The sequence below is a fragment of the Pseudomonas sp. HMWF032 genome (assembly GCF_003060885.1).
Lineage (GTDB): Bacteria > Pseudomonadota > Gammaproteobacteria > Pseudomonadales > Pseudomonadaceae > Aquipseudomonas.
Map to the genome: position 1 here is coordinate 227,178 of NZ_QAIG01000006.1, position 46,371 is coordinate 273,548.

Consider the following 46,371-nt stretch of genomic DNA (forward strand, 5'->3'; position numbering starts at 1 on the left):
TCAGCCCCGAATCCTCGACCATGTAGCTGAGGCGCTCACGCGGATAGTCAGGGTCCAGCGGCACAAAAGCGCCGCCGGCCTTCAGCACCGCCAGCATCGCCACGATCATCGCATTACCGCGCTCCAGCGAGACGCCGACACGGGACTCCGGCTGTACGCCGTGGGAAACCAGCAGATTGGCCAGTTGGTTGGAGCGCGCCTCCAGCTCGGCAAAGGCAATCCGCTCGCCGCCATGCACCAGGGCGATGGCTTCGGGGCGCAGACGCGCCTGCTCGGCGATCAATTCAGGCAACAGACGCGAAGCATCGAAGCTCTGCCGCGACATGTTCCACTCGGCCAGCAAGCGGCGCTCACCCCTGCTGACCAGCTCAAGCTCGCCCAGCGCCGCCTGCGGCGCACTGGCGAAACCATCGAGCACTTCGAGGAAGCCGGCGATTAGGCGTTCGATGCTGCTTTCGGCGAACAGGTCGGCGGCGTAGGCGAAGTTGATCGACAGCTGGTCGCCCTTGTCGCGCACCGCGTCCAGGGCCAGGTCGAAAGGAATCTGGCTGGACGGCACCTCGTCCAGCGCGGTCTCGATGCCCGGCAGCCAGTTGGCTGCCAGCGGGTGCTGGCGCCGGTAGTTGAACGCCACCTGGAACAGCGGCTGCTGGCCCAGACTACGGCTCGGCGCCAGTTCTTCCACCAGGCGCTCGAAAGGCATTTCCTGGTTGGCCTGAGCTTGCTTCAAGCCGACGCGGACCTGACTCAGCCAGTCCGTTACCGACTGCTCAGGACGTGGTTCGGCCTTGAGCACCAAGGTGTTGACGAAGAAACCAAGCAGGCGCTCGAAACCCTTGGCACGGCCGGCCACTGGCACGCCGATGCGCACTTCACGCTGGCCGGACAGGCGCGCCAACTGCAGCTGCAGGGCCGCCAGCAGCACAGTGAACAGAGTCGCGCCATTGGCCTTGGCCAGGTCGCTGAGACGCTCCACCAGAGCTGGCTCCACCTGCAGCGTGCGGTAGGCGGCACGACGCGCGGCCTGGGCGCTATGCGGGAAGTCCGGAGTCAAGCTCAGCGGCGGCTGCTCGCTGCCCAGGCGCTCGCGCCAGAAGGCCATCTGCCGGGTGCCCGCCTCGCTATCGAGCCAGTCGCGCTGGCCCACGACATACTCGCTGTATTGCACGGGTTGCGGCGTCATGACCGGCTGGCGATTCTGCAGGCGGGCACGATAGAACTCGGCCATTTCCTCGACCATCACCCGCACCGACCAGGCGTCGGAGATGATGTGGTGCATGCCCACCGCCAAGGCGTGGCTGCTCTTGCCGAGGCAATACAGGGTGCAGCGCACCAGCGGCCCCCGGGTCAGATCGTACTCGGCCTCGATGAAAGCACGCGCCAAAGCCTCAAGGTGATCGTCGCCGCCTTCCAGTTCGATGATCTCCAGCGGCATCGAGCCGGGAGGCAGCACGGCTTGCTGGGCCAGGCCATCCTGCTCGCGGAACACGATGCGCAGTGCCGCATGGCGAGCGTAGACCTGATCCAGTCCATGACACAGGCTATCCAGATCCAGGGTCCCCTCGAAGCGCAGCAGGCCGCCAATGTTGTAGGCGGTGCTGCCGCTTTCCAGGCGGCTGAAGAACCACAGCCGCTGCTGGGCGAAGGACAGCGGAGCCCATTGCAGGGCAGCAACGGGCTGGCACTCGGTTTGCGCGTTCATCAACACTACCTCGCAGGCATTGGCCTAGGCGCTCAGGGGCGCACCGGCCGCCTCGCGCTGCAACAGGCGCAAGGCATGGAATTCGATCAGGGATAGCCACTCGTCTTCCTGAAGCCGTAGGTAGGCGTGATCGCCTTCCAGCCACTCCAGAGTGAAAGCACGGCGACTTTCACGCCTCCAGGCGCACAGGACTTTCGTTCAGGCTGAAGTCCGGCGCGCCCACTACACGCAAACGCTCGACAGCCTCTCTCGACACGGATGGCACTGAGCCACGGGCAAGTCGAAGTCGTGGCGTAACACGCCGCGAAAACGCCAAGCTTCAGTGAGGCGCTCCACCGATTTGTAAGTGGACCCTGGCACTACTTGAACTTGGCAGAGCAGCAGCATTAAACATCCATCGCCTCACGTAGGCTGCGCGGGCGCATGTCAGTCCAAACGCTGGCGATATGCGCTAAACAGGTAGGCTTGTCGCCGCGCACACCCGCATCCTGCCAGCCAGCGGGGACTGCTTTGTAGGCTGGCCAAATGGCGTATTGCTGTTGGTCATTGATAACCACCAGGAAGGTAGTTTGCGGATTATCCAGGCTCATTCTCAGTACCTCGCATATGCCAATCGAATTGGCTCGCCTTAAAGACGAATAAGGTTGCTAATAGTTTTTATTTAACTGCAAATTACGGACGAGCGAAGCTCTCGCCCGAAGGCGCTTTAAACTTCAACTCATAGGGGGGCGCCGACTACTTCGGCATTTGCGCGATCAGCTATCTCCATGACCGCATCGCGCGTGGCACGTTCGCGGGCCTGGCCGCTGAGCTCGTACAAGCGGCCGCCATCCATTTTGAGGAGTCGGTCGGCCTGGTCGAAGTAATGGTCGTCATGGGTGATGGCAATGATTGTCTTACCGGCCGCTTTAAGTTGCGGCAGTAACTCGCGGTAAAACAGGCGACGGAACAACGGATCCTGGTCAGCCGCCCATTCGTCGAGGATCAGAATATCTCGATCCTCCAGCATTGCCAGAAGAAGGGCCAGGCGCTTGCGTTGGCCTTGGGAGAAACGCGTACCGGCTAACCGGCCGGCAGAGAAGCGTATCTTGCGGCGCAGTCGTAATTGATCCAGCCAGCGCCCCACCAGAGACTCATCCACCTCCTGACCGAGCGGCCCAAGCAGGCGTGAGAACAGATGAAAATCAGTGAACACGCTAGCGAACAACTGGCGATAGGCCTGCCACTGTTCAGCCTGCACTGGCTGACCGTCGAGACGAATCTCCCCGGCACTCGGCCGGTGCAGCCCCGTCAACAGGCGAGCCAACGTCGATTTTCCGCTGCCATTGCCGCCGACCAAGAACACCAACTCGCCGCGATACAACTGCAGATCAATGGGACCCACATCGAAGCCTGCTTCACCACCATCACCCGGATAGCGATACTCAACACCCGCCAACTGGAGGCATTGCCAGTGGGCCGGACTCGGTAGCCTGGCTATCTCCGAAGTTTCGGCAGCCAATTCCAGAGACTCGAGCTTACCAAGTGAGATGCGCGCGGCCAGCAGGCTGGGCAGCGCCGCCACGGCCGCGACCATGGGAGCGCGCAGAAACAGCACAGTCAGGGCAAAGGTGGCCGCGACGCTGGCTTCGGCCCAGCCCAGACCGCTGGCACAGAAGAACACCAGTCCAATGCTGCCAAGCACCATGCAATTGGCCCAGTTACCCGCAAGGCCGTTGAAGATATCCGCACGGGTGACATTGTCGCGATAGACCTGGGCGTCGCGATCAAACTCCTCGTCGAACAGTAGGCGCGCGCGATCTCGGTTCAAGGCCAACTCTTTGCGACCATCAATAATCGCCTGGTAATCCTGGTACAGATGATCTTCGGCCTCGCGTAATAGCCGTATGTGCTTATTGACCTTGCCGACGAAGAACCAGCCCACCAGAAGGGTTAAACCCAGCCAGACGGCGGTGATACCGAACAGCGCAGGCGACAGCCAGGCCAAGTAGCCGAATGCAGCGATGCTAAGGATCAGGCCATAGACCAGCTCCGGCATATGCACAAAGGCGATGGTGATGTTACGGATATCGCTCGATAGGCTAGCGAGAATCCGTGCACCACCGATTTGCTCCAGTCGCTCGATATCAGTATCCAGAACTCGACGCACCAGGTTGCGACGCAGGCGATACACGAAATGATGCCCGAGCCTGTGCAAGGCCACCTGCCCTCCACCCGCGCAAGCCAGCAGCAGTGTCAGTAATCCAATAAAACTTATAAGTGTCAGTCCCAAGTCATCTTTGACCCCGATAAGGCGCAAGTTGATAAAAGCAATTACGCCAACACTAAGAACGGCGCTGCACAGACTGAGCAACATGATGCCAACTAATGGCAGGCGATTATCACGGAACAGTAGTTGGAGCAGTTTCATAGGGTCAGGTCCGGAGTGAAAAATAAACACGCGTCATGTCGCGGAGGGCTCAAGGCGACTGCGGCAATGATCAAGGGCGTCACGCAGGAGAAAATGCACCAGGGTCGGCGAGGCGCTTAAGAAAGTAGCTACTTCGCGCTGACTGTAGCCCTCCAATTGGCTCATTGTGAACACAGCTCGGGTGCGCTCCGGAAGTTCGTCCAGCACCCGTTGCAAGCGCTGCCACTGCAATTGACCGATGGCTTGCTGCTCTGTACCGGATTGCGGTACCAGCAGTGCATCCAAAGAGTCCTCGTCATTGCTGTAGCGCCCCTCCAGAGCCAAGCGGCGCAAACGATCAATAGACAAATTTCGCACCATACGGAAAAGGTAGCGCAGCGGCTCCTCAATGGTATTGCGCTCAGCACTTTCCAAGAGTTTAAGAAAGGCATCCTGCACTACATCCTCGGCACGAGCTCTGCAACCGAGCACGCCACGGGCAGCATCAATGAGGATATGTCGATGCTCACAGTAGATAAGCTCCAACTCCTTTGTACGAATGTTGGCGTCCATCCATGTCATAGATGCCGCCTGCTTTCCCAAGCTGTAGAACGTCCCCACCGATCTATCCTCGGCTACTATGTGACTCGCATGTTAATGATAATAATTATCAATACAAGCCCTGTATTCGAGAAATTTGCACCACCTCTGAGAGAACAGTGAATCGCCCCGGGTTTCGTGGAGGCCTCAACTCTTGAGAAGATGAGGCTATAAAAAAGACCACGACCTACTCCCCTGAAGTCCGTGAACGTGCCGTGCGCATGGTTCTGGAGCATCTGAACGATTACCCCTCTGAGTGGGCGGCCATCGAGGCCATAGCGCCGAAAATCGGCTGTGCCGCGCAAACCCTGCATGGCTGGATTCGCCGTCACCAGACCAATACCGGTCAGCGTCCCGGACCGACCACCGAGGAGCGCGAGCGCCTCAAGGCTCTGGAGCGTGAGAACCGCGAGTTGCGCAAAGCCAACGAGATTTTGCGCCTGGCCAGTGCGTATTTTGCCCAGGCGAAGCTCGACCGCCGCACCAAGTCCTAAGGGCATTTGTCGACCAGTATCGTAACCGCCTCGGGGTCGAGTCGATCTGCCGTGTCTTGCAGGTCGCCCCGTCCGGTTACCGCAGACACGCGGCGCAGCAGCGCAACCCGGCACTGCGCTGTTGCCGTGCTCGACGCGATGACACGCTGATCAAGGAAATCCAGCGCGTATGGGACGCGAATATGCAGTGCTATGGCGCAGTGAAGGTCTGGAAGCAGCTCCAGCGAGAAGGCATCGAGGCAGCCAGATGCACGATGGAGCGACTGATGCGTCGAGCCGGATTGCAGGGTATCAGGCGCGGTCAGGTCGTGCGGACAACGGTGGCCGGGGACAAGGTACTGTGCCCGCTGGATCGTGTGCAACGCCAGTTCCATGCCGACCGCCCCAACCAGCGGTGGGTGTCGGACTTCACGTATGTGTCGACCTGGCAGGGCTGGCTGTACGTGGCGTTTGTGATTGACGTGTTTGCGCGGCGGATCGTCGGCTGGCGAGTCAGTACCCGCATGAGGACGGACTTCGTACTGGATGCTCTGGAGCAAGCCCTGTATGCCCGTCAGCCGCATCGCACGGGTGGCCTGATTCATCACAGTGCGTGGCAGCCAGCCCAACACAAACGGTCACCAGAAACGGCCTTTTTGGGCCACGCCCAAAATCATCGCCCATAAAAAAATCCAGTCACCGTTAAGTGACTGGATTTTGTAGGGTTTTTGGTCGGGACGGAGTGATTCGAACACTCGACCCCTTGCACCCCATGCAAGTGCGCTACCGGGCTGCGCTACGCCCCGACTGTGCTTCCGTGTTACTGGAAGCGGTGAGGACTCTACAATAAGCTGCTGAATTGTGGAAGTTTTTTTTACTTCCGTAGCATTATTTGCGAAGCACTAGCAGTACATCCTCAAGCTCGGCAATCATCTGCTTGATGAGCTGTTTGTATTGCGTGTTGTCATCTTTTGCCTCATCACCCGAGAGACGCTGACGCGCTCCGCCAATGGTGAAGCCCTGATCATACAACAGCGCGCGGATCTGACGAATCATCAGCACATCCTGACGCTGGTAGTAACGCCTATTACCACGCCGCTTAACTGGATTGAGCTGTGGGAACTCCTGCTCCCAGTAACGCAAGACATGTGGTTTGACAGCACACAATTCACTCACCTCACCAATGGTGAAGTAGCGCTTGCCGGGTATCGCGGGCAGTTCGTCGTTATGACTTGGTTCCAGCATACGCCTCGACCCTGGCTTTAAGTTTCTGGCCTGGACGGAAAGTCACGACACGGCGAGCCGTGATCGGGATTTCCTCTCCTGTTTTTGGATTGCGACCGGGGCGCTGACGCTTATCGCGCAGATCAAAATTACCGAACCCCGAGAGCTTGACCTGTTCGTTGAGCTCCAGCGCTTGGCGGATTTCTTCAAAGAACAGTTCCACCAACTCCTTGGCTTCCCGTTTATTCAGGCCCAGCTCTTCATACAGACGTTCCGCCATCTCAGCTTTCGTCAGAGCCCCCATACGCTACTTCCTTAACGTGGCGTTGAACCTTTGTCCCAGGGAGGTGAGAATATTTTGCGTTGTGGTACTCACCTCGTCGTCATTAAGAGTGCGCGATGGATGTTGCCAGGTCAAGCCAACAGCCAGGCTTTTTCTATGAGGATCAATGCCTTTACCGTGATACACGTCAAATAGCTTGAGGTCAGTTAACCACTCGCCAGCTGCGTCACGAATAGCGCTGAGCAGATCCTGCGCGGGGACGTCACGATCAACCAGTAATGCAAGGTCGCGCCGCACTTCAGGGAACTTGGACAGCTCCTGGAATTTCGGCATCACACCTTGAGTGATCTCACTTAATACCAGTTCGAACATGAACACGGACTGATCCAACCCCAGCACCTTGGCAAGCTCAGGATGGATAGCGCCGAAGAAGCCAACAACGCGACCTTCCCGCTCAATTCGAGCCGTCTGCCCTGGATGCAATGCAGCATGTTCGCCTGGCACGAATGCAAAACTGCCACCCGCACCCGCACTGGCCAGCAACGCTTCGACGTCCGCCTTAACATCATAGAAATCTACGCCATCACGCGCATGCGCCCAGCCTTCCGGCAAACGCGTGCCGCACACAATCCCTGCCAGCATGGGCTCTTGCTTCAACCCTTCAAGCTGGCCAACAAACCGCAGGCCACTCTCAAAAAGACGGACACGCGCCTGCTGACGATTGAGGTTGTGCTGCAGCGCTTTGACTAACCCGGGCCATAGCGAGGAACGCATGGCCGCCATGTCGGCGGAAATCGGGTTGGCCAGCAACAACGGCTGAATGCCGGGGCTGAACAACTCAAACAACTTGGGATCAATAAAGCTGTAAGTGATGGCCTCCTGATAACCGCGTGCGACCAACAGACGACGCAAGGCGGGCAACTCGACGGAGGCTTCGGCTTTGGCTTGCGGAGCCAGACGCGCTTGCGGATAGCGAACCGGTAAGCGGTTATAGCCATACAGACGCCCCAGCTCTTCGATCAGATCGACCTCCAGACTGATGTCAAAACGATGGCTCGGCACACTGACCTGCCACTGACCTGCACCTTGAGCGGTTACGCCCAGCCCCAACGCGGCAAGAAGACGCTCGACCTCGGCGCCATCCATTTCCATGCCCAACATCTGACTGATACGCTCGGCACGTAAAGTGATCGGCGCGACGTTCGGCAGATCTTCGGCGCTGGTCACCTCAATGATCGGGCCGGCTTCACCGCCGACGATATCCAACAGCAGCGCAGTAGCACGCTCCATTGCATTACGCGCCAGCTGCGAGTCCACACCCCGCTCGAAACGATGCGAAGAGTCGGTATGCAAGCCATAGGAGCGCGCCTTACCAGCCACAGCGATGGTGTCGAAGAATGCGCTTTCCAGGAACAGGTCAGCGGTTTTACCGCTCACACCGCTATGTTCGCCCCCCATCACGCCGGCGATGGCCAGAGCGCGCTCGTGATCAGCTATCACCAGGGTGTCGGCACGCAGGCTGACTTCCTGGCCATCCAGCAGAACCAGTTTTTCACCCTCTTCCGCCATGCGCACGCGGATACCGCCATTGATCTCAGCGAGGTCGAAGGCATGCATCGGCTGACCGAGTTCCAGCATCACGTAATTGGTGATGTCAACGGCAGCATCGATGCTACGAACATCGGAACGCCGCAGGCGCTCGACCATCCACAACGGGGTAGGTTTGGACAGATCGACGTGGCGAACAACGCGACCCAAGTAGCGCGAGCAAGCTTTGGAGGCAAGCACTTCGACCGGACGCACTTCATCATGAGCTGCGGCAACCGGAGCAACCGAGACGGGTGCTACCGATGCACCGTAGATGGCACCCACTTCGCGAGCCAGACCAGCCAACGACAGGCAGTCTCCCCGGTTGGGGGTAAGACCGATTTCGACACTGGCATCGTCCAAGCCCAGATACACACGAATATCCTGACCAATCGGAGCATCAGCCGCCAACTCCATGAGGCCGCTGTTGTCTTCACTGATTTGCAGCTCGGAAGCCGAGCAGAGCATCCCCTGGGACTCCACGCCACGCAGTTTGGCCTGCTTGATTTTGAAGTCACCCGGCAACTCAGCGCCAATCATGGCGAAGGGAATCTTGATACCGGCGCGGGCATTGGGCGCACCGCAGACCACCTGGAAGCTGGCGCTGCCATTGCTGACCTGGCACACGCGCAGTTTATCGGCGTCGGGGTGCTGCTCGGCGCTGAGAATTTCACCCACGACAACACCGCTGAACAGACCAGCAACCGGAGTCACTGCGTCCACTTCAAGACCAACCATGGACAGGCGGGCCACTAGCTCATCACGCGAAACAGTGGGGTTCACCCAGCTGCGCAGCCATTGTTCACTGAATTTCATACTGTCTGTTCTCCTGAACCCATTTGATTACGGAATGCGAGGGCACTAGCGAAATTGCGCCAGGAACCGCAGGTCGTTATCGAAGAACAGCCGTAAATCGTTGACGCCATAACGCAGCATGGCCAGGCGCTCAACACCCATACCGAAGGCGAAGCCGGAATATTTTTCCGGATCGATACCCGACATGCGCAGTACGTTCGGATGGACCATGCCGCAGCCCATGACTTCAAGCCAGCCAGTCTGCTTGCACACGCGACAGCCTTTCCCGCTGCACATCACGCACTGCATATCGACTTCAGCTGATGGCTCGGTAAAAGGGAAGAATGACGGACGAAAACGCACGCCCAGCGGCTTTTCAAAGAACACCCGGAGAAACTCCTCGATGGTGCCCTTGAGGTCAGCAAAACTCACGCCCTCATCGACTAGCAAGCCTTCAACCTGGTGGAACATCGGCGAGTGAGTGATATCGGAATCGCAGCGATAAACGCGGCCGGGGCAAACGATGCGGATCGGCGGCTGCTGCGATTCCATGGTACGCACCTGAACCGGAGAGGTATGGGTGCGCAGCAACATATTGGCGTTGAAATAGAAAGTGTCGTGCATCGCTCGTGCCGGGTGGTGGCCCGGAATATTGAGCGCTTCGAAGTTGTGATAGTCGTTTTCGACCTCAGGTCCCTCGGCGATACCATAACCAATGCGCGTGAAGAACTGCTCCACGCGCTCCAGCGTGCGCGTGACAGGGTGCAGGCCGCCAGAGGCCTGACCGCGCCCCGGCAACGTGACGTCGATTTTTTCGGCAGCGAGCCTGGCGCTCAGCGCAGCCTGGTCCAGCATGTCTTTTTTGCTGTTCAGAGCATCCTGAACTCTATCTTTGGCTGCGTTGATCAACGCACCGGCTTGCGGGCGTTCTTCAGCCGAGAGATTGCCCAGGGTCTTCATCACCTGAGTCAACTCGCCCTTCTTGCCCAGATAGTGAACGCGCAGTTGCTCAAGGGCATTCACATCGTCGGTGTGGCTAACGGCCTCAAGCGCTTGCGAGACCAGCACATCCAGATTTTCCATTTACAGACTCCAGATACGAAATAGGGGAAGAGCTTGAAGGCTCTTCCCCTATTGGTGACGTTTAGCACCGGGCGAACCCGGTGATTGTCGGGGACTTAAGCCAGTACGGCTTTCGCTTTCTCGACAATCGCAGCAAACGCCGCTTTTTCGTTCACTGCCAGATCAGCCAGAACCTTACGGTCGATCTCAATGGACGCTTTTTTCAGGCCAGCAATGAAACGGCTGTAAGACAGACCGTTAACACGTGCACCGGCGTTGATACGAGCGATCCACAGAGCGCGGAACTGACGTTTTTTCTGACGGCGGTCGCGGTAGGCGTACTGGCCTGCCTTGATCACAGCCTGCTTGGCAACGCGGAATACGCGCGAACGCGCACCGTAGTAGCCTTTAGCGAGTTTCAGAATTTTTTTGTGACGCTTACGAGCGATAACGCCGCGCTTAACACGAGCCATGAGTAATTTCCTCTATCTTGACCGATTAACGAACGCGCAGCATGCGCGCCACTTTTGCTACGTCAGACGGGTGCACCATGGTGCTACCACGAAGTTGACGCTTACGCTTGGTGGACATCTTGGTCAGGATGTGGCTCTTGAAAGCGTGCTTGTGCTTGAAGCCATTAGCGGTTTTGAGAAAACGCTTGGCTGCACCACTCTTAGTTTTCATCTTTGGCATGTTCGGATACTCCGCATTCAGTTGATAAACATAACCGCAAGGCCTGCCGTGCCCTGGTGGTTACTTCTTCTTTTTGGGGGCGATGACCATAATCAGCTGGCGTCCTTCCATCTTTGGATGCTGCTCAACGGTGCCATATTCAGCAAGGTCACCTTCAACCCGCTTCAACAACTCCATGCCCAGCTCCTGATGCGCCATCTCACGACCGCGGAATCGAAGCGATACCTTGGCCCTGTCCCCATCACTAAGGAAACGTACCAGGTTGCGTAGTTTTACCTGGTAATCCCCTTCCTCCGTCCCTGGACGAAACTTAATTTCTTTAACCTGGACCTGCTTCTGATTTTTCTTCGCTGCCGCAATCTGCTTCTTCTTTTCGAAGATCGATTTGCCGTAATCCATAACCCGGCAAACCGGCGGTACTGCATCAGCTGAAATTTCTACCAAGTCCAGCTTGGATTCTTCAGCAACCCTAAGCGCTTCATCAATCGAGACGATGCCAATTTGCTCGCCGTCAGCGCCAATTAACCGAACCTCGCGTGCCGAGATATTCTCGTTGATCGGGGCCTTCGGTGCAGCTCGTTTATCTTGTCTCATATCACGCTTAATAATGATTACTCCAAATCTTGGCGACCACGCCGGGAAACCGCCTGCGCGAGGAATTCAGCGAATTGAGTGACGGGCATAGAGCCCAGATCAGCACCTTCACGGGTACGCACGGCGACAGTTTGCGTCTCAACTTCCCGATCTCCGATAACCAAGAGATAAGGAACCTTGAGCAAAGTATGCTCGCGGATTTTAAAGCCTATCTTCTCGTTCCTCAAGTCGGACTTGGCACGAAAACCGCTTTGATTGAGAGTTTTTTCCACTTCAAGGGCAAAATCAGCTTGCTTGTCGGTGATATTCATCACCACAGCCTGCGTCGGCGCAAGCCAAGCCGGGAATGCGCCCTCATAGTGCTCGATCAAAATACCGATAAAGCGCTCGAACGACCCCAAAATGGCACGATGCAACATCACGGGCACTTTGCGGCTGTTGTCTTCAGAGACATAGCTCGCCTCTAGGCGCTGCGGCGTGTTTGGATCGTACTGCAGCGTCCCGCACTGCCAGGCACGACCCAAGCAATCAAGCAGGGTGAATTCGATTTTCGGACCATAAAAAGCACCCTCACCTGGCAAGTACTCCCAAGGCAGGCCCGCATCATTCAAGGCATCCGCTAGAGCGGTTTCCGCACGATCCCAGAACGCATCATCACCCACGCGCCTGGCCGGGCGGGTCGACAGCTTCATCTTGATGTCGCGGAAACCAAAATCGGAATAAACCTGAAGGGTCAGCTTGATGAAATCAGCCGCCTCTTTCTTGACTTGCTCTTCAGTGCAGAAGATATGCGCATCATCTTGGGTAAAGCCGCGCACACGCATAATGCCGTGTAGCGCACCGGACGCCTCATTGCGGTGGCAAGAGCCGAATTCAGCCAAACGCAGCGGCAGCTCACGGTAGCTTTTCAACCCCTGATTGAAAATCTGCACGTGACATGGACAGTTCATCGGCTTGATCGCGTAATCGCGACTTTCCGACTCAGTAGTGAACATGTTGTCGGCGTAGTTACCCCAGTGCCCGGATTTCTCCCACAAAACCCGATCGACCACCTGCGGCGTACGGACCTCCTGGTAGCCGTTCTCGCGCTGCACGCCGCGCATGTACTGCTCAAGCACCTGATAGATGGTCCAGCCATTGGGATGCCAAAACACCATGCCCGGAGCTTCCTCCTGGGTATGGAACAGATCGAGGCGCTTGCCAATCTTGCGGTGATCGCGCTTCTCGGCCTCTTCAATGCGCTGGATATAGGCCGCCAACTGCTTCTTGTCAGCCCAGGCCGTGCCGTAAACACGCTGCAGCTGCTCGTTCTTGGCATCGCCGCGCCAGTAAGCACCGGACAGCTTGGTCAGCTTGAACGCCTTAAGGAAACGCGTATTCGGCACATGCGGACCACGGCACATGTCGACGTATTCTTCATGGTAGTAAAGCCCCATGGCCTGCTCGTCCGGCATGTCATCCACCAGACGCAGCTTGTAATCCTCACCACGCGCGGCGAACACATCAATAACTTCCGCGCGCGGGGTTACCTTCTTGATGACGTCGTAGTCCTTCTCGATCAGCTGCTGCATACGCTGCTCGATTGCCGCCACATCATCTAGAGTAAAGGGACGCTCGGAGGCGATGTCGTAGTAGAAACCTTCATCAATGACCGGGCCGATCACCATTTTGGCTGTCGGGAACAGCTGCTTGACAGCATGCCCGATCAAATGCGCACAGGAATGGCGAATAATTTCGAGCCCCTCCTGGTCTTTCGGTGTAATGATCTGCAAGGTGGCGTCGCTTTCAATCAGGTCACAAGCATCCACCAGCTTGCCGTTTACCTTGCCGGCCAATGTGGCTTTCGCCAGACCAGCACCAATGGATTGCGCCACCTCGAGTACGGATACCGGGTGATCGAACGAACGCTGACTGCCGTCGGGAAGAGTAATGATGGGCATGGCGCCTCCTCTCCTAGTGGTGACCTCTACCAAAGGCCACATGGGTTGGGATGAGCCAGTAAGCGATTCGGCGGTATACCTGCCATACAGTGGCAGGAGCTTTTCAGCCAACCAAAACCAAACCGGAGTCACTGGAGGTTTGAAACAACGATTAACCGCGCGGATGCTTGCAGAAAGCCAGGCTCACTGGCAAGAACCCAATAAAAAAGGGCCGCCTAAGCGACCCTTTTTCTACCAAATCTGGTAGGCACGATTGGACTCGAACCAACGACCCCCACCATGTCAAGGTGGTGCTCTAACCAACTGAGCTACGTGCCTACGATGGGTGCGCATTCTACGGCCGCGAACAAAAGTGTCAACCTATTTTTTCGCTAACTGCCTGAATAACTGAATTTTTTACTGTTCTATACGGCGTTTTATATTTCGCACAGGCCACTAGCCGAGCATTTTCAACTCAGGTAGCATCCGCCCATTCGTAAAAAATAAAGAACAGAGGTTGCAAAATGGCGCACACAGCTTATCCACAATCCTATTACGCGGCCTCCGCCAATCCGGTTCCGCCGCGCCCAGAATTGAATGGTGAAGTCGAGACTGACGTGTGCATCGTCGGTGCTGGCTACACCGGCCTATCAACAGCCATCGCCCTGCTGGAAAGTGGCTTTAAAGTGAGCATTGTAGAAGCGGCAAAAGTTGGCTTTGGCGCCTCCGGCCGCAACGGCGGCCAGATCGTCAACAGTTACAGCCGCGACATTGATGTGATCGAACGCAGCGTCGGCCCCAAACAGGCCAAACTGCTGGGCGACATGGCCTTTGAAGGCGGCCGCATCATTCGTGAGCGCATTGCTAAATACAACATCCAGTGCGACTTGAAGGACGGCGGCGTTTTCGCGGCCAACACCCCCAAGCACATGAAACACCTGGAATCGCAGAAAAAGCTCTGGGAACGCTACGGCCATACTCAGTTGGAACTGATGGACGCCAAGCGCATCCGTGAAGTGGTGGACAGCGACGTTTACGTGGGCGGCATGCTGGACATGAGCGGCGGCCACATACACCCACTCAATCTGGCCCTGGGTGAAGCGGCGGCTGTTGAGTCGCTGGGCGGCGTGATCTATGAACAATCCCCGGCAATCCGCATTGATCGCGGCGCCAACCCTGTCGTGCACACACCCAACGGCCGAATCAAAGCCAAGTTCGTGGTCGTCGCCGGCAACGCCTACCTGGGCAACTTGATCCCCGAACTGTCGGCCAAGTCGATGCCATGTGGCACCCAGGTGATCACCACCGAGCCGCTGTCCGCTGAACTGGCGAAAAGCCTGCTGCCGCAGGACTACTGTGTGGAAGACTGCAATTACCTGCTCGACTACTACCGCCTGACCAGCGATAAGCGCCTGATTTTCGGCGGCGGCGTGGTCTACGGCGCCCGCGACCCGGCGAACATTGAGGCCATCATCCGGCCGAAGATGCTCAAAGCTTTCCCACAGTTGAAAGATGTGAAGATCGACTACGCCTGGACCGGCAACTTCCTGCTGACCCTGTCGCGCCTACCGCAGGTTGGCCGCCTGGGCGATAACATCTATTACTCGCAAGGTTGTAGCGGCCACGGTGTGACTTACACCCACTTGGCTGGCCGTGTACTGGCTGAGGCCCTACGCGGACAGGCCGAACGTTTCGACGCATTCGCCGATCTGCCACACTACCCCTTCCCTGGCGGCCGCCTGTTCCAGGTGCCATTCAGCGCCCTGGGTGCTTGGTACTACACCCTGCGCGACAAGCTAGGCATCTAACCCACCTACAACAACCCAAACGGCACCCTCAGGTGCCGTTTTGCGTGTTACCTCCTACCATCAGCGCTACAGCGCCGCATCCGGCCAAACCTGACGCGCCGCACGCAGTGCCCGCTGCGCAGCCTCGTTACGACCTTGCTGCTGCAGCTGGCGCGCCGCCTGCAGCCAGACCTGCTCGACAGGCTGCGCTGGCAATTGGCTGGCCGGCTGAACCAACACGGCCCAACGTCCCGCCTCGCCCCAGGCATCATCAAAACGGGCGAAGCTGGTGTACCAGCGCCGATTATTACCAGAGCGCAATACCAGCGTCCGCTCACGCTGGTCATACCCCACCAACACCGCGAACTGCGAACCGGGGCCAGCAAACATGCGGTCCTGCATCAACAGCACCGGATGCCCGGCAGACACTTGCTGCAACAGGGCGTCCAGATTACCTGGCAAGGGGTAAACCAGCAGGTCGTATGAGCGCGCTACTTTCTCCAGCCCAGCTTGCGGACTCTGCCCCTTGGCCAGCTGCGCAATGCGCTCATCCACCAACCCCGGGCTGCTGATCACACCATAGTGGTTCAGCAAAGCTGCCAATGCCGACGGCCCGCCTTGCGCATCACTGAGCTGGAAGAATGGGACATCGGCCAACTCCACACGCTCAGGTAAGCGCTTGGTCTCAGGCGACAACGCAGGACCGCCAACACATGCGCAAAGCAGTAAACACAACGTAAAGGGCAACAGCTTAAAGACGCTTACAGATGAAAACATCACTCACCTACTGACTTGATCAAGACACAGAGGATAACGGTCCTGCCCAAGCGACCCAATAGGTAAAGAGTAAGCCTGTCCACAGACAATCGATTGCCCACACATGCAGAGCCTAATACCAAGCGCGTTAATAAATCTCGATGCGCACTGCAACATTAGCGCAACTCCTCTTTGCGGCTTCAAGCCCTCCTGCCATTTCGAGCTTCATGGCCACAACAAAAAGAGCAGGCAAAAAAAACGGGAGCCCAAACGGGCTCCCGCACTCAATTTCAGAGAAATGCCGGCACAAGCCTCACGCATGCACTGGCTACAACCTCACCTGCGTCTCCAAAGAAACGCATGTCCCAGTGTGACAAAAAAACCTCAACCGCTTCGTTTAGCTTTGTTGTCGCATTGCAAAGAATTGTAAACAACACCGCCTGCTGGCCGATGCAGCGCGTACACGGCAGAATGCGCCATGACTACAGACTTTCTACCCGCCTGCTGCACCTCGCTCAGCGCCCACTGGCCACTGCCTCACACATTACCGTCACTGCAGCTGTACAGCACCCGCTTTGACCCCGCCCAACTGCGCAACGAGGACTTCCGGCGCTGCGCCATTACGCCGGTATCAGGCATTGCCAAGCGTCAGACCGAATATCTCGCCGGCCGCTTGTGCGCCCGCGCAGCACTTAACCAGCTCACCGGGTTACCGGCAGTTCCAGGCAGCGGCGAAGACCGTGCGCCGCAATGGCCGACAGGTACTCTTGGCTCAATCACTCACGGCAGTGGCTGGGCCGGCGCAGTGGTGGGCAACAGCGCGGATTGGCGCGGCCTCGGCCTGGATATCGAGCTGATCATGCCTGCAAGCCGCGCTGAACGGTTGGCAGGGGAAATCCTCACCCCGAACGAACTGGCCAGTCTGAACAGCCTGCCCACAGAACAACGCGCCCAGCGCATTAGCCTGACCTTCTCGCTCAAGGAGAGCCTATTCAAGGCGCTCTATCCCCAGGTGCTGCGTCATTTCTACTTTCAGGACGCCGAACTACTCAGCGTCGACGCCGAGAATAGAGTGCGCATGCGCCTGTTGATCGACCTGCATACCGACTGGCCGGCCGGCAGTGAGCTTGAAGGCCAGTTTACTGAGTTCGACGGCTACCTGCTCAGCCTGGTCAGCATTCCACGCTGATCAGTCGAGCGCCGCCACCCAAAGCCTGAGGCAAATCCGCTAAACTCGGCCGATTGCCGCCCGGAGTGCCCTATGCGCGAAGATTTGAACCAAGGCCTGATCGAATTTCTCAAGGCCTCGCCTACCCCGTTCCATGCCACGGCCAGCTTGGCTCTGCGCCTCGAAGCAGGCGGTTTTCAGCGTCTGGATGAGCGTGCCAGCTGGCACACCGAGGCTGGTGGTCGCTATTACGTAACGCGCAACGACTCCTCGATCATCGCCTTCAAGCTTGGCAAACGCGCGCCACTGGAAGGCGGTATTCGCCTGGTCGGCGCGCACACCGACAGCCCGTGCCTGCGCGTCAAACCGCAACCGGAGCTGCAGCGCCAGGGCTTTTTCCAACTCGGCGTCGAGGTCTATGGGGGCGCATTGCTGGCGCCCTGGTTCGACCGCGACCTGTCGCTGGCCGGCCGGGTGACCTACCGCCGCGACGGCAAGGTAGAAAGCCAACTGATCGATTTCCAGAACCCAATTGCGGTGATCCCCAACCTGGCCATCCACCTCAACCGTGAAGCAAACCAGGGCTGGGCCATCAACGCACAAAACGAACTGCCGCCAATTCTCGCCCAGGTCGCAGGCAGTGAAACAGCGGATTTCCGCGCGCTGATCACCGACCAGCTAGCCCGTGAACACGATTTCAGTGCCGATGCGGTACTCGATTACGAGCTGAGTTTCTACGACACCCAGAGCGCTGCAGTGATTGGCCTGAATGGCGACTTTATCGCCGGCGCGCGGCTGGACAACCTGTTGTCCTGTTACGCCGGGCTGCAGGCACTGCTGGCTGCGCCGGATGATGAAAGCTGCGTGCTGGTGTGCACCGACCATGAAGAAGTCGGCTCCTGCTCGGCCTGCGGTGCCGACGGCCCGATGCTCGAACAGGTATTGCACCGCGTGTTGCCAGATGGCGATGCCTTCGTCCGAACCATCCAGCGCTCGCTGTTGGTATCGGCCGATAACGCCCACGGCGTGCACCCCAACTACGCCGACAAGCATGACCAGAACCATGGCCCCAAGCTCAACGCCGGGCCGGTGATCAAGATCAACAGCAACCAGCGCTATGCCACCAACAGCGAAACCGCTGGATTCTTCCGCCACCTGTGCCTGGAAAACGAAGTGCCGGTACAGAGTTTCGTCACCCGCAGCGATATGGGTTGCGGCTCGACCATCGGCCCGATCACCGCCAGCCAACTGGGCGTACGCACCGTGGACATTGGCCTGCCGACCTTCGCCATGCACTCGATCCGCGAACTGGCCGGCAGCCATGATTTGGCGCATCTGGTGAAAGTGTTGACGGCGTTTTACGCCAGTGCTGAGCTGCCCTGACAGCCGCCCCGTAGAGCGGACATGCCAGAGGTTTATCCGCCGCGGTGGACAACGCTTCGCATGTCCACCCTACCAAAGCGCGATGCGTAGCCCTGCTACTCCGGCACCTCGACGCTCACATGCAGAGCGTCATGGCGCCAGAACTCCAGATCACAATCGATCAACCGGCCATGCTGATCGCGATTGATCCGCACAATCCGCAGCGCCGGGCTGCCCACCGCCACCTTCAACGCCGACGCGGCTTCACTGTGCAACGCCGTGGGCACCATATCGAAACGCACCCGGCCGTAATGGATATCGTATTCGCTGGCGTACAACTCGGTCAGCGAGCGGGTCAGGTCGAAATCCAGAATGCCAGCGAAATAATTGGGATTGAGGTAGTGCTCGACATACAGCACCAACCGCCCATCAATGCGCCGTGCACGACGGATCTGGTAGACGCTGGACAACGCCGGCAGAGCCAACAGTTGGCAGATTTCCGCACTGGCGGGAATCAGTTTGGCACTCAACACTTCGGTGGCCGGCACCCGGCCCTGCTCGCCGACCATGGCATGGAAGTGGCTGCGTACTAATGGGTTGTAAGCCACGCGCGGAGGCGAAACAAACCAGCCGCGACGCTCCTCACGGTAGATCAGTCCCTGAGCTTCGAGTTGTCCTAGCGCCTCACGCAGGGTAATCCGCGTGGTATCGAACACCTCGCTGAGCTTGCGCTCGGCCGGCAACTGACTTCCCGACGGCAACAGACCGTGCTCGATCTGTTCTTCCAATGCCCGACATATAGCAGTGACTGCCCGCGGCGCTTCATCGCGCATCAAGACCTCCGAAAATTGGACTAGTCCAGCCCCATTTGAGGGCATAAACCTGTTTGTGCCGCACTAAAAATCATGTTTCAAGTTTAAGCAGTCTTGATGACCATGCCATGACAACTTTCTTCCGGCGTCACCATAGTCCGGTAAAACTTGCTTTGCAGGCAGCCGGTAAGCAGATTTATTCATGGTCTACGCTTGTGGTGCTCTCACTCAGACGCAGTGGATCGCAGCGTTTAATGAGCAGCGTACATAAAACTGTCATTTAACAAGCCTAAATTGGCCTGGGTCTTGCTGATCTAGACCAGATCCTCACCGCACGCACTTCACTCGCAAAGGAGTTTCCAATGAAACAACTGCTGCTGGCTTCACTGATGGGCTCAGCCATCGCCCTGGCGACTTCCGCTATGGCGGCCGGGACGGACTTGAAAGCACTGGAACAGGCCGCGCGCGCTGAAGGCGCGGTAAACAGTGTGGGCATGCCTGACAGCTGGGCCAACTGGAAAGACACCTGGGCCGATTTGAACAAGCTCTATGGCCTCAAGCACATGGACACCGACATGAGCTCGGCCCAGGAAATCGCCAAGTTCGCCGCTGAAAAAGACAATGCCACGGCCGACATCGGTGACGTGGGCGCTGCTTTTGGTCCCATCGCCGTACAGCAAGGTGTTACTCAAGCCTACAAACCGAGCACCTGGGAACAGATTCCGAACTGGGCCAAGGATGCCGATGGCCACTGGATGCTGGCCTACACCGGCTCCATCGCCTTTATCGTCAACAAACAACTGGTCAAGGACGTGCCTCGCTCGTGGGCTGATCTGAAACAGGGCACCTACAAGGTTGCCATTGGTGACGTAAGCGCTGCGGCTCAAGCCGTTAATGGTGTCCTGGCGGCTTCGATTGCCAACGGCGGCAATGAAAAGAATATTCAACCGGGCCTGGATTTCTTCGCCGCAATCGCCAAACAGGGCCGCCTGGGCTTGTCCAACCCGACCATCCAGACCCTGGAAAAAGGTGAAGTGGAAGTCGGCATTGTCTGGGACTTCAATGGCCTGTCCTACCGTGACCAGATTGATCCAAGCCGTTTCGAAGTGCTGATCCCGTCCGACGGCTCGGTGATCTCCGGCTACAGCACCATCATCAACAAGTACGCCAAGAACCCTAACGCCGCCAAACTGGCGCGTGAGTACATCCTCAGCGATGCCGGACAAATCAACCTGGCCAAGGGTAACGCGCGCCCGATTCGTGCCGAGCACCTGACTCTGCCAGCCGAGGTACAGGCCAAACTGCTGCCTAACGAGCAGTACGCCAAGGTCCAGCCCATCAAGGATCCGGCTGCCTGGGAAGCAACCTCCAAAGCACTGCCACAACTGTGGCAGGAAAATGTGATCATCGAAATGCAGTAAATGCGGGTCCGCAGCCCGACACTCGCCGGGCTGCGTTTTTGTTCAAGGAAATCGTTCGATGAAACACAATGTCATCCTGGTGGTTCTGGATGGCCTGAATTTCGAGGTGGCCCGCCATGCACTGGGCCATCTGCAGGCCTACTGCGGTGCCGGCCGTGCCGCGCTGTACAAGCTCGAATGCGAGCTGCCCTCACTGTCACGCCCCCTTTACGAATGCATCATGACGGGCATCGCGCCAATCGACAGCGGCATCGTGCACAACGATGTGGTGCGTTTGTCCAACCAGCGCAGCATCTTCCACTATGCCCGTGCTGCGGGTCTTTCCACCGCGGCAGCGGCCTATCACTGGATCAGTGAACTGTATAACCGAGCGCCCTTCGATGCCGCCCGCGACCGCCACACCTGTGATACTGACCTGCCCATTCAGCAGGGCCATTTCTACTACGCCGACCACTATCCGGACTCGCACCTGTTTGCCGACGCCGAGCACCTGCGGATGCAGCACCGGCCGAATTTTCTTCTGGTGCACCCGATGAATATTGACGACGCCGGCCACAAACATGGCCTGGATTCGCCACAGTACCGCAACAGCGCGCGGGTCGCCGACCTGTTGCTGGCCGAGTACCTGCAACGCTGGCTGGATGCCGGTTATCAGGTGCTGGTAACGGCTGACCACGGCATGAACAACGACCGTTCGCACAACGGCCTACTGCCGGAAGAGCGTGAAGTGCCGCTGTTCGTTGCGGGCAGCGCGTTCAGCCTGGATGGCCATGCACAGCCACTGCAGACAGAGCTGTGCGGCACCATCTGCACACTGCTCGGCGCCGCCCATGACAAACCCTGGTGCAAGGAGCTGCTCAAGTGACAGCGGACAAACCCCGTGGTAATCGCGGCAGGTGGCTGGCCCTGCTGTGCCTGCTACCTTTTGCAGTGTTTTTTATCGCCTTCCAGATCGCCCCGCTGGTGTGGGTGGCGGTGCACAGCCTGAGCGTCGGTGACAGCTGGGGGCTGGGTAACTACGAGAAGATCTTCAGCTCCAAGTTCTACTTGCAGGCGATCAAGCACAGCCTGCAGATCGCCTTCTGGTCAAGTCTGATCGGCATCGTGATTGCCGTGCTCGGCAGCTACTCGCTGCGCCAGGTTGACTCGAAGCTGCGTGACTTCGTCATGGCCTTCTCCAACATGACCAGCAACTTTGCCGGGGTACCGCTGGCCTTCGCCTTCATCATCATCCTGGGTTTCAACGGGGCGCTGACCCTGCTGTTGAAACAGGCCGGGGTCATCGAAGACTTCAACCTGTACTCCAAGACCGGCTTGATCGTGCTCTACACCTACTTCCAGATCCCCCTGGGCGTGCTGCTGCTGTATCCGGCCTTCGACGCCCTGCGGGAGGACTGGCGCGAGTCCGCCGCCCTGCTCGGCGCCGGCACCTGGGACTTCTGGCGATATATCGGCCTGCCAGTGCTGACGCCGGCATTGCTCGGGACCTTCGTCATCCTGCTGGCCAACGCTTTGGGCGCCTACGCCACGGTGTATGCCTTGACCACCGGCAATTTCAACGTACTGCCGATTCGCATTGCCGCGATGGTGGCCGGTGATATCAGCCTCAACCCGGACATGGCCAGCGCCCTGGCGATGGTCCTGGTAGGCCTGATGGTAGTGATCACTGCCGCGCACCAATGGCTGCTGAAGAGGAGCTACCATGTCACTCGCTGATCACAAACCGGCTGCGTTGTATCACCGTACAGTGGTCTGGCTGCTGTTCCTGATCCTGCTGCTGCCGCTGGCCGGCACCCTGCTCTATTCGCTGTCCACCAGTTGGTCAGCAACCATCCTGCCATCCGGGCTGACCTTTAAATGGTATGTGGCGCTGTGGAGTGACCCACGCTTTCTCGCCGCCTTCGGTCAATCACTGCTGGTCTGTGTTGGCTCATTGCTACTGGCTACCCTGCTGATTCTGCCGCTGCTGTTTGTGGTGCATTACCACTTTCCGAAACTCGACGGTCTGATGAACATCCTCATCCTGCTGCCATTCGCCGTGCCGCCCGTGGTGTCGTCGGTGGGTTTGCTGCAGGTCTATGGCTCAGGGCCGCTGGCAATGGTCGGCACACCGTGGATTCTGATCGGTTGCTACTTCACTGTGGCCTTGCCGTTCATGTACCGCGCGATCACCAACAACCTGCAGGCCATCAACCTGCGCGACCTGATGGATGCCGCGCAGCTGCTCGGCGCCAGTACCTGGCAGGCAGCCTTTCTGGTGGTGTTGCCCAACCTGCGCAAGGGCCTGATGGTTTCGCTGTTTCTCTCGTTCAGCTTCCTGTTTGGCGAGTTCGTGTTTGCCAACCTGCTGGTCGGCACCCGCTATGAAACCCTGCAGGTGTACCTGAACAACATGAAAAACAGCAGCGGCCACTTCAACAGCGCCCTGGTGATTTCCTATTTCTTCTTCGTGCTGATCTTCACCTGGGCAGCCAATCGCCTGAACAAGGACAGACCATGAGTTACCTGAGCATCCGCGGCCTGCATAAAAGCTACGGCAGCACCCCTATCTTCAGCGACATCGATTGTGAAATCGGCAAGGGCGAGTTCATCACCCTGCTCGGCCCCTCCGGCTGCGGCAAATCCACTCTGCTGCGCTGCATCGCCGGTCTAACCGGAGTGAATGGCGGACAAATCATCCTCGATGGCCAGGATCTGGTACCGCTGACACCGCAAAAACGCAGCATCGGCATGGTGTTCCAAAGCTACGCACTGTTTCCCAACATGAACGTGGCGCAGAACGTAGCCTTCGGTCTGCGCATGCAGAAGATCAAGGGCAGCGAAGCCGAACAGCGGGTCAAGCAGGTGTTGGAACTGGTCGAGCTCAACGACTTCGCCGAGCGCTACCCGCACCAACTCTCCGGTGGCCAGTGTCAGCGCGTGGCCCTGGCCCGCTCGCTGGTCACCCGCCCACGCCTGCTGCTGCTTGATGAGCCGCTGTCCGCGCTGGATGCGCGGATTCGCAAGCACTTGCGCGAACAGATCCGCAGCATCCAGCAAGAGCTGGGCCTGACCACCATTTTCGTGACCCACGACCAGGAAGAAGCCTTGGTCATGAGTGACCGCATCGTGCTGATGAATGCCGGCAAGATTGTCCAGAGCGGCAATGCCGAAAGCCTCTACAGCGCGCCAGTGGACGCCTTCGCGGCCGGGTTTATCGGCAACTACAACCTGCTGGATGCTGACGCTGCCAGCCGCCTGTTGCTGCGCCCGATCACCAGCCGTGTAGCGATCCGCCCGGAAGCCATCCAGCTCGGAGCACAGGGCGCGATCGAAGGACAGATTCACAGCCATCGCCTGCTCGGCAACGTGATCCGTTACCGCATCGAGGCCCGTGGCGTCGAACTGCTGGTGGACGTGCTCAACCGCTCCCCCGCTGACCTACTGGCCAGCGGACAACTTATCAACCTGAACATTGAAGACAACGCAATCTGTGAGGTGGCCTGATGGCCCTGGCAATTTTCGACCTGGATGAAACCCTGATCGGCGGCGACTGTGCCAGCCTGTGGACCCAGGAAATGGTCAAGCTCGGCTGGGCCGACGCGGACAGCTTTATCGCCCATGAACAGGAGCTGATGCGTCAGTACGCCGCCGGCAGCCTGGCCATGGAAGACTACATGGCCTTCACCCTGTCGCCGCTGGTCGGGCGCACGGCCGAGGAAGTTGCCCATGTGGTCGAGCCCTTTGTCGAAGACGTGATCGAGCCGATCTTCTACAGCGACGCGACCCGCTGCCTGGCCCAGCACCGCGCCGCCGGCGACCGTATCCTGGTTATTTCTGCCTCGGCGCATTTTCTGGTCAGCGCGGTTGCCGCGCGTCTGAATATCGAGGAAGTGCTGGCCATCGACCTGGAACAGCAGCACGGCCATTACAGCGGTCGCACCCAGGGCGTGATGACCTACCGCGAAGGCAAGGTTATTCGCCTGCAGGCATGGTTGCAGGAACAAGGCGAAAGCCTGGATGGTGCCTACTTCTACTCCGATTCACGCAACGACCTGCCGCTGCTCAAGGTGGTCGACAAGCCGCACGTGGTCAACCCTGACCGCACCTTGTTGCAACACGCGCAAGAGGCCGGCTGGCCAATCCTCAGCTGGCGCTGATTGAAGTTGGATGTGGCGCGGAGGTCTGCCAACAGGCTATAACGCGCCATCTCACTGCCACGCGCCTGTTTTCATGCCCAGTAACTCCCCACTTACCGCCTATCAGCAGGCCATCGACTGCAACGGTTTCAAATCCGACCCGGCACAGTGGCAGGCCGCCCAAGCCTTGCACGATTGCTATCAGGCGTTGCACCAAGACGAACCCTTGGACTTAATCAACGGGGTGTATCTGTGGGGGCCGGTTGGCCGCGGCAAAACCTGGCTGATGGACAGCTTCTACAGGGGGCTGAAAGTCCCGGCGCGGCGCCAACACTTTCACCACTTTATGCGCTGGGTGCATAGGCGCCTGTTTCAGCTCACCGGCACGCCGGACCCACTGTATGCCTTGGCAGTGGAACTGGCACGTGAGGTGCGCGTGCTGTGCTTCGATGAGCTATTTGTCAGCGATATCGGCGATGCGATTATTCTCGGCCGTCTGTTTCAGGTGATGTTTGAACAGGGCGTGGTGCTGGTCGCCACCTCCAACCAGCCGCCTGAACTGCTGTATGCCGAGGGCTTTAACCGCGAGCGTTTTCTGCCAGCGGTGGCCGCTCTGCAGCGGCATATGCAGGTGGTCAGCATCAACGGCGAGGAAGACCATCGCCTGCACCCAGGCACCGCCCATACCCGCTACTGGGTCGCCACGCCTGGACTGTCCAGTGTGCTCAGCCGGACCTTCAGTCAGTTGGCCGCAGGTAGGCCCAGCTGCGATCAACCGCTCACGCTCGGTAACCGCAGTGTGCAGACCCTGCGTCACTGCGCCGGCGTGCTCTGGTGCCGCTTTGCCGATCTGTGCGAACAGCCCTTGGCCGCGCCGGACTTTATCGCCCTGTGCGACCGCTTCCAGGCCATTCTACTGAGCGAAGTGCCGAACCTGAGCAGCCCGCAACGCGCGGCGAAAATCGCCCGAGGCACCGAAGATGGCGTCGAGCGGGTACAGGCCGGCGATCGCCAACTGCCCGCTTTGTCGGTCAAGGATGACAGCGTGCGGCGCTTTATCGCCTTGGTGGATGAATGCTATGACCGCAAGGTACCCCTGTACCTCGAAGCCCAGGTGCCGCTCGCCGAACTCTATACCGAGGGCTACCTGAGCTTCGCCTTTCGCCGCACCCTCAGCCGATTACAGGAGATGCAGTTGCAGCGCTTCGGTGCTTAGGCTTGCATGGCCCAACCATGCACACTCATCGCCGCCTGGCGTAGCGCTTCCGAGCGGGTTGGGTGCGGGTGGCAGATCAGCGCAATATCTTCGGCTGAAGCACTGAACTCCAGGGCCACGCAATATTCGCCAATCAGTTCGCCGGCGCTGGGGCCGATGATATGCACGCCGAGAATCTGGTCGGTGCGCTCATCGGCCAGCACTTTGACGAAGCCTTCGGCCTCGTGGTTGATCTTCGCCCGGCTGTTGGCGGTAAAGGGAAATTTGCCGACCTTGTAGGCGCGCCCCTCGGCCTTCAGCTGCTCCTCGGTCTTGCCCACGGTGGCGACTTCCGGCTTGGTGTAGATGACCCCGGGAATCGCCTCGTAATTGACCTCGGCAGCATGTCCTGCAATCCGCTCGATACAGGCGATGGCTTCATCTTCGGCCTTGTGCGCAAGCATCGGTCCGGAGGTGACGTCGCCGATAATCCAGATACCTGGCACACTGCTGCGGTGTTGCTGGTTTTCCAGCATGCCGCGCTTGTCGGTAGCGAGGCCGACGGTTTCCAGCCCCAGGCCGGCGGTATAGGGGCGACGACCGATGGCGACCAGCACATAGTCGGCCTGTAATGGCTCGACAGCGCCGCCAGTCGCTGGCTGCACGTCGAGGGTGACGCCGTTGGCCGTGGCCTTGGCGGAACTGACCTTGGTTGCCAGTTTGAAATTCAACCCCTGCTTGCTCAGGGTGCGCTGCAGGGTCTTCGCGGTTTCGTTGTCCAGGCCTGGGCAAATGCGGTCGAGGTACTCCACCACCGTCACGTCGCTGCCCAAACGCCGCCATACCGAACCCAATTCCAGGCCGATCACCCCGGCGCCGATCACTACCAAGTGTTTGGGCACCTTCGGCAAAGCCAGCGCACCGGTGGAGTCGAGAATGCGCTGGTTATCAATCGGCACCCCTGGCAGCGGCGTCGGCTCCGAGCCAGTGGCAATTACGATGTCCTTGGCCTGCAGCTCGCGCACGCTGCCATCGGCGAAGGTCACCGTGACCTTGCCAGGTCCATTCAAGCGGCCCCAACCCTTGATCCACTCGACCTTGTTCTTGCGAAACAGAAACTCGATGCCCTTGGTCAGTGCCGTTACGCTCTCATCCTTCTGTTTCATCATCTGCGCCAGATTGAGCGTCGGCGTGACCTCAACACCGAGGTTGTTGAGCTCACCACTGGTCGCCGCCTCATACAACTCCGAGGCATGCAGCAACGCCTTCGATGGCATGCAGCCGACATTCAGGCAGGTGCCGCCCAGGGTCTCACGCCCCTCGATGCAGGCAACATTCAGACCCAGTTGCCCGGCACGAATGGCTGCGTTGTAGCCGCCAGGGCCGCCGCCGATGATCAGCACGTCATAGTTGCTCATAGAGTTACTCCCAGATTTAACGAACCAGGGCCGCGTTCACTGCTGGCCGTGGGCGCAGCAGGTGGAAGGCACAGAACGCCGCGACGGCGAATAAAGTGTTCAGCAACACCATAGGCCAAGCCGAGCCATCCGCCAGCAAGCTAAGCAAGACGCCGCTGCAGGTGGCGCCGGCCATTTGCGCAAAGCCCATAAAGCCTGCAGCCAGACCGGCGCGGTAGGCATTGGGGATCACCGCGCCAGCCACCGATGCCGGCAGCAACATGCCACCGCCCAGGGTGACCAACACCTGGGGTAACGACAGGCCGAGCAACGACAAACCAGACAGCAGATAAGTCGCCAAAGTGGCCAGGGCACCGGTCACCACTAGCACCGCACCTATGCCCACTATTTTCTCGGGACCCAACTGCAGAATGCGCCTCTGGGTAAACAGCGCGCCGGCGATCAGCGCCGATACAATTGCCCCGAAGGTAATGCCGTATTGCGCCGGGCTCAGCCCGAGCAGACCGATATACACAGCCGAAGAGCCGGCAATTACCGCGAACATCGCGCCATAGGTGCAGGCCAGCGTCAGGGCCAGCGTGCGGAACGAGGCGGCGCGCAGCAGGTCGGCATAGTTACCAGCCAAACGGCTCAGTTGTCCGGCCTGTGGATCGAGTTGCCGATTGCTTTCACGGTACAGGCCCAGCACCGCACAAACGATGGCTATGCCGATCAGCAGTGCAAGGAAGATCGGCGCCCGCCAGCCGCCATACAGCACCAACACGCCGCCCAGCATTGGTGACAGGACGATGGCGCAAAGCATACCGATCACCGTCAGCGCCAATGCCGGCCCAGCCTGCGCCTGCCACACATCGCGGGCGATGGCCCGCGCCAGCACCAATGCTGCGCAGGCTCCAAGCCCCTGCAGCACGCGGGCGGCAATAAACTCGCCCATGCTGCTGGCCAGCAGCATCCACAAGGTGGCGAGCAGATAGACCACCAGCCCGGCGATCAGCACCGGAAGCCGGCCAATGCGATCCGACAGCGGGCCGAGCAACAACTGGCCCAAGCCAAAGGCAGCGACGAAAGTCGATAAAGCCAGCAGGCTGCTGCCGGGGCGGGCCGTCATGATCAGCTCGATAACGCCCAGGCTGGGGATGATCAGCTGAGTGGAAATCTCTCCAAGGGCGGTCAGAGCCACCAAAATCAGCAGCAGGCTGCGCGACGGCAAAGGATAGGGATGCATGGGCGTGGGTCCTGTTCTCATGGGCTGGCGTGGCTCGCCAAACAATAATATTTTGACCATAATATAAATAATTAAATTACGCTTGTAATTTTAAAGCCACTATCAGACGAGGCCTGATCCATGAGCATCCCATCACGCGAAGAAAAACTGGCCGAATGGCTCGCCGCCGAACAGGCCATACGCGCCAGCCTTGGCGCACCCGGCAGCATGAGCCTGGCGCAGGTCAGCGAACTGATGCCGCAGGAATTCTTTGACGGCATCGGCCGCGGTGAACTGCCCTCCCCAGCCATCGGCCATGTGCTGGATTTTGTTCCGCTGGAATGGGCATCCGGGCGCTTCGTCTTTCAGGGCACGCCCGATGCGCGCCACTACAACCCGTTGGGCAGCGTACACGGCGGTTATGCGGCCACCCTGCTCGACTCCTGCATGGGCTGCGCCATCCACACGCAATTACAGCGCGGCCAGGGTTACACCACCACCGACCTGCGCATCAGTTACATCCGCGCCCTCAGCACCAAGGTCGGACCGATCCGCGCCGAAGGCCGCATCGTGCATATCGGCCGCACCACCGCGCTGGCCGAAGGGCGCATTTACGATGTCGACGACCGCCTGTACGCCGTCGGCTCAACCACCTGCCTGATTCTCAGTATGCCAGGGACATCGCCTACACCCGGCACTGAAACACCGGAGCGAAGCGGGTAAGATTGCAGGCAACATCTGAAACCAGCGGCCAGGTACTCCATGCGATATTCCGAAGACCACAAAGCCCAGACCCACCAGCGCATCATCGAGGAAGCCGCACGCCTGTTTCGCCGCGACGGCGTCGGTGCCACCGGCCTGCAACCGCTGATGAAAACCCTGGGCTTAACCCATGGCGGTTTCTACGCCCACTTCAAATCGAAAGATGAACTGGTGGAAACCGCCTTGCGCCACAGCGCTGACAAGCTGACGGCGGTCACCAACGAGATGGCCAACAGCGATAAACCGCTGACCCGCCTGATCAGTGGTTACCTGTCGTCCGCCCACCGCGCCAATCCGGGCGATGGCTGCCCGCTGCCGACCATGTCCGCCGAGCTGGGCCAACGCGGCGCACCCAGCCCGGTGACCGATGAGCTGATCCGCGACCGTCTGCAAACCATCGAAGCTGGCCTTAGCGTTGAGCATGCCGATGAGCAGAGCGTGCTGATTCTTAGCGCCATGGTCGGCGCCCTGCTGCTGTCACGCAGCGTCAGCGATCCGGAACTGTCTGACCGACTGCTGAAAACCACGCGCAGCCTGCTGATCGAACAGAACACCGGCGACTCAGCGCAGAGTGTCTGACTGCTGAAATAGCAAAAGCCCTGACTGTTTGCAGCCAGGGCTTTTATTGTTACGACCAGCGATTTACTTGTAACGTACCGCCGCGCTGCTGTGCGACAGGTTCGGCGCCAGCTTGCCGCGTGCATCGGTAAAGGCCTGCCAGTCAGCGGCATCAGGCAGCGATGGAATGGTGATCAGCTCGCCCTGATCGAAACCAGCCAGCGCTGCATCGACCATCTCGCCCACCTCCATGATCATACTCGCCGGCAGAGCCGAATCATCCATGCCGCTACGTTTCCAGATCTCGGTGCGGGTAATGCCGGGCAATACGGCCTGAACCTGCAAGCCCTGCGCCTTTACCTCACCATTAAGGGTCTGGGTCAGGCTCAGTACATAGGCCTTGGTGGCGCTGTACACGGCATTGAACATTTCCGGAGCCAAGGCCACCACCGAAGCGATATTGATGATTGCACCACGCCCGGCAGCCGTGAAGTTGGCAGCGGCAGCGGTGGACAGGTGAGTCAGCGAAACCACGTTGAGCAGAATCATCTGATCCACGGTGTCGAGATCGGCCTCGGCCAGCTGACCGTTCATAGCCATACCGGCGTTGTTGACCAGCGTGCTGATGGCCTTGTCGGTACGCAGGCGCTGGGTAACGGCATGCAGATCAACCTTGTCAGTCAGGTCGGCCTTCAGCGTTTCGACCTTTACCCCGTACTGCTCGGTCATGCGCGCAGACAGTGCCTGCAAGCGCGGCAGATCACGGGCAACCAGCAGCAGGTCGTAACCGCGTTGTGCCAGGCGCTCGGCGTAGGTGGCACCAATGCCTGATGAAGCGCCGGTGATCAATGCAGTGCCTTTCTCGTTATGTGTGTTCATGGAGCGTCTCCTGGCTGTGCGGGGGCAGATTAGGGTGTCTGGAGGTATAGTGCGCCAATTAATATTACACACATAATATAAATATTATATGTTGAGCATAATAAAAACTATCGGCAGCTATGCTGCAAACGCCTGAGGCATAAAAACATCCGGAAAGGCCCACTAAACGCCTGAGGGCAGAGCACAAAAAAGCGGACAATCCGCAAAGGTTGTCCGCTCTGGTGCGACGTAGAACGTCGAGCCTGTTAGCTGCGGATCAGGTGATCGAAGGCACTCAGGGAGGCCTTGGCGCCCTCGCCCACAGCGATGACGATCTGCTTGTACGGCACAGTCGTCACGTCACCGGCAGCAAACACACCCGGGATATTGGTCGCACCCTTAGCGTCGACGATGATTTCACCGAAACGCGACAACTCGACGCTGCCCTTCAGCCAGTCGGTGTTAGGCAGCAAACCGATCTGCACGAAGATGCCTTCCAGCTCGACGCTGTGCAGTTCTTCGCTGTTGCGGTCCTTATAGACCAGCGCATTGACCTTCTGCCCATCGCCTTTGACTTCGGTGGTCTGCGCGCTCTTGATCACGGTAACGTTGGGCAGACTGTAGAGCTTCTTCTGCAGCACGGCGTCGGCACGTAGAGTTTCAGCGAACTCCAGCAGGGTCACGTGGGCCACGATCCCCGCCAGGTCAATCGCTGCCTCGACGCCGGAGTTACCGCCGCCGATTACTGCAACACGCTTACCCTTGAACAGCGGGCCATCGCAATGCGGGCAGAAGCACACGCCCTTGGCCTTGTATTCCTGCTCGCCGGGCACACCCATCTCGCGCCAGCGCGCGCCGGTCGAGAGAATCAGGGTCTTGGCCTTGAGGCTCGCGCCATTGTCGAACTTCACCTCATGCAGACCGCCCTCGCTGCTCGCAGGGAGCAAAGCGCTCGCGCGCTGCAGGTTCATGATGTCGACTTCGTATTCACGCACGTGCTCTTCCAGAGCGCGCACCAGTTTCGGCCCTTCGGTTTCCTTCACCGAGATAAAGTTCTCGATCGACATGGTATCAAGCACCTGACCGCCGAAACGCTCAGCTGCGAGGGCGGTACGAATACCTTTACGCGCGGCATAAATGGCTGCAGCAGAACCGGCTGGGCCACCGCCGATCACCAGCACATCGAAGGCTTCCTTGGCACTCATCTTCTCGGCATCACGGTTGGCGGAGCCGGTGTCGATCTTGGCGAGGATTTCCTTTACATCCATACGACCGGAAGCGAACACTTCACCGTTCAGGTAGATGCTTGGCACGGCCATCACCTGACGACGCTCGACTTCTTCCTGGAACAACGCACCGTCGATAGACACGTTGCGGATATTCGGGTTGAGCACCGCCATCAAGTTCAGTGCCTGAACCACGTCCGGGCAGTTCTGGCAGGACAGCGAGTAGTAGGTCTCGAACTCGAACGAACCGTCGATACTCTTGATCTGTTCGATGGTCTCGGCATCCAGCTTGGACGGGTGACCGCCCACCTGCAGCAACGCCAGTACCAGCGAAGTGAATTCATGGCCCATGGGGATACCGGCGAACGTCACGCCGATGTCCGCGCCTGGGCGGATCAGCGAGAACGACGGACGACGGGCGTCGCTGCCATCGGTCTTCAGGGTGATCTTGTCGGTCAGGCCAACGATGGTTTGTAGCAGCTCAAGCAGTTCCTGAGATTTCGCACTGTCATCGAGGGACGCGACGATCTCGAACGGCAGGGTGACCTTTTCCAGATAGGCCTTCAACTGGGTTTGCAGGTTGGCGTCCAACATGGCGAATAGTCCTCAATGACAAGAATTTTGGGCAATAAAATGCCCGGACGGATCGCGCCCGGGCATCGGGCACTCAAGAGGCTGGGTAGCAGCCCTAAAGCGCAGAACAGAGATCAACCGGCTCAGCACTGCTCGGCAACGCGAGGCAGTGCTGAACAGCGATTTAGATCTTGCCGACCAGGTCCAGCGAAGGAGCCAGGGTCTTCTCGCCTTCTTTCCACTTGGCTGGGCACACTTGGCCTGGGTTGGCAGCGGTGTACTGGGCCGCTTTCAGCTTGCGCAGAGTCTCGGAGACGTCGCGAGCGATTTCGTTGGAGTGGATTTCCAGCGTCTTGATCACGCCTTCCGGGTTGATCACGAAGGTGCCACGCAGAGCCAGGCCTTCTTCCGGAATGTGCACGCCAAAAGCGTTGGTCAGCTGGTGAGTCGGGTCACCGATCAGCGGGAACTGAGCCTTGCCAACAGCCGGCGAAGTTTCGTGCCAGACCTTGTGCGAGAAGTGAGTGTCAGTAGTCACGATATAGACTTCGGCACCCGCCTTCTGGAACTCGGCATAGTTGTTGGCAGCGTCTTCAATCTCAGTCGGGCAGTTGAAGGTGAAAGCGGCCGGCATGAAGATCAGCACGGACCACTTGCCTTTCAGGCTTTGCTCGGTGACTTGGATGAACTCACCGTTGTGGAACGCATTAGCCGAGAAAGGTTGAACTTGGGTATTGATGAGGGACATCTCTGATTCCTTCTGAGGGTTAGGAAATTTACAGGGCGCATTCTAGCCCCTTATTCGGAAAAAGCTTATTGATTGCCGCCATGATTCTGATTGAGTAAGCCAATCGATCCGACTTCTCACACCAGGCTGGAATCAATGACCAACACTAACTTGCCATTAACCCGGTTACTCGCCAGCTCCGCAAAAGCCAGTTCAGCATCTTTGACGGCGAAACTGCGTTCAAGTTGCGGCTTTAGGCGCCCTTCGGCGAACAGGGGCCAGACATACTGCTGTAAATCCTGCAGCAACTGAGCCTTGAACAACCCATCACGATTGCGCAGGGTCGAGCCGATCAACTGCACTCGCTTACCCAGCACGAGCGCCAGATCCAACTCAGCCTTGCGCCCTCCGAGCAAACCGATATTCACCCAGCGGCCATCCTGAGCCAGCAAGTCCAGATTCAGCGCGGCGTAGCTGCCGCCCACAGGATCAAGAATCACATCGAACGGAGCAAAATCACGCAATGCTTGCAGCTGCTCCTCACCACGCAAAACGCCGCCCTGGGCGCCCAGGCTTTCGCAGTAGGTCAACCGTTCGGCAGAACCGACGCTGACCCAACAAGGGCTGCCAAAGGCTTTACACAACTGAATAGCTGCCGACCCCACACCGCTGGCACCGGCATGCAGCAGCACCTTCTGCCCGGGTTTCAACGCTGCCAGCTGGAACAGATTGAGCCAGGCCGTGGCGTACACCTCCGGCAACGCTGCCGCTTCGGCCAGCGTCATGCCTTCGGGCACCGGCAAGGCATGCCGCGCATCGATCACGACCTCTTCGGCTATACCGCCACCGCTTAACAGCGCACACACCCGGTCGCCTACTTTCCAGTCGCAACCGGCACCCACTTCGCTGACGATACCGGCGCACTCAAGCCCAAGCACCTCGCTGGCGCCAGGCGGCGGCGGATAAAGCCCAGCCCGCTGCAACAAGTCGGCACGATTCAAACCGGCAGCCGCTACACGGATGCGAATTTCCCCTACATCACAGGCCGGCGCGGGGTGTTGCGCCCATTCCACACGGCCTTCAACGCCTTGCAATGCCTTCACGCTGCCTCCATAGTGCATTTGAACCGAGCCCGGCGCTGACCGCCGGGCTTTTGCATTGCGCCGATGGAACCCGGCGCCCTTAAAGACGGCCTAATATGCGTTATCAACTGCCCACACGTCGAATTAGCATGAAGCGATCCCTACTCAGCGTCACCCTCGCCTTTTCGTTTGCCCTGAGCGCTCTGCCGCTCGCGGCGAAAACCACCAGTGACGACTCCTGGGAATACCTGCAGCCTGACCGCGAGCAAGTCATCGCCAGCCTCAACGTCGTGGAGTTGTTGAAGCGCCATCACTACAACAAGCCACCGCTGAATGACGAGCGCTCGGAGAAGATCTATCAGGGCTACCTGAAGATGCTTGACCCCTCACGCAGCTACTTTATTGCTTCCGATATCGCCGAATTCGATCAATGGCGCACGCGCTTTGACGACCTGCTGAAAAATGGCGACCTGCAACCGGGCTTTGCCATCTACAAACGCCACCTGGAGCGTTTACAGAACCGCCTGCAGTTCACCCTGACCATGCTTGAAAAAGGCATCGACACGATTGATCTCGACCGCGACGAAAGCCTGCTGATCGACCGCGAGAACGCGCCCTGGGTCAAGGACATCGCCGAACTGGACGACCTCTGGCGCAAGCGCGTTAAAGACGAAGTGCTGCGCCTGAAAATCGCCGGCAAAGAGCCCAAGTCGATTCAGGAACTGCTGACCAAGCGCTACAAGAACCAGCTCGCACGGCTCAAGCAGACCCGCGGTGAAGACGTGTTCCAGGCCTATATCAATGCCTTTGCCATGTCCTACGACCCCCACACCACCTACCTGTCGCCGGACAACGCGGAAAACTTCGACATCAATATGAGCCTGTCGCTCGAAGGTATTGGTGCCGTACTGCAAAGTGACAACGAACACGTCAAAGTCGTACGCCTGGTGCCAGCTGGCCCGGCAGAAAAGAGCAAACAAATCGCTCCCGCTGACAAGATCATTGGCGTGGCTCAAGGCAGCAAAGACATGGTCGACGTGATCGGCTGGCGTCTGGATGAAGTGGTCAAACTGATTCGTGGCCCGAAAGGCTCTACCGTGCGCCTGGAAGTGATTCCAGCGAGCAATGCGCCCAACGATCAAACCAGCAAAGTGGTCTCCATCACCCGTGAGGCAGTCAAGCTGGAAGAACAGGCGGCGAAAAAGTCCATTCTCAACCTCAAGCACGAGAACCGCGACTACAAGCTCGGCGTGATCGAGATTCCAGCCTTCTACCTGGATTTCAAAGCCTTCCGTGCCGGCGATCCGAACTACAAGAGCACCACCCGTGACGTCAAACGCCTGCTCACCGAGCTGGAAAAGGAAAAAGTCGACGGTGTGGTGATTGACCTGCGCAACAACGGCGGCGGTTCATTACAGGAAGCCACCGAACTGACCGGCCTGTTTATCGACCAAGGCCCCACCGTGCTGGTGCGTAACAGCGATGGCCGCGTCGATGTACTGGCCGACGAAAATACCGGCATCTACTACAAAGGCCCGCTGGCCGTGCTGGTCAATCGGCTGTCGGCCTCGGCTTCGGAAATTTTCGCCGGCGCCATGCAGGACTATCACCGTGCGCTGATTCTCGGCGGCCAGACCTTTGGTAAAGGCACCGTACAAACCATCCAGCCACTCAACCATGGCGAGCTGAAGCTGACCCTGGCCAAGTTCTACCGCGTCTCCGGCCAAAGCACACAGCATCAGGGCGTGATTCCTGATATTCAGTACCCAGATGTAATGGATACCAAAGACATCGGCGAAAGTGCCCTGCCTGAGGCTCTGCCATGGGACAGCATCAAGCCTGCCATCAAGCCAGAACTGGATCCGATCAAACCGTTTCTGGCCGAACTGCAAAACCGCTTTGAAAGCCGTACGGCTCATAACGCTGATTTCACCTTCGCCCGTGAACGCCTGCAACTGGCGCAGAAGTTGATGGAAGAAAAAACCGTCAGCCTCAATGAAACCAAGCGCCGCGCACAGCAGGCCGATATCGAAGCCCAGCAACTGGCCATCGAGAACAGCCGCCGCCAGGCCAAAGGTGAAGCACTGCTGAACAAACTCAAGGAGGAAGACGAGGATGCTCTGCCGGTGGAAGATGAAAAAACCAAACCGGAAGATGATGCCTACCTCGCCGAAAGCGGGCGCATCCTGCTCGACTACCTGGGCCTGAACACGCGCCTGGCCAAACAGTAAACAGCGAGCGTCATCAAAGGGTCATCAAACTGTCGTGAAATGCGGGGACTGGTCATCAACCAGTCCCCGTTTTTTATGCCTATCGAGATCCAACATGATTGCCACCGAGCAGTTCAGCGCGCTGGACAACATCCTCGCCAACAGCGATCTGCATAGCCTTTTTCAGCCGATCTTCTCGCTCTCCGAGCGCCGCATCCTCGGCTATGAAGCCCTTAGCCGCGGCCCCTCCAACAGCGCACTGCATTCGCCCATCAATCTCTTTGCAGTAGCCCGTAGTGCAGGCCGACTGAGCGAACTAGAACTTTTGTGCCGTAAAAACGCCTGCCAGCGCTTCAGCCATTTGAAGCTTGAGGGCAAGTTGTTTCTCAACGTCTCCCCCGACTCACTGATGCAGCCCAAACATCAACCGGGACGCACCCTGCAGCTGCTGCAGACACTGGGCATCCCACCGAGCCAGGTGGTAATCGAACTGACCGAGCAATCGCCCACCGACGATTTCGCCCTGCTCGACACCGCCCTGCATCACTACCGCGCCATGGGCTTCTCCATTGCCCTCGATGACCTCGGTGCTGGTTACTCGAGCCTGCGCCTGTGGTCAGAGCTGCGCCCGGATTACGTGAAGATCGACCGCCACTTTATCGATGGCATCCATCAGGATGCAGTCAAACGCGAATTCGTCGGCTCCATCCTGAAGATGGCCAAAGCTTCTCGTGCCCAGGTGATCGCCGAAGGCATTGAGCTGCCCGAAGAACTCAGCGTACTGGCAGAGATGGGTGTCGACCTGCTGCAGGGCTACTTGCTCTGCCGCCCCCAGGAAATACCGCCACGCGACGCGTTAAACCTGCTGCCTAATACCACCACCAGTAGCCCGCTTAACGAGGAGACCAGCGACCTACGCGGCCTGCTCAACCCGCAGCGCGCAGTGGCCGCCGGAACGCCAACTACGGAAGTACTGGAAATGTTTCGCGCTCAGGCCAACCTCAATTCGTTGGCAGTGCTCAACGAGGCGCAACACCCCGTCGGAATCGTGCATCGTCACTCCCTGGCCGAAGCTCTGCTCAAGCCTTTTGCCAATGAACTGTTCGCCCGCAAACCGATCAGTCGCCTCATGAGTGACGACTACCTGGCAGTGGAGTCCAGCCAATCACTGCAACAGGTGAGCCGCCTGCTCACCAGCCGTGCCCGCCAGCGTATCGAGGAAGACTTCATCATCACCGAAGACGGCTGCTATCTCGGACTGGGACGGGTGATCGACGTACTCAAGCTGATTACTGAGCTGAAAATCCAGCAGGCCCGCTACGCCAACCCGCTGACCCTGCTACCGGGCAATGTGCCGATCCAGCAGTGCCTGACCCGCTTGCTGCAGCAGGGCCGCGAGGCCGTGGTGTGCTATGTCGATGTCGACAATTTCAAACCGTTCAATGACATCTACGGCTACGCCAAAGGTGACGAAGTGCTTTTGAGCCTGGCGCAATGCCTGAATGACCGGGTTGACCCGAGCCGTGACTTTGTCGGGCATATCGGCGGCGATGACTTTCTCCTGGCACTCGGCTCGCCGGACTGGCGCGCACGACTCAATCGCCTGCTGGAAGACTTCCAGAGCCAATGCCGAAGGTTCTACCGGGAAGAAGACCTGCACGCTGGCTGTTTTGTCGCCCACGACCGCAGCGGCAAGCGCCAGGAATACGCCCTGCTCTCTTTGTCGCTGGGTGTGGTGCATGTACATCCCGAACAATGTGCGCAACTGGATGCCAGCCAACTCGCCGCCATGGCATCAGAGGCCAAGCGGCATGCCAAGGCAGTGCCCGGTTACAGCCTACATATCATCGACACTGCCAGCGATACCGCGGCCTAAGTCGGCCTCTCCAAACTAGACCTGAGCGGCAGCGGACAGCGCCGCAAAGTGCTCAGCCCGCGCCAGATCAACCGGTATGCCCGGGGCGCCGGCGCGGTACAGTTCAGCCAGGCGATATGCGGCAGCAGGATGCCCGGCTTGCGCAGCCTGGGCCCACCAAACGATGGCTTGCTGTGCATCTGGAGCATGCTGGGTATCGCCAGTCAGGCTCAGTACGCCAAGCTGGTAAGCTGCCTTGGCATCACCGGACTTGGCAGCCAGAGCCAGCAGACGCCGCCCCTCATCACGCGCAGCCACTCCCAGACCGCGAAACAGCAAGATATGCCCATAAAAGCTTTGTGCCGGGCAATATCCAAGATTGGCCATACGAGCAAACTGCCCTTCCATCCAACGCCAGGCTCTCGGCTGCTTGACCACCCAGGACCAGTGGAACAGTCGACGGGCCAGCGCATAGCCCAGACGAGCCCGCAACGTCATCAGCATCAGGCCTCTTCCGGGTAGCTGAACTCGAATACCCGTGCCACTTCAGCTGCATGCCAGGAAGCTGCAGCAATCCCATCGGACGCACCACTGAAACGCCCCAAGCGGTTGACGCATTCGAAGAAGCCAGTGCGTGGCAGACGGCTTGCCCCCTGACTGATCACCAGAGCACTGCGCAGAGGACGCTCAGCACGCGCATCCAGCGCGGCCAGGTGCTCAAGAGCGGCAGCCAAGGTTTGCATGGCCGGACTGGGCAAGGCCAACCGCTCGATCAGCGCACGATAGGTCAGCAGGTGGCGCTGCCGCTGTGCATCCTCAAGTTCGCCCAACAAAGCCTGCCAGTGCTGCCGACTGATATGCACGCTCAAGGCTGCGACTCCCAGCCCGCAACGCCCAAGTGCCAGGCCAGTGCACGCTGAATCGCTGCATCCGGTTGGCGTTCACCACTCTCGATCATGGCCATGTAATGCGGACTGATACCAACATGGCGCGCCAGTTGCTCCGCCGTCAGGCCTTTGGCCTCACGTAGACGGGTCAGTTGGCTGAGTGCAGGGATATCGCTCTGCGCACTGACAACAGCGGTATCGGGGGCACGTCCGGCCGCCTGTAACAGGGATTGATACTGCGCCCAGGGTAGAACCGCATACTCCGGCTCGCCATCACGCTCGATCACTTGCACATTCATCTGTAAATCTCCATGCAGAGCACTTCCATTACTCTCGCAACTCCAGAACAGGCTGCCATCTTAACAGCCAGCACGGCAAAGGGCGTGATCTATACTGATGTGGGGTAATCAAGACACATACGGGGGTCGCCTTGCGCGTACCAATAACAATTCTTGCTGCGGCTTTCAGTATGACCCTCAGCGCCGAAGAACTTCGCTGGGGTTTTGCCAGCGCCGACGGCATGCCCTACGTCGACGTAAAAGAGCAGCAACTGCTCGGGGGGGTTATCTACCAACTGGGCCAATTAGCCAGTCAGAAACTGGGTTTTACCGCAGCATTTGTTGAAACCCCCAACAAGCGTATCGATGAGTACATGCAACGCGGCCGTATCCATGTCATCTGCAATAACAACCCGCAATGGATGGAGCAACCCGAGCGATATCACTGGTCTGAAGCACTCTATGATGAAGAAGACGTGCTCTTACTGAACAATCAGCACCCGCCAGTCCTCAGCCTGCATGATCTCTACGGCAAGACCATCGGCACGCAGCTGGGCTATATCTACAACGCCGACTTGATGGCTGCATTCGCTGATCAGAAAATCATGCGCCAAGACTTACGTGACCATCACGCGGGCTTCAATCTACTGATCAAACAGCGCCTGGACGCAATTATCGACATGCGCCGGCCTCTGCTCTATCAAATGGCCAAACATGCGGATGCTCCGCTGCATCTCAATGCATGGGCCGTCGAACGCTACAGCATGTATTGCACCTACAGCCCGAAACTCCCCGTCACTGCCGAACAATTGGATAAGGTTCTGAAAGATCTACGCAATCACGGAACCATCGAACAGTTACTCAAGTCCACCTGAGACATCACCCATCGGATGTAGCGCAGCACTCCCCCTTCTGGCTCAGTCAATCTCTTGCTTGCGATCTGCAAGACCCTCCACCACACCCTGCCCCGCCTGATTCTGGCCGGCACGCCATAACTCAAAATCCGCAAGTTCTTTTTGCCAGGTGCGCATGACCCAGCCCAACACAGCGAGGTCATCAACCAGACCGAAGCCCAACAACCAGTCAGGGATGGCGTCAATGGGCGTTACGAAATAAAGCAACCCTGCGATCACTGCCAGCAAGGCCTGCATATCAATGGCTCGATACTCACCGTGCCACCATGCCAAGCACAGCGCTTGCAGCAATTTGAGCTGAGCAGCCAGAGCTGTGAACCCCTTACCCAGCTTTTCACGTTTTCGGGCGACTGAAACTAACAGTACCGGTAACCGTCCGCCCTTGAGGAAACGCTTTGCCAAACGTTGGTAACGCGCAACGTTTTTCGCTGTTCTCATCGCCTTCTCCCAGCAATCCCCCATACCCATTGGGATTGCCATGGTTATCCACTAAAGCTGTGGATAACCTTGTTAACAGATTCTCGATAACCCTGGCAAACGCCCAGCCCATGCGGCCTCGCAACAGATCGGATATTTTTTGCTCACTCGAAAAATTTCCATATAAATCAATAATTTAAAAAACACAAAGAGTTTCTAGTCACGAGTTACCCGCAACTGTCGCGGGTCATCCAACAAATGTGCATAACCGTAACACCAACACAACCAAACACGCTTTTTAAGACCGCGTAGTCAAGCAAAAATGCCGAATAGATAGACCAGAAACGACAACGCCCCGTCGAGACGGGGCGCTGTGCGAAACAACCAAAAATTACTCTTGAGCAGCGGCGTCTTTGATCGCAATCAGTTCCAGATCAAACACCAGCACCGAGTTGGCTGGAATCGCCGGAGTCGGACTCTGCTCGCCATAAGCCAGTTCGCTTGGGATATAGAGTTTGTACTTCTCACCGACATGCATCAGCTGCAGGCCTTCAACCCAACCAGGGATTACGCCATTAACCGGCAGGTCAATCGGGCTGCCGCGCTCAACCGAGCTGTCGAATACGCTGCCATCAGTCAGTTTGCCTTCGTAGTGAACAGTCACTACGTCGGTGGCTTTCGGCTGAGCACCATCAGCCTTCTTCACCACTTCGTATTGCAGGCCGGAAGCAGTGGTGGTCACGCCTTCACGCTTGGCGTTGTCTTCAAGGAATTTCTTGCCGGCTTTGGCCGACTCTTCGTTCAGCGCAACCATGCGCTCTTCGGCACGTTTCTGCAGGAAGGCAAAGGCTTCGATCAGCTCTTCGTCTTTCAGGCGCTGTTCTTTCTTGCCAATGGCGTCTTCGATGCCTTGAGCAACGGCGTTGGAATCCAGGTCATCCATGCCTTCCTGAGCCAGGCTTTTGCCCATGTTCAGACCAATGCCGTAGGAGGCTTTCTGTGCTGGGGTTTCCAGAGTGATTTCGCTGGTTTGCGAATCACAGCCTGCGAGAACCAGACCTACCAGGGCGACCGCCGCGGCTAAACGATGTTGTTTCATGCTTGTTCCTTGTTCGGTGCGCCCTAGGGCAAAGGTGTGAAAGCGCGAGCTTAGCAGGCTGTCGCGATCACTGGCTACCGTGTTAGGAGACAGAAAATGCCTATAAGTTCAGATGTTTAGCTGATTATTCAGAAAGGATTTTGCGAAGTATTGCGATGTGTCACAGAGGGGATGTAGCGAGGTAAAAAATGGCGCAGCGGACGGGACTCGAACCCGCGACCCCCGGCGTGACAGGCCGGTATTCTAACCGACTGAACTACCGCTGCGCGTAACTTCAAAAAGCGAGTTTGGTGGGTGATGACGGGATCGAACCGCCGACCCTCTGCTTGTAAGGCAGATGCTCTCCCAGCTGAGCTAATCACCCTTCACTCTCGAAGTGGGGCGCATTCTAGAGAGCGATCTTCACCTTGGCAAGCCCTGTTTTAAATTTTTTTATTGATGCAGCAAAGGCTTAGCGCAGACTTGGCCTCAGGCATTAGTCAGGGGAATAATGCGCCCCGAATGCAACGCACAGGTTCGCCAAGCGGTCATAGCGCAACAGCCAGCCTGAAACAGCACCCGCACAGGGTACTGACGACTTGTGATACTTGCCGCTGCCGGCAGGTCTGTTAATGGAGACTCACCCCTTATGTGGTTTCGTAACCTGCTGGTTTATCGCCTCACCCAGGACATCCCGTTTGATGCCGAGGCACTCGAAACGGCTCTCCTGGCCAAACCGGCCCGCTCGTGCGCCAGCCAGGAGCTCAGCACCTACGGTTTTATTGGGCCCTTCGGCAAAGGTTCCGATGCGCCACTGGTGCACGCCAGCGGTGATTTCCTGCTGGTTGCCGCCCGCAAGGAAGAACGCATCCTGCCCGGCAGCGTGGTGCGGGATGCGCTGAAGGACAAGGTCGACGAAATCGAAGCCGAGCAAATGCGCAAGGTCTACAAGAAGGAGCGCGACCAGCTCAAGGATGAAATCGTGCAGACCTTCCTGCCACGCGCCTTTATCCGCAAGTCCGCCACCTTCGCCGCCATCGCCCCCAAACAGGGTCTGATCCTGGTCGACTCGGCCAGCGCCAAGCGCGCTGAAGACTTGCTGTCGACCCTGCGCGAAGCCATCGGCTCGCTGCCGGTACGCCCACTGACCGTGAAGATCGCGCCTAGCGCCACCCTCACCGACTGGGTCAAAGTGCAGCAGGCGGCTCCGGATTTCCATGTACTGGACGAATGCGAGCTGCGCGACACCCATGAAGACGGCGGCGTGGTGCGCTGCAAGCGCCAGGACCTGACCAGCGATGAAATCCAGTTGCACATGAGCGCAGGCAAGCAAGTGACACAACTGTCCCTGGCCTGGCAGGACAAGCTGTCCTTCGTCCTTGACGACAAACTGGTGGTCAAACGCCTGCGTTTCGAAGACCTGCTGCAGGATCAGGCCGAACAGGACGGTGGCGACGACGACCTCGGCCAGCAGGATGCCAGCTTCACCCTGATGATGCTGACCCTGGTGGACTTCCTTCCTGCGCTGTTTGAAGCCCTGGGTGGCGAAGAGATTCCGCAAGGCATCTAAACACCTCCGTGCAAGCGCAGAGGATTTGACCATTGATCCTCTGTGCTTGCCAGGAACCTGCCAATGTGCAAAATACTGCACAGCGTGAGGACGACCTCACCACTCCACGAGTGACCATTTCGGGACGGCCCATCTGTATTACTGATGGAGGTTTTTATGTCCTGGATCATTCTGCTGCTGGCTGGCCTGTTCGAAGTAGGTTGGGCCGTAGGCCTGAAATACACCGACGGCTTTACCCGCCCGCTCCCCACTCTGCTCACCGTAACTGCCATTATCATCAGCCTGGCGCTGCTCGGCCTGGCCATGAAGGAATTGCCGCTGGGCACTGCTTATGCCATCTGGACAGGGGTTGGCGCGGTCGGCACGGTCATCGCAGGCATCATTCTATTTGGCGAGGCGGTGACACTCATGCGCCTGGCCAGTGTTGCGCTGATTGTTTGCGGTCTGCTCGGCCTGAAACTCAGCCACTGAGTAAGTGAAACCGCATAAAAAAGCCCGCCGTTTGGCGGGCTTTTTCTATTTGGCAGACTAGCGTCGTTCACCACGCAGCGCGCCCACCTGCGCCTGCAGCAACTCGCACTTGACCGCCTCCGCCGTCACCGGCTCGCCCGCCACCAGGGTGATGCGCGACCACAGGCGCTTGAAAAATCCCTTGTGCGGATCGCGACTAAAAAAGCTACCCCAGAGACCTTGCAGCGCCATGGGAATCACCGGCACCGGGTTTTCCGCCACAATGCGCTCGATACCATTTTTAAACTCATTGAGTTCGCCATCGCTGGTCAACTTACCTTCCGGGAAGATGCACACCACCTCGCCATTGCGCAGGTATTCGGCGATTTTCTTGAACGCGGCATCGTAAACCAGCAGGTCTTCGCTGCGCCCGGCAATCGGCACGGTACCGGCGGTGCGGAAGATAAAATTGAGTACCGGCAAGTTGTAGATCTTGTAGTACATGACAAACCGTACGGGCCGACGCACAGCCCCGCCGATCAACAGCGCATCGACAAACGATACGTGGTTGCATACCAGCACCGCTGCGCCCTCATCGGGAATGATCTCCAACCCTTTGTGCTCGACCCGGTAAATCGAGTGGCTGAGCAACCAGATCATGAAACGCATGGTGAATTCGGGGACGATCTTGAAGATGTAGCTGTTGACCGCGATGTTCATCAGCGAAATGGTCAGGAACAGCTGCGGTATCGACAGTTCGGCAACGCTGAGGAATAGGATTGAGGCAATCGCCGAAATCACCATGAACAACGCATTGAGAATGTTGTTGGCCGCAATCACCCGCGCCCGCTCATGCTCCACGGTGCGCGACTGAATCAGCGCATACAGCGGCACGATGTAAAAGCCACCGAACAGACCGATGCCGAGAATCGAGCCGAGAATCCACCAGGCCTGCCCATAGCCCAGCACATCCAGCCAGGTATGTGCGACCGCAGCATCGGGGAAGCCACCGGAGAACCACCAGAGCAGAATGCCGAACAGGGTCAGGCCGATTGAGCCGAATGGCACCAGGCCGATTTCCACCTTATGCCCACTCATGCGCTCGCAGAGCATCGAGCCCAGCGCGATGCCAACCGAGAACACAGTAAGAATCAGCGTCACCACGCTTTCATCGCCGTACAGCCACTCTTTGGCATAGGCCGGAATCTGCGTCAGGTAGACCGCACCGAGAAACCAGAACCAGGAGTTGCCCACCAGCGAGCGCGAAACGGCCGGGCGCTGGCCCAGGCCCAATTTCATGGTCGCCCAGGACTGGCGCAGAATGTTCCAGTCCAACTTGAGCTGCGGCATGGCAGCGGAGGCTGCAGGAATACCGCGACTGGCCAAGTAACCCAGGACCGCTACCAGCACCACCGCCACCGCGACGATATGCGCATACGCGCTACTGGCCATGATGATGCCGGCGCCGATGGTGCCGGCGAGGATGGCCAGGAACGTACCCGTCTCTACCAAGGCGTTGCCACCCACCAGCTCCTGCTCTTCCAGGTGCTGCGGCAGGATCGAATACTTCACCGGCCCAAACAGCGCCGAGTGGGTGCCCATGGCAAACAGCACCGAGAGCATCAGCGGCAGGCTGCCGAGCAACACGCCGACCGCGCCCACCAGCATGATGAGGATTTCGGCAAACTTGATCTTGCGGATCAGCGAGTCCTTGGCGAACTTCTCGCCCAACTGGCCACCGAGGGCCGAGAACAGGAAGAACGGCAGGATAAACAGCAAAGCACAGAGGTTGACCAGCAGATCCTTGTCAGCCGTGGAGCTGATTTTGAACAGAATGACGAGTATCAGTGACTGCTTGAAGATGTTGTCGTTGAAGGCACCCAGCAACTGGGTCAGAAAGAATGGCAGGAAGCGCTTTTTACCCAGCAACGCGAATTGGGAGTGTTCGGTCATCGTCCGTGTACCTGTGTGCAGTGGCCAGCGGGTGTTGTCAGGCATTTGACTGCAAGAACACCCAACAAAGCCACAGCAATGCGCATTTTTTGCTGCATTTTCTATCAAATCAGGTGCAAGAACCTTGTGCCTACAACGGCAACTGCCCAAGCAGACCACGCAGCACGAAGAACACCAGCAAGCCGCCGCCGATGGTAGCCAGCAGATGCCGGGTCAAAGCCGCGATGACAATAGTCGTCAGCCCCGCCAGCAGATAGGCGTTGTCGAGGTTGAACGCCCACTGCTGGCCATCGGGAATCAGCATGCCGGGCAACACAATCGCACTCAGCACCGCCGTTGGCACGTAATGCAGACCCTGGCGCACCAGCGGCGGGAAACGCAGATTGGGAAAGGCAAACAGACTGTAGCGAA

44 protein-coding genes, 4 tRNA genes, 1 pseudogene and 1 other annotated feature are annotated in these 46,371 nt (G+C 58.4%); of the genes and pseudogenes, 18 read left to right on the forward strand and 31 right to left on the reverse strand.

Annotated features, from left to right (window positions below):
• The 4 genes from DBR00_RS20800 to DBR00_RS10855 form a co-directional block, all read right to left on the reverse strand.
• The coding region (locus DBR00_RS20800; protein WP_218276614.1) for a condensation domain-containing protein at nt 1-1,702 on the reverse strand (1,702 nt) is incomplete at its 3' end.
• 386 nt (nt 1,703-2,088) lie between these two features.
• Nucleotides 2,089-2,292, reverse strand: a complete 204-nt coding sequence (locus DBR00_RS10845; RefSeq protein WP_108490660.1) for an MbtH family NRPS accessory protein — start codon at nt 2,290-2,292, stop codon at nt 2,089-2,091.
• Nucleotides 2,293-2,420: 128 nt separating this feature from the next.
• Nucleotides 2,421-4,112 carry a multidrug ABC transporter permease/ATP-binding protein gene (locus tag DBR00_RS10850; RefSeq protein ID WP_108490659.1) on the reverse strand — a complete coding sequence of 564 codons (1,692 nt, stop codon included), beginning with the start codon at nt 4,110-4,112 and terminating at the stop codon, nt 2,421-2,423.
• A gap of 33 nt (nt 4,113-4,145) precedes the next feature.
• Nucleotides 4,146-4,673 carry a sigma-70 family RNA polymerase sigma factor gene (locus DBR00_RS10855; protein ID WP_108490658.1) on the reverse strand — a complete coding sequence of 176 codons (528 nt, stop codon included), beginning with the start codon at nt 4,671-4,673 and terminating at the stop codon, nt 4,146-4,148.
• Nucleotides 4,674-4,861: 188 nt separating this feature from the next.
• On the opposite strand from DBR00_RS10855, the pseudogene DBR00_RS10860 reads away from it, so the two are divergent.
• Nucleotides 4,862-5,775 (forward strand): annotated as a pseudogene (locus DBR00_RS10860) (IS3 family transposase); the annotation flags it as partial.
• Nucleotides 5,140-5,256 (forward strand) — a sequence feature (AL1L pseudoknot). It overlaps the preceding pseudogene by 117 nt.
• A 118-nt stretch (nt 5,776-5,893) precedes the next feature.
• Here the strand turns inward: DBR00_RS10860 and DBR00_RS10865 are convergent.
• The 10 genes from DBR00_RS10865 to DBR00_RS10910 form a co-directional block, all read right to left on the reverse strand.
• Nucleotides 5,894-5,970, reverse strand: a tRNA-Pro gene (locus DBR00_RS10865).
• A gap of 82 nt (nt 5,971-6,052) precedes the next feature.
• On the reverse strand, nt 6,053-6,409 hold the full coding sequence (locus DBR00_RS10870) for a MerR family transcriptional regulator (RefSeq protein ID WP_108489042.1): 357 nt from the start codon (nt 6,407-6,409) through the stop codon (nt 6,053-6,055).
• Nucleotides 6,390-6,692: an integration host factor subunit alpha gene (ihfA, locus tag DBR00_RS10875; protein WP_003243414.1), complete on the reverse strand. Its 303-nt coding sequence runs from the start codon at nt 6,690-6,692 to the stop codon at nt 6,390-6,392. The genes DBR00_RS10870 and ihfA overlap by 20 nt, the downstream gene beginning before the upstream one ends.
• A gap of 3 nt (nt 6,693-6,695) precedes the next feature.
• Nucleotides 6,696-9,074, reverse strand: coding sequence for a phenylalanine--tRNA ligase subunit beta (gene pheT, locus DBR00_RS10880; RefSeq protein ID WP_108489043.1), 2,379 nt, complete (start codon nt 9,072-9,074; stop codon nt 6,696-6,698).
• Nucleotides 9,075-9,119: 45 nt separating this feature from the next.
• Nucleotides 9,120-10,136 carry a phenylalanine--tRNA ligase subunit alpha gene (gene pheS / locus DBR00_RS10885; RefSeq protein WP_108489044.1) on the reverse strand — a complete coding sequence of 339 codons (1,017 nt, stop codon included), beginning with the start codon at nt 10,134-10,136 and terminating at the stop codon, nt 9,120-9,122.
• 95 nt (nt 10,137-10,231) lie between these two features.
• Nucleotides 10,232-10,588 carry a 50S ribosomal protein L20 gene (gene rplT, locus DBR00_RS10890; RefSeq protein ID WP_040069108.1) on the reverse strand — a complete coding sequence of 119 codons (357 nt, stop codon included), beginning with the start codon at nt 10,586-10,588 and terminating at the stop codon, nt 10,232-10,234.
• A gap of 25 nt (nt 10,589-10,613) precedes the next feature.
• Nucleotides 10,614-10,808 (reverse strand): 50S ribosomal protein L35, encoded by a 195-nt coding sequence (rpmI, locus tag DBR00_RS10895; RefSeq protein WP_079202156.1) that lies wholly within the window; start codon nt 10,806-10,808, stop codon nt 10,614-10,616.
• Between the two features lie 60 nt (nt 10,809-10,868).
• Entirely contained in the window at nt 10,869-11,420 is a 552-nt protein-coding gene (infC, locus tag DBR00_RS10900; protein ID WP_177479970.1) for a translation initiation factor IF-3, read from the reverse strand.
• Entirely contained in the window at nt 11,420-13,342 is a 1,923-nt protein-coding gene (gene thrS / locus DBR00_RS10905; protein WP_108489046.1) for a threonine--tRNA ligase, read from the reverse strand. The genes infC and thrS overlap by 1 nt, the downstream gene beginning before the upstream one ends.
• Nucleotides 13,343-13,583: 241 nt before the next feature.
• Nucleotides 13,584-13,660 (reverse strand) — tRNA-Val (locus DBR00_RS10910).
• 185 nt (nt 13,661-13,845) lie between these two features.
• Here DBR00_RS10910 and DBR00_RS10915 point away from each other — a divergent pair.
• Nucleotides 13,846-15,129: an FAD-binding oxidoreductase gene (locus DBR00_RS10915; RefSeq protein WP_108489047.1), complete on the forward strand. Its 1,284-nt coding sequence runs from the start codon at nt 13,846-13,848 to the stop codon at nt 15,127-15,129.
• 66 nt (nt 15,130-15,195) lie between these two features.
• On the opposite strand, the gene DBR00_RS10920 is transcribed toward DBR00_RS10915, so the two are convergent.
• Entirely contained in the window at nt 15,196-15,804 is a 609-nt protein-coding gene (locus tag DBR00_RS10920; protein WP_108489048.1) for a PA2778 family cysteine peptidase, read from the reverse strand.
• A gap of 538 nt (nt 15,805-16,342) precedes the next feature.
• Between DBR00_RS10920 and DBR00_RS10925 the strand changes: the two genes are divergently transcribed.
• On the forward strand, nt 16,343-17,053 hold the full coding sequence (locus tag DBR00_RS10925; RefSeq protein WP_108489049.1) for a 4'-phosphopantetheinyl transferase: 711 nt from the start codon (nt 16,343-16,345) through the stop codon (nt 17,051-17,053).
• 72 nt (nt 17,054-17,125) lie between these two features.
• Nucleotides 17,126-18,415: a M18 family aminopeptidase gene (locus tag DBR00_RS10930; protein ID WP_108489050.1), complete on the forward strand. Its 1,290-nt coding sequence runs from the start codon at nt 17,126-17,128 to the stop codon at nt 18,413-18,415.
• 95 nt (nt 18,416-18,510) lie between these two features.
• Here the strand turns inward: DBR00_RS10930 and DBR00_RS10935 are convergent, their stop codons facing one another.
• On the reverse strand, nt 18,511-19,227 hold the full coding sequence (locus DBR00_RS10935) for a UTRA domain-containing protein (RefSeq protein WP_108489051.1): 717 nt from the start codon (nt 19,225-19,227) through the stop codon (nt 18,511-18,513).
• A 341-nt stretch (nt 19,228-19,568) separates the two neighbouring features.
• Between DBR00_RS10935 and DBR00_RS10940 the strand changes: the two genes are divergently transcribed.
• The 7 genes from DBR00_RS10940 to zapE all read left to right on the forward strand — a co-directional run bounded on the left by DBR00_RS10940 (nt 19,569) and on the right by zapE (nt 25,961).
• Entirely contained in the window at nt 19,569-20,627 is a 1,059-nt protein-coding gene (locus tag DBR00_RS10940; protein WP_108489052.1) for an ABC transporter substrate-binding protein, read from the forward strand.
• Nucleotides 20,628-20,685: 58 nt separating this feature from the next.
• Nucleotides 20,686-21,492 (forward strand): alkaline phosphatase family protein, encoded by an 807-nt coding sequence (locus tag DBR00_RS10945; RefSeq protein ID WP_108489053.1) that lies wholly within the window; start codon nt 20,686-20,688, stop codon nt 21,490-21,492.
• Nucleotides 21,489-22,343 carry an ABC transporter permease subunit gene (locus DBR00_RS10950; RefSeq protein ID WP_108489054.1) on the forward strand — a complete coding sequence of 285 codons (855 nt, stop codon included), beginning with the start codon at nt 21,489-21,491 and terminating at the stop codon, nt 22,341-22,343. The genes DBR00_RS10945 and DBR00_RS10950 overlap by 4 nt, the downstream gene beginning before the upstream one ends.
• The gene (locus DBR00_RS10955; RefSeq protein ID WP_108489055.1) at nt 22,330-23,127 is read left to right on the forward strand and encodes an ABC transporter permease; all 798 of its coding nucleotides are present in this window, start codon (nt 22,330-22,332) and stop codon (nt 23,125-23,127) included. The genes DBR00_RS10950 and DBR00_RS10955 overlap by 14 nt, the downstream gene beginning before the upstream one ends.
• Entirely contained in the window at nt 23,124-24,113 is a 990-nt protein-coding gene (locus tag DBR00_RS10960; RefSeq protein ID WP_108489056.1) for an ABC transporter ATP-binding protein, read from the forward strand. Before DBR00_RS10955 ends, DBR00_RS10960 begins: the two co-directional genes overlap by 4 nt.
• Nucleotides 24,113-24,766, forward strand: a complete 654-nt coding sequence (locus DBR00_RS10965; protein WP_108489057.1) for an HAD family phosphatase — start codon at nt 24,113-24,115, stop codon at nt 24,764-24,766. Before DBR00_RS10960 ends, DBR00_RS10965 begins: the two co-directional genes overlap by 1 nt.
• Nucleotides 24,767-24,839: 73 nt before the next feature.
• Nucleotides 24,840-25,961 (forward strand): cell division protein ZapE, encoded by a 1,122-nt coding sequence (zapE, locus tag DBR00_RS10970; protein WP_108489058.1) that lies wholly within the window; start codon nt 24,840-24,842, stop codon nt 25,959-25,961.
• Here the strand turns inward: zapE and lpdA are convergent.
• Together lpdA and DBR00_RS10980 are read right to left on the reverse strand one after the other, a co-directional pair.
• Entirely contained in the window at nt 25,958-27,358 is a 1,401-nt protein-coding gene (gene lpdA / locus DBR00_RS10975) for a dihydrolipoyl dehydrogenase (protein WP_108489059.1), read from the reverse strand. The two genes, zapE and lpdA, sit on opposite strands and share 4 nt — an antisense overlap.
• A 16-nt stretch (nt 27,359-27,374) precedes the next feature.
• Complete coding sequence (locus tag DBR00_RS10980) at nt 27,375-28,583, reverse strand: MFS transporter (protein ID WP_108489060.1); 1,209 nt, start codon at nt 28,581-28,583, stop codon at nt 27,375-27,377.
• A 120-nt stretch (nt 28,584-28,703) separates the two neighbouring features.
• On the opposite strand from DBR00_RS10980, the gene DBR00_RS10985 reads away from it, so the two are divergent.
• Nucleotides 28,704-29,285 carry a PaaI family thioesterase gene (locus DBR00_RS10985; protein ID WP_108489061.1) on the forward strand — a complete coding sequence of 194 codons (582 nt, stop codon included), beginning with the start codon at nt 28,704-28,706 and terminating at the stop codon, nt 29,283-29,285.
• A gap of 39 nt (nt 29,286-29,324) precedes the next feature.
• On the forward strand, nt 29,325-29,903 hold the full coding sequence (locus tag DBR00_RS10990) for a TetR/AcrR family transcriptional regulator (protein WP_108489062.1): 579 nt from the start codon (nt 29,325-29,327) through the stop codon (nt 29,901-29,903).
• A 63-nt stretch (nt 29,904-29,966) separates the two neighbouring features.
• Here DBR00_RS10990 and DBR00_RS10995 read toward each other — a convergent pair whose 3' ends face one another.
• From DBR00_RS10995 to DBR00_RS11010, 4 genes are all read right to left on the reverse strand, one after another.
• Entirely contained in the window at nt 29,967-30,761 is a 795-nt protein-coding gene (locus DBR00_RS10995; protein WP_108489063.1) for an SDR family oxidoreductase, read from the reverse strand.
• Between the two features lie 245 nt (nt 30,762-31,006).
• Nucleotides 31,007-32,560, reverse strand: a complete 1,554-nt coding sequence (gene ahpF, locus DBR00_RS11000) for an alkyl hydroperoxide reductase subunit F (RefSeq protein ID WP_108538058.1) — start codon at nt 32,558-32,560, stop codon at nt 31,007-31,009.
• Nucleotides 32,561-32,723: 163 nt separating this feature from the next.
• Nucleotides 32,724-33,287: an alkyl hydroperoxide reductase subunit C gene (ahpC, locus tag DBR00_RS11005; RefSeq protein ID WP_108487477.1), complete on the reverse strand. Its 564-nt coding sequence runs from the start codon at nt 33,285-33,287 to the stop codon at nt 32,724-32,726.
• A gap of 116 nt (nt 33,288-33,403) precedes the next feature.
• Nucleotides 33,404-34,369: an NAD(P)H-quinone oxidoreductase gene (locus tag DBR00_RS11010; protein WP_108487476.1), complete on the reverse strand. Its 966-nt coding sequence runs from the start codon at nt 34,367-34,369 to the stop codon at nt 33,404-33,406.
• A gap of 128 nt (nt 34,370-34,497) precedes the next feature.
• Here DBR00_RS11010 and DBR00_RS11015 point away from each other — a divergent pair, with 128 nt between their 5' ends.
• Both DBR00_RS11015 and DBR00_RS11020 read left to right on the forward strand, forming a co-directional pair.
• A complete protein-coding gene (locus DBR00_RS11015) occupies nt 34,498-36,579 on the forward strand; it encodes a carboxy terminal-processing peptidase (RefSeq protein WP_256582987.1) in 2,082 nt (693 codons plus the stop codon).
• A gap of 94 nt (nt 36,580-36,673) precedes the next feature.
• Complete coding sequence (locus DBR00_RS11020) at nt 36,674-38,434, forward strand: bifunctional diguanylate cyclase/phosphodiesterase (RefSeq protein ID WP_108487474.1); 1,761 nt, start codon at nt 36,674-36,676, stop codon at nt 38,432-38,434.
• Nucleotides 38,435-38,449: 15 nt separating this feature from the next.
• On the opposite strand, the gene DBR00_RS11025 is transcribed toward DBR00_RS11020, so the two are convergent.
• The 3 genes from DBR00_RS11025 to DBR00_RS11035 are packed head-to-tail and all read right to left on the reverse strand — an operon-like array spanning nt 38,450 to nt 39,599.
• Nucleotides 38,450-38,917: an SEL1-like repeat protein gene (locus DBR00_RS11025; RefSeq protein WP_108487473.1), complete on the reverse strand. Its 468-nt coding sequence runs from the start codon at nt 38,915-38,917 to the stop codon at nt 38,450-38,452.
• A complete protein-coding gene (locus DBR00_RS11030; RefSeq protein ID WP_108487472.1) occupies nt 38,917-39,282 on the reverse strand; it encodes a hypothetical protein in 366 nt (121 codons plus the stop codon). Before DBR00_RS11030 ends, DBR00_RS11025 begins: the two co-directional genes overlap by 1 nt.
• The gene (locus tag DBR00_RS11035; RefSeq protein ID WP_108487471.1) at nt 39,279-39,599 is read right to left on the reverse strand and encodes a helix-turn-helix transcriptional regulator; all 321 of its coding nucleotides are present in this window, start codon (nt 39,597-39,599) and stop codon (nt 39,279-39,281) included. Before DBR00_RS11035 ends, DBR00_RS11030 begins: the two co-directional genes overlap by 4 nt.
• A gap of 170 nt (nt 39,600-39,769) precedes the next feature.
• Here DBR00_RS11035 and DBR00_RS11040 point away from each other — a divergent pair, with 170 nt between their 5' ends.
• The gene (locus DBR00_RS11040; protein WP_108487470.1) at nt 39,770-40,453 is read left to right on the forward strand and encodes an ABC transporter substrate-binding protein; all 684 of its coding nucleotides are present in this window, start codon (nt 39,770-39,772) and stop codon (nt 40,451-40,453) included.
• Nucleotides 40,454-40,495: 42 nt separating this feature from the next.
• Here the strand turns inward: DBR00_RS11040 and DBR00_RS11045 are convergent, their stop codons facing one another.
• From DBR00_RS11045 to DBR00_RS11060, 4 genes are all read right to left on the reverse strand, one after another.
• Nucleotides 40,496-40,930, reverse strand: coding sequence for a YkvA family protein (locus DBR00_RS11045; RefSeq protein ID WP_108487483.1), 435 nt, complete (start codon nt 40,928-40,930; stop codon nt 40,496-40,498).
• Nucleotides 40,931-41,300: 370 nt separating this feature from the next.
• Nucleotides 41,301-42,008, reverse strand: coding sequence for an FKBP-type peptidyl-prolyl cis-trans isomerase (locus tag DBR00_RS11050; protein ID WP_108487469.1), 708 nt, complete (start codon nt 42,006-42,008; stop codon nt 41,301-41,303).
• 189 nt (nt 42,009-42,197) lie between these two features.
• A tRNA-Asp gene (locus tag DBR00_RS11055) sits at nt 42,198-42,274 on the reverse strand.
• Between the two features lie 22 nt (nt 42,275-42,296).
• Nucleotides 42,297-42,372, reverse strand: a tRNA-Val gene (locus DBR00_RS11060).
• Between the two features lie 264 nt (nt 42,373-42,636).
• Here DBR00_RS11060 and rdgC point away from each other — a divergent pair.
• Both rdgC and sugE read left to right on the forward strand, forming a co-directional pair.
• Nucleotides 42,637-43,557, forward strand: coding sequence for a recombination-associated protein RdgC (rdgC, locus tag DBR00_RS11065; RefSeq protein ID WP_108487468.1), 921 nt, complete (start codon nt 42,637-42,639; stop codon nt 43,555-43,557).
• 156 nt (nt 43,558-43,713) lie between these two features.
• On the forward strand, nt 43,714-44,028 hold the full coding sequence (gene sugE, locus DBR00_RS11070) for a quaternary ammonium compound efflux SMR transporter SugE (protein WP_108487467.1): 315 nt from the start codon (nt 43,714-43,716) through the stop codon (nt 44,026-44,028).
• A gap of 57 nt (nt 44,029-44,085) precedes the next feature.
• On the opposite strand, the gene DBR00_RS11075 is transcribed toward sugE, so the two are convergent.
• A complete protein-coding gene (locus tag DBR00_RS11075) occupies nt 44,086-45,960 on the reverse strand; it encodes an MFS transporter (RefSeq protein ID WP_108487466.1) in 1,875 nt (624 codons plus the stop codon).
• A gap of 130 nt (nt 45,961-46,090) precedes the next feature.
• The coding region (locus tag DBR00_RS11080; protein ID WP_108538059.1) for an AzlD domain-containing protein at nt 46,091-46,371 on the reverse strand (281 nt) is incomplete at its 5' end.

Excerpts from the sequence above, each read along its gene's own strand:
- DBR00_RS10850 (WP_108490659.1), bottom strand. The coding sequence starts at position 4,112 with ATGAAACTGCTCCAACTACTGTTCCGTGATAATCGCCTGCCATTAGTT.
- ihfA (WP_003243414.1), bottom strand. The coding sequence starts at position 6,692 with ATGGGGGCTCTGACGAAAGCTGAGATGGCGGAACGTCTGTATGAAGAG.
- sugE (WP_108487467.1), top strand. The coding sequence starts at position 43,714 with ATGTCCTGGATCATTCTGCTGCTGGCTGGCCTGTTCGAAGTAGGTTGG.
- DBR00_RS10930 (WP_108489050.1), top strand. The coding sequence starts at position 17,126 with ATGCGCGAAGATTTGAACCAAGGCCTGATCGAATTTCTCAAGGCCTCG.
- DBR00_RS10845 (WP_108490660.1), bottom strand. The coding sequence starts at position 2,292 with ATGAGCCTGGATAATCCGCAAACTACCTTCCTGGTGGTTATCAATGAC.
- DBR00_RS10985 (WP_108489061.1), top strand. The coding sequence starts at position 28,704 with ATGAGCATCCCATCACGCGAAGAAAAACTGGCCGAATGGCTCGCCGCC.
- DBR00_RS10870 (WP_108489042.1), bottom strand. The coding sequence starts at position 6,409 with ATGCTGGAACCAAGTCATAACGACGAACTGCCCGCGATACCCGGCAAG.
- DBR00_RS11015 (WP_256582987.1), top strand. The coding sequence starts at position 34,498 with ATGAAGCGATCCCTACTCAGCGTCACCCTCGCCTTTTCGTTTGCCCTG.
- pheT (WP_108489043.1), bottom strand. The coding sequence starts at position 9,074 with ATGAAATTCAGTGAACAATGGCTGCGCAGCTGGGTGAACCCCACTGTT.
- pheS (WP_108489044.1), bottom strand. The coding sequence starts at position 10,136 with ATGGAAAATCTGGATGTGCTGGTCTCGCAAGCGCTTGAGGCCGTTAGC.
- DBR00_RS11040 (WP_108487470.1), top strand. The coding sequence starts at position 39,770 with ATGACCCTCAGCGCCGAAGAACTTCGCTGGGGTTTTGCCAGCGCCGAC.
- thrS (WP_108489046.1), bottom strand. The coding sequence starts at position 13,342 with ATGCCCATCATTACTCTTCCCGACGGCAGTCAGCGTTCGTTCGATCAC.
- DBR00_RS11045 (WP_108487483.1), bottom strand. The coding sequence starts at position 40,930 with ATGAGAACAGCGAAAAACGTTGCGCGTTACCAACGTTTGGCAAAGCGT.
- DBR00_RS10955 (WP_108489055.1), top strand. The coding sequence starts at position 22,330 with ATGTCACTCGCTGATCACAAACCGGCTGCGTTGTATCACCGTACAGTG.
- rplT (WP_040069108.1), bottom strand. The coding sequence starts at position 10,588 with ATGGCTCGTGTTAAGCGCGGCGTTATCGCTCGTAAGCGTCACAAAAAA.
- DBR00_RS10980 (WP_108489060.1), bottom strand. The coding sequence starts at position 28,583 with ATGCATCCCTATCCTTTGCCGTCGCGCAGCCTGCTGCTGATTTTGGTG.
- DBR00_RS10925 (WP_108489049.1), top strand. The coding sequence starts at position 16,343 with ATGACTACAGACTTTCTACCCGCCTGCTGCACCTCGCTCAGCGCCCAC.
- ahpC (WP_108487477.1), bottom strand. The coding sequence starts at position 33,287 with ATGTCCCTCATCAATACCCAAGTTCAACCTTTCTCGGCTAATGCGTTC.
- rdgC (WP_108487468.1), top strand. The coding sequence starts at position 42,637 with ATGTGGTTTCGTAACCTGCTGGTTTATCGCCTCACCCAGGACATCCCG.
- DBR00_RS10855 (WP_108490658.1), bottom strand. The coding sequence starts at position 4,673 with ATGACATGGATGGACGCCAACATTCGTACAAAGGAGTTGGAGCTTATC.
- DBR00_RS10995 (WP_108489063.1), bottom strand. The coding sequence starts at position 30,761 with ATGAACACACATAACGAGAAAGGCACTGCATTGATCACCGGCGCTTCA.
- DBR00_RS11025 (WP_108487473.1), bottom strand. The coding sequence starts at position 38,917 with ATGCTGATGACGTTGCGGGCTCGTCTGGGCTATGCGCTGGCCCGTCGA.
- DBR00_RS10960 (WP_108489056.1), top strand. The coding sequence starts at position 23,124 with ATGAGTTACCTGAGCATCCGCGGCCTGCATAAAAGCTACGGCAGCACC.
- DBR00_RS10940 (WP_108489052.1), top strand. The coding sequence starts at position 19,569 with ATGAAACAACTGCTGCTGGCTTCACTGATGGGCTCAGCCATCGCCCTG.
- DBR00_RS11035 (WP_108487471.1), bottom strand. The coding sequence starts at position 39,599 with ATGAATGTGCAAGTGATCGAGCGTGATGGCGAGCCGGAGTATGCGGTT.
- DBR00_RS11075 (WP_108487466.1), bottom strand. The coding sequence starts at position 45,960 with ATGACCGAACACTCCCAATTCGCGTTGCTGGGTAAAAAGCGCTTCCTG.
- lpdA (WP_108489059.1), bottom strand. The coding sequence starts at position 27,358 with ATGAGCAACTATGACGTGCTGATCATCGGCGGCGGCCCTGGCGGCTAC.
- DBR00_RS10965 (WP_108489057.1), top strand. The coding sequence starts at position 24,113 with ATGGCCCTGGCAATTTTCGACCTGGATGAAACCCTGATCGGCGGCGAC.
- rpmI (WP_079202156.1), bottom strand. The coding sequence starts at position 10,808 with ATGCCAAAGATGAAAACTAAGAGTGGTGCAGCCAAGCGTTTTCTCAAA.
- DBR00_RS10935 (WP_108489051.1), bottom strand. The coding sequence starts at position 19,227 with ATGCGCGATGAAGCGCCGCGGGCAGTCACTGCTATATGTCGGGCATTG.
- DBR00_RS11050 (WP_108487469.1), bottom strand. The coding sequence starts at position 42,008 with ATGAAACAACATCGTTTAGCCGCGGCGGTCGCCCTGGTAGGTCTGGTT.
- ahpF (WP_108538058.1), bottom strand. The coding sequence starts at position 32,560 with ATGTTGGACGCCAACCTGCAAACCCAGTTGAAGGCCTATCTGGAAAAG.
- zapE (WP_108489058.1), top strand. The coding sequence starts at position 24,840 with ATGCCCAGTAACTCCCCACTTACCGCCTATCAGCAGGCCATCGACTGC.
- DBR00_RS10915 (WP_108489047.1), top strand. The coding sequence starts at position 13,846 with ATGGCGCACACAGCTTATCCACAATCCTATTACGCGGCCTCCGCCAAT.
- DBR00_RS11020 (WP_108487474.1), top strand. The coding sequence starts at position 36,674 with ATGATTGCCACCGAGCAGTTCAGCGCGCTGGACAACATCCTCGCCAAC.
- DBR00_RS10945 (WP_108489053.1), top strand. The coding sequence starts at position 20,686 with ATGAAACACAATGTCATCCTGGTGGTTCTGGATGGCCTGAATTTCGAG.
- DBR00_RS10990 (WP_108489062.1), top strand. The coding sequence starts at position 29,325 with ATGCGATATTCCGAAGACCACAAAGCCCAGACCCACCAGCGCATCATC.